General features: G+C 38.1%; 45 protein-coding genes, 1 rRNA gene, 2 pseudogenes and 1 riboswitch (1 of these 49 cut by a window edge). Of the genes and pseudogenes, 17 read left to right on the top strand and 31 right to left on the bottom strand.

Going from position 1 to position 43,049, the window contains the following annotated elements; genetic code table 11:
- Together ACN6NE_RS13020 and ACN6NE_RS13015 are read right to left on the bottom strand one after the other, a co-directional pair.
- Window positions 1-110 (bottom strand): 16S ribosomal RNA (locus ACN6NE_RS13020); the annotation flags it as partial.
- Window positions 111-454: 344 nt separating this feature from the next.
- On the bottom strand, window positions 455-1,321 hold the full coding sequence (locus ACN6NE_RS13015; RefSeq protein WP_013055174.1) for a nucleotidyltransferase-like protein: 867 nt from the start codon (window positions 1,319-1,321) through the stop codon (window positions 455-457).
- A 222-nt stretch (window positions 1,322-1,543) separates the two neighbouring features.
- On the opposite strand from ACN6NE_RS13015, the gene ACN6NE_RS13010 reads away from it, so the two are divergent.
- Complete coding sequence (locus ACN6NE_RS13010; protein ID WP_474325489.1) at window positions 1,544-1,903, top strand: YgzB family protein; 360 nt, start codon at window positions 1,544-1,546, stop codon at window positions 1,901-1,903.
- Between the two features lie 22 nt (window positions 1,904-1,925).
- Here the strand turns inward: ACN6NE_RS13010 and perR are convergent, their stop codons facing one another.
- The 6 genes from perR to ACN6NE_RS12980 form a co-directional block, all read right to left on the bottom strand.
- Window positions 1,926-2,360, bottom strand: coding sequence for a peroxide-responsive transcriptional repressor PerR (perR, locus tag ACN6NE_RS13005; RefSeq protein WP_013055172.1), 435 nt, complete (start codon window positions 2,358-2,360; stop codon window positions 1,926-1,928).
- 254 nt (window positions 2,361-2,614) lie between these two features.
- Window positions 2,615-3,085, bottom strand: coding sequence for a thioredoxin-dependent thiol peroxidase (gene bcp, locus ACN6NE_RS13000; protein WP_129705922.1), 471 nt, complete (start codon window positions 3,083-3,085; stop codon window positions 2,615-2,617).
- Between the two features lie 69 nt (window positions 3,086-3,154).
- Window positions 3,155-3,547: an ion channel gene (locus ACN6NE_RS12995; protein WP_057240323.1), complete on the bottom strand. Its 393-nt coding sequence runs from the start codon at window positions 3,545-3,547 to the stop codon at window positions 3,155-3,157.
- Between the two features lie 92 nt (window positions 3,548-3,639).
- Window positions 3,640-4,425: an ABC transporter permease gene (locus tag ACN6NE_RS12990; RefSeq protein ID WP_013055169.1), complete on the bottom strand. Its 786-nt coding sequence runs from the start codon at window positions 4,423-4,425 to the stop codon at window positions 3,640-3,642.
- A gap of 9 nt (window positions 4,426-4,434) precedes the next feature.
- Window positions 4,435-5,226: an ABC transporter permease gene (locus ACN6NE_RS12985; protein ID WP_129705920.1), complete on the bottom strand. Its 792-nt coding sequence runs from the start codon at window positions 5,224-5,226 to the stop codon at window positions 4,435-4,437.
- Window positions 5,219-6,232, bottom strand: coding sequence for an ABC transporter ATP-binding protein (locus tag ACN6NE_RS12980; protein ID WP_013055167.1), 1,014 nt, complete (start codon window positions 6,230-6,232; stop codon window positions 5,219-5,221). Before ACN6NE_RS12980 ends, ACN6NE_RS12985 begins: the two co-directional genes overlap by 8 nt.
- A 202-nt stretch (window positions 6,233-6,434) precedes the next feature.
- Between ACN6NE_RS12980 and ACN6NE_RS12975 the strand changes: the two genes are divergently transcribed.
- From ACN6NE_RS12975 to ACN6NE_RS12965, 3 genes and pseudogenes are all read left to right on the top strand, one after another.
- Window positions 6,435-7,733 carry a glutamate-1-semialdehyde 2,1-aminomutase gene (locus tag ACN6NE_RS12975; protein WP_129705918.1) on the top strand — a complete coding sequence of 433 codons (1,299 nt, stop codon included), beginning with the start codon at window positions 6,435-6,437 and terminating at the stop codon, window positions 7,731-7,733.
- 150 nt (window positions 7,734-7,883) lie between these two features.
- A pseudogene (locus ACN6NE_RS12970) lies at window positions 7,884-8,089 on the top strand (hypothetical protein); the annotation flags it as partial.
- Between the two features lie 287 nt (window positions 8,090-8,376).
- A complete protein-coding gene (locus ACN6NE_RS12965; RefSeq protein WP_057240319.1) occupies window positions 8,377-9,465 on the top strand; it encodes an FUSC family protein in 1,089 nt (362 codons plus the stop codon).
- A gap of 35 nt (window positions 9,466-9,500) precedes the next feature.
- On the opposite strand, the gene ACN6NE_RS12960 is transcribed toward ACN6NE_RS12965, so the two are convergent.
- The 5 genes from ACN6NE_RS12960 to fabL all read right to left on the bottom strand — a co-directional run bounded on the left by ACN6NE_RS12960 (window position 9,501) and on the right by fabL (window position 13,744).
- The gene (locus tag ACN6NE_RS12960) at window positions 9,501-11,252 is read right to left on the bottom strand and encodes an ABC transporter ATP-binding protein (protein WP_192997869.1); all 1,752 of its coding nucleotides are present in this window, start codon (window positions 11,250-11,252) and stop codon (window positions 9,501-9,503) included.
- Between the two features lie 169 nt (window positions 11,253-11,421).
- Window positions 11,422-11,958, bottom strand: a complete 537-nt coding sequence (gene ntdP / locus ACN6NE_RS12955; protein ID WP_013055163.1) for a nucleoside tri-diphosphate phosphatase — start codon at window positions 11,956-11,958, stop codon at window positions 11,422-11,424.
- Window positions 11,959-12,153: 195 nt separating this feature from the next.
- A complete protein-coding gene (locus ACN6NE_RS12950) occupies window positions 12,154-12,414 on the bottom strand; it encodes a YgaB family protein (protein ID WP_013081548.1) in 261 nt (86 codons plus the stop codon).
- A gap of 189 nt (window positions 12,415-12,603) precedes the next feature.
- The gene (locus tag ACN6NE_RS12945) at window positions 12,604-12,897 is read right to left on the bottom strand and encodes a gamma-type small acid-soluble spore protein (RefSeq protein WP_013081547.1); all 294 of its coding nucleotides are present in this window, start codon (window positions 12,895-12,897) and stop codon (window positions 12,604-12,606) included.
- A 97-nt stretch (window positions 12,898-12,994) separates the two neighbouring features.
- Window positions 12,995-13,744 (bottom strand): enoyl-[acyl-carrier-protein] reductase FabL, encoded by a 750-nt coding sequence (gene fabL / locus ACN6NE_RS12940; protein WP_016762867.1) that lies wholly within the window; start codon window positions 13,742-13,744, stop codon window positions 12,995-12,997.
- A 116-nt stretch (window positions 13,745-13,860) separates the two neighbouring features.
- Between fabL and ACN6NE_RS12935 the strand changes: the two genes are divergently transcribed.
- The gene (locus ACN6NE_RS12935) at window positions 13,861-14,085 is read left to right on the top strand and encodes a hypothetical protein (RefSeq protein WP_014461827.1); all 225 of its coding nucleotides are present in this window, start codon (window positions 13,861-13,863) and stop codon (window positions 14,083-14,085) included.
- Window positions 14,086-14,119: 34 nt separating this feature from the next.
- Here the strand turns inward: ACN6NE_RS12935 and mutY are convergent, their stop codons facing one another.
- Window positions 14,120-15,214 (bottom strand): A/G-specific adenine glycosylase, encoded by a 1,095-nt coding sequence (gene mutY / locus ACN6NE_RS12930; protein WP_129705916.1) that lies wholly within the window; start codon window positions 15,212-15,214, stop codon window positions 14,120-14,122.
- A gap of 240 nt (window positions 15,215-15,454) precedes the next feature.
- Between mutY and ACN6NE_RS12925 the strand changes: the two genes are divergently transcribed.
- Entirely contained in the window at window positions 15,455-16,435 is a 981-nt protein-coding gene (locus ACN6NE_RS12925) for a metal-dependent hydrolase (protein ID WP_129705914.1), read from the top strand.
- A 63-nt stretch (window positions 16,436-16,498) separates the two neighbouring features.
- On the opposite strand, the gene ACN6NE_RS12920 is transcribed toward ACN6NE_RS12925, so the two are convergent.
- Complete coding sequence (locus tag ACN6NE_RS12920; protein ID WP_013055156.1) at window positions 16,499-16,768, bottom strand: YfhJ family protein; 270 nt, start codon at window positions 16,766-16,768, stop codon at window positions 16,499-16,501.
- A 135-nt stretch (window positions 16,769-16,903) separates the two neighbouring features.
- Here ACN6NE_RS12920 and ACN6NE_RS12915 point away from each other — a divergent pair, with 135 nt between their 5' ends.
- Window positions 16,904-17,059, top strand: coding sequence for a small, acid-soluble spore protein K (locus ACN6NE_RS12915; RefSeq protein WP_013055155.1), 156 nt, complete (start codon window positions 16,904-16,906; stop codon window positions 17,057-17,059).
- A gap of 78 nt (window positions 17,060-17,137) precedes the next feature.
- On the opposite strand, the gene ACN6NE_RS12910 is transcribed toward ACN6NE_RS12915, so the two are convergent.
- Window positions 17,138-17,452, bottom strand: coding sequence for a YfhH family protein (locus ACN6NE_RS12910; RefSeq protein WP_474325486.1), 315 nt, complete (start codon window positions 17,450-17,452; stop codon window positions 17,138-17,140).
- Window positions 17,453-17,534: 82 nt separating this feature from the next.
- Between ACN6NE_RS12910 and ACN6NE_RS12905 the strand changes: the two genes are divergently transcribed.
- Window positions 17,535-18,188, top strand: a complete 654-nt coding sequence (locus tag ACN6NE_RS12905) for an SDR family NAD(P)-dependent oxidoreductase (RefSeq protein ID WP_474325484.1) — start codon at window positions 17,535-17,537, stop codon at window positions 18,186-18,188.
- Between the two features lie 282 nt (window positions 18,189-18,470).
- Here ACN6NE_RS12905 and recX read toward each other — a convergent pair whose 3' ends face one another.
- The gene (gene recX / locus ACN6NE_RS12900; RefSeq protein ID WP_129705908.1) at window positions 18,471-19,280 is read right to left on the bottom strand and encodes a recombination regulator RecX; all 810 of its coding nucleotides are present in this window, start codon (window positions 19,278-19,280) and stop codon (window positions 18,471-18,473) included.
- A 97-nt stretch (window positions 19,281-19,377) separates the two neighbouring features.
- Between recX and ACN6NE_RS12895 the strand changes: the two genes are divergently transcribed.
- The 4 genes from ACN6NE_RS12895 (at window position 19,378) to ACN6NE_RS12880 (ending at window position 22,503) form a co-directional block, all read left to right on the top strand.
- Window positions 19,378-20,280, top strand: a complete 903-nt coding sequence (locus tag ACN6NE_RS12895; RefSeq protein ID WP_129705906.1) for a TIGR01777 family oxidoreductase — start codon at window positions 19,378-19,380, stop codon at window positions 20,278-20,280.
- A 61-nt stretch (window positions 20,281-20,341) separates the two neighbouring features.
- Window positions 20,342-21,469 (top strand): amidohydrolase, encoded by a 1,128-nt coding sequence (locus ACN6NE_RS12890; protein ID WP_013081539.1) that lies wholly within the window; start codon window positions 20,342-20,344, stop codon window positions 21,467-21,469.
- A gap of 255 nt (window positions 21,470-21,724) precedes the next feature.
- Window positions 21,725-22,285, top strand: a complete 561-nt coding sequence (locus ACN6NE_RS12885) for a GNAT family N-acetyltransferase (RefSeq protein ID WP_013055149.1) — start codon at window positions 21,725-21,727, stop codon at window positions 22,283-22,285.
- A 101-nt stretch (window positions 22,286-22,386) separates the two neighbouring features.
- Window positions 22,387-22,503: a YfhE family protein gene (locus ACN6NE_RS12880; protein ID WP_013055148.1), complete on the top strand. Its 117-nt coding sequence runs from the start codon at window positions 22,387-22,389 to the stop codon at window positions 22,501-22,503.
- Window positions 22,504-22,927: 424 nt separating this feature from the next.
- Here the strand turns inward: ACN6NE_RS12880 and ACN6NE_RS12875 are convergent, their stop codons facing one another.
- The 7 genes and pseudogenes from ACN6NE_RS12875 to ACN6NE_RS12845 form a co-directional block, all read right to left on the bottom strand.
- Window positions 22,928-25,069, bottom strand: coding sequence for a PAS domain-containing sensor histidine kinase (locus ACN6NE_RS12875; RefSeq protein ID WP_129705902.1), 2,142 nt, complete (start codon window positions 25,067-25,069; stop codon window positions 22,928-22,930).
- A gap of 332 nt (window positions 25,070-25,401) precedes the next feature.
- Entirely contained in the window at window positions 25,402-26,754 is a 1,353-nt protein-coding gene (locus ACN6NE_RS12870) for an amino acid permease (RefSeq protein WP_129705900.1), read from the bottom strand.
- Window positions 26,755-26,912: 158 nt separating this feature from the next.
- Window positions 26,913-26,993: riboswitch (glycine riboswitch) on the bottom strand.
- Window positions 26,994-27,192: 199 nt separating this feature from the next.
- Window positions 27,193-28,542, bottom strand: a pseudogene (locus ACN6NE_RS12865) (FAD-binding oxidoreductase).
- A 337-nt stretch (window positions 28,543-28,879) separates the two neighbouring features.
- Entirely contained in the window at window positions 28,880-30,265 is a 1,386-nt protein-coding gene (gene rlmD / locus ACN6NE_RS12860) for a 23S rRNA (uracil(1939)-C(5))-methyltransferase RlmD (RefSeq protein WP_129705895.1), read from the bottom strand.
- A 162-nt stretch (window positions 30,266-30,427) separates the two neighbouring features.
- On the bottom strand, window positions 30,428-31,237 hold the full coding sequence (gene pdaA / locus ACN6NE_RS12855; protein ID WP_129705893.1) for a delta-lactam-biosynthetic de-N-acetylase: 810 nt from the start codon (window positions 31,235-31,237) through the stop codon (window positions 30,428-30,430).
- 94 nt (window positions 31,238-31,331) lie between these two features.
- On the bottom strand, window positions 31,332-32,873 hold the full coding sequence (locus ACN6NE_RS12850; RefSeq protein WP_129705930.1) for a fumarate hydratase: 1,542 nt from the start codon (window positions 32,871-32,873) through the stop codon (window positions 31,332-31,334).
- Window positions 32,874-33,036: 163 nt separating this feature from the next.
- A complete protein-coding gene (locus ACN6NE_RS12845; protein WP_013081532.1) occupies window positions 33,037-33,222 on the bottom strand; it encodes an SE1561 family protein in 186 nt (61 codons plus the stop codon).
- A 203-nt stretch (window positions 33,223-33,425) separates the two neighbouring features.
- On the opposite strand from ACN6NE_RS12845, the gene yfkAB reads away from it, so the two are divergent.
- Entirely contained in the window at window positions 33,426-34,544 is a 1,119-nt protein-coding gene (gene yfkAB, locus ACN6NE_RS12840) for a radical SAM/CxCxxxxC motif protein YfkAB (RefSeq protein WP_129705891.1), read from the top strand.
- A 37-nt stretch (window positions 34,545-34,581) separates the two neighbouring features.
- Here the strand turns inward: yfkAB and ACN6NE_RS12835 are convergent, their stop codons facing one another.
- On the bottom strand, window positions 34,582-35,382 hold the full coding sequence (locus ACN6NE_RS12835; RefSeq protein ID WP_013081530.1) for a YfkD famly protein: 801 nt from the start codon (window positions 35,380-35,382) through the stop codon (window positions 34,582-34,584).
- 177 nt (window positions 35,383-35,559) lie between these two features.
- The gene (gene cax, locus ACN6NE_RS12830; protein ID WP_474325481.1) at window positions 35,560-36,615 is read right to left on the bottom strand and encodes a calcium/proton exchanger; all 1,056 of its coding nucleotides are present in this window, start codon (window positions 36,613-36,615) and stop codon (window positions 35,560-35,562) included.
- Between the two features lie 200 nt (window positions 36,616-36,815).
- Here cax and ACN6NE_RS12825 point away from each other — a divergent pair, with 200 nt between their 5' ends.
- Window positions 36,816-37,232, top strand: a complete 417-nt coding sequence (locus tag ACN6NE_RS12825; RefSeq protein WP_474325479.1) for a pyridoxamine 5'-phosphate oxidase family protein — start codon at window positions 36,816-36,818, stop codon at window positions 37,230-37,232.
- A gap of 344 nt (window positions 37,233-37,576) precedes the next feature.
- Here the strand turns inward: ACN6NE_RS12825 and ACN6NE_RS12820 are convergent, their stop codons facing one another.
- The 3 genes from ACN6NE_RS12820 to ACN6NE_RS12810 all read right to left on the bottom strand — a co-directional run bounded on the left by ACN6NE_RS12820 (window position 37,577) and on the right by ACN6NE_RS12810 (window position 39,140).
- Window positions 37,577-37,960, bottom strand: a complete 384-nt coding sequence (locus tag ACN6NE_RS12820; RefSeq protein ID WP_129705887.1) for an OsmC family protein — start codon at window positions 37,958-37,960, stop codon at window positions 37,577-37,579.
- A gap of 210 nt (window positions 37,961-38,170) precedes the next feature.
- The gene (locus ACN6NE_RS12815; protein WP_129705885.1) at window positions 38,171-38,659 is read right to left on the bottom strand and encodes a phenolic acid decarboxylase; all 489 of its coding nucleotides are present in this window, start codon (window positions 38,657-38,659) and stop codon (window positions 38,171-38,173) included.
- A gap of 25 nt (window positions 38,660-38,684) precedes the next feature.
- On the bottom strand, window positions 38,685-39,140 hold the full coding sequence (locus ACN6NE_RS12810) for a DUF3237 domain-containing protein (RefSeq protein ID WP_474325477.1): 456 nt from the start codon (window positions 39,138-39,140) through the stop codon (window positions 38,685-38,687).
- A 182-nt stretch (window positions 39,141-39,322) separates the two neighbouring features.
- Here ACN6NE_RS12810 and ACN6NE_RS12805 point away from each other — a divergent pair, with 182 nt between their 5' ends.
- Entirely contained in the window at window positions 39,323-40,507 is a 1,185-nt protein-coding gene (locus ACN6NE_RS12805; protein ID WP_474325475.1) for an MFS transporter, read from the top strand.
- A 15-nt stretch (window positions 40,508-40,522) separates the two neighbouring features.
- On the opposite strand, the gene ACN6NE_RS12800 is transcribed toward ACN6NE_RS12805, so the two are convergent.
- Window positions 40,523-41,446: a cation diffusion facilitator family transporter gene (locus ACN6NE_RS12800; RefSeq protein WP_192997850.1), complete on the bottom strand. Its 924-nt coding sequence runs from the start codon at window positions 41,444-41,446 to the stop codon at window positions 40,523-40,525.
- Between the two features lie 14 nt (window positions 41,447-41,460).
- Window positions 41,461-41,778 carry an ArsR/SmtB family transcription factor gene (locus ACN6NE_RS12795; protein ID WP_129705877.1) on the bottom strand — a complete coding sequence of 106 codons (318 nt, stop codon included), beginning with the start codon at window positions 41,776-41,778 and terminating at the stop codon, window positions 41,461-41,463.
- A gap of 208 nt (window positions 41,779-41,986) precedes the next feature.
- On the opposite strand from ACN6NE_RS12795, the gene ACN6NE_RS12790 reads away from it, so the two are divergent.
- Window positions 41,987-42,136, top strand: coding sequence for a BH0509 family protein (locus tag ACN6NE_RS12790; protein WP_013055132.1), 150 nt, complete (start codon window positions 41,987-41,989; stop codon window positions 42,134-42,136).
- Between the two features lie 224 nt (window positions 42,137-42,360).
- Window positions 42,361-43,049, top strand: the start of a protein-coding gene (locus ACN6NE_RS12785) for a heavy metal translocating P-type ATPase (RefSeq protein ID WP_474325472.1). 1,231 nt of this gene lie beyond the right edge of the window; the window shows 689 of its 1,920 coding nt (coding positions 1-689); its start codon is at window positions 42,361-42,363; the stop codon falls past the right edge of the window.

Here is a 43,049-nt window from a genome sequence, read left to right as displayed (position 1 = left end):
CCGTCCGCCGCTAACGTCATAGAAGCAAGCTTCTAATCAGTTCGCTCGACTTGCATGTATTAGGCACGCCGCCAGCGTTCATCCTGAGCCAGGATCAAACTCTCCGAAGAAATGTTTGACTTGCTCAATTTAAAAAATAAAAATTAACGTTGACGTTTGTCGCTTTGTTCAGTTTTCAAAGTTCATCCGCCGCTCTTAAGCGACTTTTTAATCTTACCAGTTTATCTCTTTCTTGTCAACAACTTTTTTAAGAAGTTTTTTCAAGTTTTTGATAAATTTAGTGTCGCTCATCGGCGACGTATATAAATTTACCACGGATATTTTAAAGCGTCAATAGATTTTTTAAAATAAATCGTGTTTTTTTAGAAAAACCTTTTATCCAAGCTATAAAGTCATATGTCAGGGTATCTATACGTCATAACCGCACCGTATCAGATACCCTTTATCCTCTCTATCATTTCGCCACATAGTGTCTATGGTACAAACTCTTTCCTTTGGTTTCTACTTTTTTTACCATAATGATATCTTTTTCAATTAAAAACTCAAGAAGTATTCCTAAATCAATAGCATAAGGGCGTATTTCGGGATGATGAACCAGTTCATTAAACGTCCATTCCTGCTTTTCACTTTTCATAATATGAACAAGATGCTTGGCACCCAATTCAGTTTTTTTATTTACTAAAAATTCACTCGCTAAGAAAAGCAGCTCTAAACGCTTGCTAACCTCTTCTTGGCTAATAATTAGCTCTTCGTAAAGACGATGAATTTCAGGTTCTATTTTCTTCACTTGGTTCCATACTGTCACTTCTGGGTGAAATCCATTTTCCAACACAGACAGTCGTGCTAAATGATGAAGAGCATGAATGACATGATTGAATGCATCTAAATAATGATTAGACGCATAAAAGTCTTTTCCTTCTTTAAATCGGCGAATCAACTTAGCAAACTCGACACCTATTCTCTTTGTCCGATCTTCTCTAGGAAAATCAATTAAGCGTTTCTTTAAGTTTTCCATATATTCGTTTCGATCAAATAGCACTTTACCATTTAAGATCCAATCAATAATACGGCGGTTCGTCCCATTCATAATCCATTCACTCATTTGCTGTTCAGAAGCCATATAAAGTGCCGCACGCTCATTTTCATATTCGTATTGTTTAATAAAAAGAGAAGTTTCTGTAGTTTTGGTCACAATAAATAAGATAGCATCCAAATTATCCGTCACTGGAGATTCTGATTTCTTTTTTTCAATCAGTAAAATACCTAGTGTGTCTTTATTGCTAGCTCTTTCTTGATATATTGGCCGTAAAACATCTTCCATTTTGAGCTCTCCTAACTGTAATAAACAAATATTTTTCAAAATTTTAAAGGCTATGGACTAAGATTTCTTTTTTTATTATATACGATGTATAACGGATATCCCACTCAGAATTATGGAAATCATTCAGAAAGCTCAAAAACCAACAATAATTTTCCGAAGATTCAATTTTTATCATCATTCACTGTCTCACTCTATGATATATTGGTAACAGGGGGGATACTGATGGGGATAAAGTATTCAAATAAAATTAACAAGATTCGCACGTTTGCACTCAGCCTGATCTTTGTTGGTTTCATTGTTATGTATGGGGGGATTTTCTTTCGGTCTTTAGTCTGGCTAATGACTATTTTTATGCTTTTGGGGTTACTGTGCATCGTAGCCAGTACCGGCGTTTATTTCTGGATTGGCATGCTTTCTACAAAAGCGATTCAAGTAACCTGCCCTACATGTCAAAAGCAAACCAAAATGCTAGGGCGCGTAGATATGTGTATGTATTGCAACGAGCCGCTTACGCTTGACCAGTCTCTTGAAGGAAAACAATTCGACGAAAAGTATAATAGAAAAAAACAAAAAGAAAGCTGATAGTATCACTACTATCAGCTTATTAATGCGCTTTTTTAGCCGTACAATCAGGACACGTTCCGTAAATTTCCATTCGGTGGTGACTAATATCAAAGTCAGTAATATGAGCAGCCAGCTTTTCTACTTCGTCTAAACCAGGATAATGAAAATCCACAATTTTTCCGCAGCTTTCGCAAATCACATGGTAATGCTCTGTTGTAACATAATCAAACCGGCTTGATGCATCACCGTATGTTAGTTCCTTTACAATACCTACTTCGCGAAATACTCTTAAATTATTGTAAACGGTTGCTACACTCATATTTGGAAACTTACCTTCCAGCGCTTTATAAATATCATCTGCTGTTGGATGTGTCATGGAATTGATTAAATACTCTAAAATAGCATGACGTTGTGGTGTAATACGAACGCCAGTACCTTTTAACGTTTCAAGGGCTTCTTGTAAATGATTTGACACGTCATGCACCCCTCTTCTGTAAGTATTATTACTTTATAATTCTTATAATTAGTCTACATGTTTTACCCACGTTTTGTCAACTTGATGCCTATTCCTATTTTATGTAATAAGTAGAAATTTTTCATATATTTTATGCAAAAAAAGAAGTGTGGAAATCAATCCACACTTTTAAATATATTAACATCTGAGGAGGTATGCCCTACACTGATATTGTATGTTCAAAGACTAAAACTGCTCTAGTTATCTGCCTGTTTTTATGCCATTTTTTCTTTAATAAATGATAAAGCTTCTTCCACATGCCCTTTTACTCGAACCTTGCGATACTCTTTTACGAGCATTCCTCCTTTATTAATGATAAAAGTGGAGCGTTCAATGCCCATATATTCTTTTCCAAAGTTTTTTTTCAGTGTCCATACTCCATACTCTTCAGCTACGCTGTGATCTTCGTCAGCTAAAAGTAAGAATGGAAGGCCGTGCTTATCAATAAACTTATGGTGTTTGTCGATTGGATCCGGGCTCACTCCTAGAATCACCGCATCTAGCTCTTCAAAATTTTCATGCTGATCTCTGAAATCACAGGCTTCTGTTGTACAGCCCGGCGTCATATCTTTCGGATAAAAATACAGCACAACGTTTTTGCCTTTCATCGACGCTAGTGATACTTGCTCTCCATTTGTAGACATCAATACAAAATCGGGTGCTTTTTCTCCAACTACAGCTGTCATATTTATCTTCTCCTTTACGCTTTTCATTTTCTTTGAATAGCGTACCCAATATTAGATAAGATGACAAGTTTAAGTGCGGGTAACAGTTCGCATCACAAAGATTGCAGGCATAATATAGCCGATAAACGCTTCAAAAGTTGCAAATAATTTCCCAATTCCAACCGGATACATATCTCCGTATCCTACTGAAAATAACGTCGCTGCGCTGAAATACATGCTGTTAAACAGCGTATAAAAATAATGACCTTCATGTTCAAACCCTCCGCTTAACACTGGAATACTCCCCATCTCACACACTGTATAAATAAGGCTAAATCCCAATAAAACTGTAATATATGAATAAAACAAGACAAAGAAATGACCAATTGAGAAAAAATGAAATTCTCCAAGTTCTTTTTCAAATAGAAACTTCATACTACCAATTACAAAAGCAATGATAACGAGGATTAGAAAAATAACCATCATTCTACTCCTTTAATTTATACTCTACTACCACTATACGCGCGTTCTTGTCCATTCATTACTACTCCGAAGCCACGAAAAAGAGCAGGCATTTAGTTGCCTGCTCCTCTGTATTTTTTAACACCTGTATTCCATAAGAAAATAGAGATTACAAAAAAGACGATTCCCATAACTGGGGTTAAAAATGCATATCCATACCATTCTGACCTTCCTAAGAAATAAGCAGCTGGATATACGCCTACAAATGCAAAAGGAAGAATCCACGTTAAAACATATCGGATGACATTATTATAAATATCTACAGGATACCTTCCGTAGTTTCCAATATTATAAATAGTAGGCATAATAGAGGTTCTGGCATCCGACCAGAAGCCTATGCTTGCTAAGGCGATGAAAATTCCTGCGTATACAAGCGCTCCTCCTAAAATAAATAATAGAAAAATAAAAACATCATACCACTGGAAATGAAGATGTAAAGAAGACGCAGCGTAAGCCATTACTGCAATCCCTGTGATACCACCAAACAATGATTCTAGTTCCATCCGCTCCAAAATAACTTGAAACAAACTGTGAATCGGCCTCGTTAAAATTCGGTCCATTTCTCCTTTAACAATGTACCGCTCGTTGAAATCCCAAATGTTAAAGAAAGACGAAAAAATAGCAAAAGGGACCAAAAAGAAACCATAAATAAAGATAATTTCCTCTCGTGACCATCCGTGCAGCGACTGAGTATGTCCAAATACGACTAAAATAAAAATCAAATTAACTGTTTGAAACAATAAGTCTGAAATGATTTCAACTACCATGTCGGTGCGGTACTGAAGCCTTGTTTTCATATATTGACTAATGTACTGAAAGAAAATCGAAAAATAAAACATTTTCATAGACTACCCTCCTTGAATAACCATTTTTTTCTTCGCTATGTTCCACAAACATGCAATAGGGATAAATAGAAGTCCTGACCAAACTGCTTGTGTGATAAGAGCATTTATTATTTCCTGCCCTTTAAATCCATTTGTGAAAATCATGCTCGGAATATAACTAATGGCTTGAAAAGGGAGATAGCTCATAATATGTTGCGCCCAGAAAGGATAGAAGCTGATGGGCAGAAGAAGTCCTGAAAACAAATCAATAACAACGCGCTTCGCTCGAATGAGTCCATCATTGTTAAAGAGAAAGAAAGTCGTAATACCCGTTAATAAATTGATTTGTGTATTAATAATGAAACTAAAAATTAAAGACAGTCCAAAATAAAGCCATGTTGCTGCATTTGCTGAGAACTGTACTGGAAATAAAAACGCGACAATAATCATGCCGGGCACTGAGAAAAACAGCAGCCGAAAAATCCCTTCTCCCAGTCCTTGCATTGTTTTCATACCAAGGTAGCTATAAGGCTTAATTAACTCTACTGCCACTTTGCCATCTTTAATTTCCATTGCCATTTCACGGTCAATGTTATTAAAATAAAAGGCTCTTGCCATCCATGAAACTGCTACATACGTTGTCATTTGGGTAATGGATAACCCTTGAATATTCTCTTTTCCTCCATAAATAGCGGACCATAAAAAGTAGTAAGCACCAATATTAATCGCATAAATCAAGATTCCGCTGTAATAATTCGTCCGATACGCCAGCATCATTAAAAAGCGAATGCGTATCATCTCTATATATTTATCCATTCACAACACCTTCTTCATAAATGTTGCGGATGATTTCTTCCGTTGAAATTTCTTCAATGTTAATATCACTGATTTCATGCTTTGCCACCACTTTAGCAATCAGCTGCGACATTAAGTCCCCTTTATTTTGAAGCTGCGCTGTCCACAAATATTTTTGATCACCTTCAATCCAGTTAACAGGCATCCCTTGCGTCAATAGCTTCAACTGCTCTTTATTTGGCGCGGTTCCAAATTCAAACGTAACTTGTTTAAGGTCTCCCCAATTCGAACGCAGCTTTTGCAGCGATCCGTCATAAATAATACTGCCTTCATCGAGCATTACAACGCGTTCACATAAAGCTTCAATATCTGCTAAATCATGTGTCGTAAGCAAAATCGTCGTATTATATTTTTCATTAATTTCTTTTAAAAATTGGCGGATTTTTAATTTAACTAGTACATCTAAACCGATCGTCGGTTCATCTAGAAATAGAAGCGGCGGATTATGAATAAGAGCAGCAGCCAGCTCACAGCGCATTCTTTGACCTAGAGAAAGCTTTCTCACCGGCTTATCTAGCAGCGGTCCAATATCTAAAGTTTGAATAACGTGCTCCATATGAGCGTTATAATCTTCATCTGACACTTTGTATACTTTTTTTAACAGGCGAAAAGATTCTTGTACAGCAATATCCCACCACAGCTGAGAGCGTTGACCAAAAACAACTCCAATCGTTTGGGCAAACTTTTCCCTTTCTTTATGAGGGTTCATTCCATTTACCGTAATGTCGCCTGAAGTAGGAGTTAAGATTCCTGTCAGCATTTTGATTGTGGTCGATTTCCCTGCTCCGTTTTCTCCTATATACCCTACCATTTCCCCTTGTTTTACGGTAAACGAAATATCGTTCACAGCTTTCATGACTCTATAATTACGGGTAAATAAATCCCGGAATGCCCCTTTAAGGCCAGAGCGGCTAGAATAGGCTTTAAACTCTTTCCGAAGTTGATTCACCTCAATAGCATTTTTCATTGTATTCCCTCCGTTACGTCGACGTATTAGTGGTTTCTTTTATTGTTTCCGGCGCCCTTGCTAGCAACTCCTTCAAGAGACGAGGAACTATTTTCTAGCAGTTAGCTCACAAATTTCTATCATACACGTTCTCGAATGTTTTTCAAGAAACAAATAAGTTTGATAGAATAAAGACGTTGAACTTTTCATTAGGAGGCATACTATGCAATTTACAAAATCAGAACAATTACATGCTGAAGCGCTCGAACATATTGTCGGCGGCGTTAACAGCCCTTCACGTTCATATAAAGCCGTAGGAGGCGGAGCACCTGTTGCAATGGAGAAGGCAAGCGGAGCTTATTTCTGGGACGTTGATGGAAATAAATATATTGACTATTTAGCAGCTTACGGTCCTATTATTACGGGACACGCTCATCCTCATATCACCAAAGCTATTACAAAAGCAGCTGAAACGGGTGTTCTTTACGGTACTCCAACTGCTCATGAAGTCACATTTGCTAAAATGCTCAAAGAAGCGATGCCCGCATTAGATAAAGTGCGCTTCGTGAACTCTGGAACAGAAGCCGTTATGACAACGATCCGTGTAGCACGCGCTTATACTGGACGCGATAAAATTATTAAATTTGCAGGTTGCTATCACGGCCATTCAGACCTTGTATTGGTGGCAGCTGGATCTGGCCCTTCTACACTCGGAACTCCTGACTCTGCAGGTGTACCAAAAAGTATCGCTAGTGAAGTTATCACAGTTCCTTTTAACGATATTGAGCCTTACAAGGAAGCATTAGAAAAATGGGGCGATCAGATTGCGGCTGTTTTAGTAGAACCAATCGTTGGAAACTTCGGAATTGTTGAGCCTGAACCTGGCTTTTTAGAACAAGTCAACGAATTGACTCACGAAGCTGGAGCACTTGTTATTTACGATGAAGTTATTACAGCGTTTCGCTTTATGTACGGTGGAGCTCAAGATTTACTTGGTGTAAAACCTGATCTGACTGCCTTTGGAAAAATCATCGGCGGCGGCCTTCCAATTGGAGCCTACGGCGGTAAAAAAGAAATCATGGAAAAAGTGGCGCCGCTTGGACCCGCTTATCAAGCAGGTACAATGGCAGGAAACCCAGCTTCTATTCTTTCTGGGATTGCTTGCCTAGAAGTACTAAAGCAAGAAGGTGTTTATGAACAGTTGGACAAGCTAGGGGCGATGCTCGAAGAAGGTATTTTAAAACATGCTCGTACATATAACATGCCTATCACTATCAATCGATTGAAAGGCGCTCTTACTGTCTACTTTACAACAGAAACGGTCAAAAACTATGAACAAGCAGAAAATACAGACGGCGAATTATTCGCACGCTTCTTTAAACTAATGCTCCACCAAGGTGTCAACTTAGCTCCTTCGAAATATGAAGCATGGTTCCTTACTACAGCTCATACAGAACAAGATATTACCGACACATTAGAAGCAGTAGAAAAAGCATTTAAACAATTAAGTGAAGAACGCTAATTCTTATTCTAAAGAGGCTGAGATAAAAGGATTTTAGACGAAGTGAAAAAAGAACCATTGATCAAGATGGGGTCAGTCCCATGTTTGATTAGTGGTTCTTTTTTTTGTTATGGTAAACGTAGGTTTCATGTGTATAGGTCTTTCTAGCAGTTGATTGGAGGGCAAGGCGAAGACTGCTGCGGGAAAAGCGGAACAGGTGAGAACCTACAGGAGCGTATGCGACGAGGAGGCTCAGCGGCCGCGGAAAGCGAAGTCTTGCACGGAAATCAACTGCTGTGTCACAAGCGGTTCAGCTTATGTATCCCATTTGTTCGTCTTTAGATTGTATTTATTTCGTTATGTCTCGACCTCTTTTTCGTTTTACTTTTGGGTTTCCTTATAGAACATTCCCACCTTTCATAACCATTTCTTACGCGTCATCTCCTTTTTGTCAGCCTGTCGAAAAATCCCGAGAAATACCCTTATTTTTCTGCTTGTTTTCTCTTGATATCCATTCTTAAACCTTGTATAGTATGTTATTGTTTATATTATTTCCAACAGGTTATGTAATAAAGAAGGATTAATTTTTGCAATTTATCATTTGTTTTGGGGAACATTCTTCATAACGAAAAAACTTTTTTACAGAAAGGAACTACGAACGCACATGAAACTTGGTGCCCGCATCTTAAAAACGGGAATTGCCATTACACTTTCATTGTTATTAGGTGAATTTCTAAGTTTACCATCTCCAATATTTGCGGCAATTGCGGCAGTTTTTGCAATTCAACCGTCTATTTACAGATCTTATTTAACAATATTGGAGCAAATACAGGCGAATGTGATTGGAGCTGCTTCTGCAGTTTGTTTTGGACTTATTTTTGGTACCCATCCCATCATTATTGGTTTTACCGCTGTTGTTGTCATCGCAGTCAACTTAAAATTACGTATTAATAATACAATTGGGCTTGCGCTTGTGACAGTAATTGCAATCATGGAAAATCCAGGAGATAATTTCGTTGAATATGCACTTATACGCTTTGGTACAGTGTTACTTGGGGTATTCTCAGCATTTATTGTCAATCTTATTTTTATTCCGCCAAAGTATGAAACAAGATTGTATTATAAAATTGTAAGTACAACGGAAGAAATTATTAAATGGATTCGCATGAATCTTTATCATGCATCTGAGCACACATTGTTAAAAGAAGACATTGAAAAAATGAAAGACAATGTGGCTAAAATGAATCAAATCTTTGATTTTTACAAAGAAGAACGCACTTATTCAACCAAAAAACGTTTTGTTAAGTCACGCAAGCTCGTTTTATTTCGTCAAATGATTACCGTAACAACACGAGCTCTTACAACCTTGAAACTACTTCACCGAGTAGAAAATGATCTTCAAGTCATGCCGCAGCAATTTCAAGATTTAATCAAATCTGAAGTTGAGTGCCTGTTAATGTATCATGAGCAAGTATTATTAAAATTCATTGGGAAATTACGCGTACAGCCAACCACTACTGTACCAAACGAAGCCTGCGTTGGAAAACGAGCTTTAATCGATAAATTTATGCAGTACAAAATATACGATAATGATGAAGAGAATAAGGTTATTTATCATATCTTCCCTTTAATTTCCGTCATCATTGAGTATAGTGAAGAGTTAGAGCATCTTGATAAGCTGATTGATACGTTCCAAAACTATCACAAAGATGATAACTCATTTGATATTAATCATCAGCGACAAGAAGATTAAAAACACCACCTATTGTTAGACAATAGGTGGTGTTTTTAAATTGTATCAAGCTGCTGAACGTTAAAGAGCTGATAGTAATGACCTTTTTTCTTAATTAACTCCTCATGAGAACCTCGTTCGACTACTCTTCCATTTTCTAAAAGTACAATTTCATCAACATGAGTAATTGTAGATAAACGATGGGCTACAATGAAGGTCGTACGGTCTTTTGCTAGTTCAGCTAATGCTTCTTGAATATAGTGCTCACTTTCCAAATCTAGAGCTGAAGTGGCTTCATCAAAAATAAGAATAGCTGGATTTTTTAAAAATACGCGCGAAATGGAAATACGCTGCTTCTGTCCCCCTGATAGCTTCATTCCCCGCTCTCCCACTTTTGTATCATATCCTTCGGGCAAATTCATAATAAAATCGTGGGCATTTGCGGCTTTTGCCGCAGCAATTACTTCTTCATCTGTCGCTCCTGGCTTTCCAAGCAGTATATTGTTTTTAACCGTGTCACTAAACAACACCGTATCCTGCAGGACGATTCCAATCTTATCTCGCAGGCTGCGTACTTTATAGGTTTTGATATCAATGTCATCAATGAGAATTTTCCCCTCTGTCACATCGTAGAAGCGCGGAATTAAGCTGATAAGCGTGGATTTCCCTCCTCCGCTCATTCCAACAAACGCAACAGATTTTCCTTTTTCTACATCTAAATTAATATCATGAATCACAGGTTTTTCTTCTTCTTCATAAGCAAATGAAACGTGCTCAAACTGAACTTTCCCATGAAGCTCAATGCATTCTTTTGCATCCTTCTTGTCTGTAATATCGTATTCTTCATCAATGAACTCAAACACCCGGTCCATAGATGCAACAGACTGCGTGAGCGTAGTCGATGAATTGACCAAGCGGCGAAGCGGATTATACAAGCGGTCAATGTAGGCAACAAATGCTACCATCGTTCCTACGCTAAGACTTTCTGTGATGACTTGATATCCAGCAAATGTAATCACGATTAAAGGTGCCAAATCGGTAATGGTATTTACTACTGCAAATGTTTTTGCATTCCAATTCGTATGATTGATTGCTTTCTGTAGAAAATTTGAATTTTGCTTATCAAATTGTTTCTGCTCATGAGGCTCAATAGCAAAGCTGCGAATAACAGAGATTCCTTGAACCCTTTCATGTAAGTGCCCCTGCACTTCCGCTAAAGCCTGCGAACGGACTCGTGTTAAATGACGAAGACGACTGTAAAAATATTTTACAGAGAACGCATAAACCGGCAGCAAAATAATCGATACCAGTGTTAAAGGTACATTCATCGTAAACATAATCACAATGGCTATAACAATCGTCATCATATCAAGCCATACATTCATTAAGCCTGTGATAACAAAGTTTTTTGTTTGCTCTACATCATTAATGACTCGTGAAATCACTTCACCCGCTCGCGTATTTGCATAATAACGTAAGCTAAGCTTTTGAATATGGCTAAACAGCTGATCCCGTATATCATATAGTACTTTGCTCGATACCCACTGAGCATAATACTGCCTGTAATATTCAATGGGAGGTCTTAACACTAAAAATATAACAAACGAAATCCCCATAATCGTCACCATTTTATGAACTTTTTCAGAGGAAGACATGCCATGTCCATTTACGATATCGTCCAAAACATATTTCAAAAGCAGCGGAATTAATAAAGGAATAGCAAATTTAATAATACCAATTAATACAGTGCCGACAATTTGCCATTTGTATGGCTGTACAAACTTCATGTAGCGTCTTATACTTCCCATAAAATCTCCCCTTTCTATCTATGAGGGCAAGCTTTCTTAGTATATGTACACGCGTCGATTTTTTAGTGCTTTTATCTCTTCTAAAAGATGGTGAGCATAACGCCAAAAAGAACATTATATCAAACAGTCAGCTTTAGACGGCCTAACATAATGTTCTCTAGATCATTCATCAAGAATGCCGATATGTTAAAAAACGCTCATACCAAATGTCAATGAAATCTGGAGCAAACGGGCCTTTTCGCTGTCGAATCCAACCTTTTAACTCCTCGACGTGATTATGTAAAATACGGTCAATCACTTCTGGATAATTCATTTCTTTTCGATGCTTCTCATATTCATCTTCATCAAGAAGGGTGTATGTCATATCTGGATAGACTTTGATATCTAAATCATAATCAATATATTTGAGCGCTTCATTGTCATCATAAATGAACGGCGAACTGATATTGCAGTAATAATAAATTCCATCTTCACGGATCATCCCAATGACATTAAACCACTGCTGAGCATGAAAATAACAAATTGCAGGCTCTCTTGTGACCCATGTTCGTCCATCTGATTCTGTAACGACCGTACGATCATTTCCTCCAATCACTAAGTTATTGGTTGCTTTTAATACGGTTGTCCGATCCCACACGCGATGAATATGTCCATTATGCTTGTAGCTGTGTATTTGAATTGTTTCTCCTTCCACTGGAATTCCCATCTCCAATACCTACTTTCATTTTAGCACTTAAAAAAATTCATATAACGTCTCCATTTGTCTTATGTTTATTATAACGGTTTCTCTCTCATTTTAACACAAATGTGCTAACCTTCTTGAGTTCAAAAAAGCCACTCCCCCTACTTTTCCTTTGCTTGGCAGCCTTAAAAAAGAGAGGAAGTGACACATCAATGTTCATTAAGCAAGTGTAGAGCAAGCCCCTTCACTTTTATATGTACGAATAATGTCTTCGGTTTGTGCTTCAAACGTCAATTGAATCTCTTTTAATTTTAGCTTCATTTCACTAATTTCATCTTGCACAGAATGAAGTTTTGCTTCTTCATGAAGTTTTATTAGTTCACCTTCGATTTCCTGACAGCGCTCAATCTCAGACTGCAAAAACAGAAGTTGATCCATGGTCTCCAATTGTTGAGTCACTAGCTGATCAAATTTTTTCATACGATAGCTCCTCCCTATTTGCTTTAACCATACACGCGGCACTTCTGTTAACATTCTGTTTAGGTGATCCAGATTCCTTTGACGAGTTGTGTAAAGTTTCAAGAAGTTTTGTCATACTTTGTTGCTTTTTATATAAGAAAAAGCGAACTTAACATCGCCGTATGAAAGACGTTAAGTTCGCTTTTGATATTAACCTTGGTATTTACCAGAGTTTTGGTTTTTCTTTGCTTCAGCTTGTGCGTTTTGTTGTCTCACTTCTTGAGCACTTGTTTCACTAGCAAATTCAGTACCGAAGTTGTTTTTAGATGCTTGAGCATTTTGGCTTTTGTTTGCCGCAGCTTGAGCATTTTGTTGTTTCACTTCTTGTACATTTGTTTCGCTACCAAATTCAGTACCGAAGTTGTTTTTAGATGCTTGAGCATTTTGTTGTTTCACGTGTTGTGTGCTTGTACCAGATGCTGTTTTGTTTGTTTGTTTTGCCATTGTAATCACCTCCACGAAAATTAATATGCCCGGGAGGTAAATAGGGTATGCAAACTTTTTTCAATATTTTAAGGCGCAGGCACAAAACACATTTACCTTACATTAAAAGTGAACGCCCTCCGTCAATAATAAGCGTTTGACCGCAAATCATATTTGCTTGATCGGACACTAAGAACATAACTGCGTCTACCATGTCTTTTGGCTCCACCATACGACCAGCTGGAGTATGCTTGCGTGCATCATCTAGAAGCTCATCGCGATTTGGGAAATGTTTTAATGCTTCTGTATCCACAGCTCCTCCAGATACAGCATTTACCACAATATTCTTTGGAGCCAGCTCCACTGCTAAATAGCGGGTCAACGCTTCTACAGCAGCTTTTGACACGCCTACTGTTGTATAATTTTCTAAATAGCGAATAGACCCAAGCGAACTGATGGTAACAATCTTTCCTCCGCCTACTTTTTCCATACGTTTAGCCGCTTCTTGTGCACAGAATAAATATCCTTTGCTGTTAATATCCATTGTCCAGTTCCAGTGAGTTTCTTCCAATTCCATAATAGGACGTAAAACTCCTGACGCCGCATTACTTACAAATACGTCTAAGCGACCGAATGCTTCATCAATTTGCTCAAACATTTCTTTAATTTTCTCTACTTTTCCTACGTTTGCTTTAACAACTAATGCTTCTCTGCCTAATGCTTTGATTTCTTCTGCTACTTCCTGCGCTGCACTTTTGCTTCGTGCATAGTTTAATACAATATCGTATCCTTCTTTAGCCAGACGTAAGGCAATTTCTTTACCAATACCTCTGCTGCTTCCCGTAACTAGTGCTACCTTTTGTGACATGATGTCATCTCCCTTATGTATCGTATTATCTTTACATTGTACTGATTTTATCGCATAAGAAACAAGTAATATAGGGAAAATAGATAAAACTTGATGAAATGAACGAGGTGAATAGAATGTATGTAGGTAGAGACATGACGGCTCTTTCAATGATTTCTAAAAGCGAGTGGAAAGACAGCGAGCTTGCATTTTTCCATCACTCTTTACAGCAAATGACGCCGTATTTAAATGCTGAAGGACAAAGTATTCATCAGCAAATTATTAAAGAAATCGAAGCACGGGGCGGGTTACAGCGCCACGAAGCAGATTACACACACGGCACGCATGTATCATATGATTAAATAAAAAGAAGCGCGGAGTTTATCCACGCTTCTTTTATTTAACAAGTAAATATTCTTTTAAGATTTTTTGATGAGAGACAGGAAATGCATATTTTTCTAAATCTTTTTCAGAAACCACTTTCAAATTTTTTAATGCACTCATATCACTTACAAGCTCTGCTTCATATACTGTGATGTTCCAGACGATATGAGAAAACACGTGCTGAATTGTTGTAAATGGTGCATGAATTTTAATATCAGCTCCGTACTCATTTTGAATAAATGCCTGAAGCTGCTGATGATCTGGCGCTATGCTAAGATCCACTTCTACGTTTGGAAATTCCCATAGGTTAGCTAAAAGTCCCTTGCTTGGACGTTTATGAATCAGATAATTCCCTTCCCCGTCTTTAATCACTGCTGCAGCAAGCTGAAGAGCACGCGGCGCTTTTTTCTTTGATTTAACGGGAAGCTCGTTCTGAACCCCTTCTTCAAACGCGCGACAGTGTTCACGAACTGGACATAACAAACAGGAAGGAGAAGTTGGTGTACATACAATAGCACCGAGCTCCATCATGCCTTGATTGAAATAAGAAGGATTATCTTTTGAAATAATTTCATGCACGATATCTTCAAATAGCTTTCTTGTTTTCGGTTTTGCAATATCATCCCAAACGGATAAAATGCGCGATAGCACACGCATAACATTTCCATCCACAGCAGGCTGCGGCACTCCGTATGCAATACTTAAAATGGCTCCTGTTGTATAAGGACCTACTCCTTTTAGTTTAGAGATTTCTGCTGGCGTATTTGGAACTTCTCCCCCGTATTGTTCGTGAACTTCTCGAACGGCGGTTTGTAAATTACGGGCACGGGAATAATAGCCTAACCCTTCCCACGCTTTTAACACATCATCTTCATTCGCATAAGCTAAATCTTTGATAGTGGGAAATTTGCTAATAAAATTATTAAAATACGGAATGACCGTATCTACTCTCGTTTGTTGAAGCATAATTTCAGATACCCACACTTTATAAGGGTCCTGATCTTGACGCCAAGGTAAAATGCGCTGTTCCTGCTCAAACCAAGAGATTAAGTCATCTTGAAATGCTTGAATATCAAAATTTTGTACAATATCTTTACTTTGTTTCACGTCATAGCCTCCGAGGTATTAACTATACATATACAATGTGTTGCTTTTTGAATCTTAGTAACTTTATGATAACCTTATAACAACTACAAATATGAATAGTAAAATGAATTGTTCAAATAATGAATAAAAACAGCCAATTTGCTGCGTTAGTAATAAAGCGAGATTTTTTCGCCCTAAATCAAGCTTCCATGCTGAATTAGGATACTCTAAGATTGTCATTTTACAAAGGAGGAGTTCGCTCTGGATACTGGTACACACATTGCAATGGGAATCGCTTTAGGCGGCCTTGCAACATTAGACCCCACTGTATCTGCGAATACAGCCACGCTGGATGCTGTAATGATTGGCGTAATGGCCGGGTCATTAGCACCTGATTTAGACACTGTTTTAAAGTTGCGAAACAATGCACAGTATATCCGCAATCACCGTGGAATTACACATTCTATCCCGGCTGTTATTTTATGGCCTTTGCTTATCGTGCTCATTCTTTCGCTTCTGCTGCCAGGAGCTAACTTGCTGCATCTATGGATGTGGACCTTTGCAGGCGTCATTATTCACGTTTTTGTTGATATCTTTAACGCTTATGGCACGCAAGCTTTACGGCCTTTCACAAATAAATGGATTGCGCTCGGGGTAATCAACACGTTTGATTACGTGATTTTCTCAGCTCACGTCCTTGCGATTCTCATTTGGTTTGCTGGAGCAGAGCCGGGGCCAACATTCATTACGCTGTATGTGTTATTGGCGTTTTACTATGGATTGCGCTTTTATATGCGCCACCAAATCGCCAAGAAGCTTCGAAAACAGTTTCCTGATGTTATCAAGCTCAATATCTCTCCTACAATGCGTTTCACTCACTGGCACTTAGCTGTGACGACCGAAAAGTATTTTCATGTAGGAAGAGCAATCGGAGAAGAAATTTTTATTTATGATACGTTTGATAAAGTTCCAATTCCCGAATCAGCCGTAATTGAAGTAGCGAAAAAAGATGAAAATTTATCTGCTTTTCTTTCATTTTCACCTATTTATAGATGGGAACTGGATGAATATAACGACCACATTGAAGTGCGCTTTATTGATTTACGCTACCGCAGCAAGGACTACTATCCATTTGTAGCCGTAGTCCAGCTTGATTATGATTTAAATATCATTTGTTCGTACACAGGTTGGATTTTCAGTGAGAAAAAATTGCGTAAAAAGCTTGATTATCTCCCGCACTAATCATAACAAGAACAAATATGAAACCCAAAAACGAACCGTCTGCTCAAGACGGTTCGTTTTTATTTAATGTTTTAAATAGTCATCGTTATTTAATAAATGCTGATATTTAGGGTTTTTAACCGCGATTTCATGAAGTTTGTCACCATAGCTGTTGATATACATCGTAACAACCTTTTCCGTCGCTTCTTTCCCTTTATAATCATATCCAGCTTTTGCGTAAGATGACTCAAAATCTTCCCAGAAAAGTTCGACCCATGTGCGCGCTTGAGCATATGAAAGCGAACTGTTTTTATTTAATAGCTGATTCGTTAATCTTTCGAATATATCGTTCATAAGAACACCTCGATTACCAAAATTCTTTATGAGTATGTTTGCACTTTTAACTTACACTATAAATGCGGAGTTATTCACTCCCTCATGTACTATATCATAACCGCAACGCTTTCTGTTGTAAAAGGAGAGGTATCGATGCGCAATAAAGCAAAAGATTTTCCAAACCAACATCATACTAAGTTTGAAGGCGAACCTCGAGCAAAAGCTGAATACGCTTCAAAACGTGCAAATGGAACCATCAATACGCATCCGCAAGAACGCATGCATGCTTCTAATGAACGCGAAGAATAACGGCTTGCTCTACGTTTAAAAATAGAGTGACTATAGAAATCAAACAAGCAGCACACTTCGTGCTGCTTGTTCATCCCGTTATTTTTTCAACATGGAAATAGGTAATGCCTCTTCTTTTTGCTGTGCGCCAAGCCTAAATCCCCATGCAAAAACTCCGTTCATATAATCAATTTTAAAATACGAACCCGGATCTCCTTGAATTTCATACACTTCCCCTGCTTTAAACGTTTCGGGATCCAATAAATACGACCTAGCCATTGTTACTTTTCTTTCTAATACTGCATACTCATTGACCATGCCAAGCTGTTCAGCTTTTCGTGCTTTTTCTTGAAGAGACCCAATTTCTTGTTGAAGTTCATACGTCGTCATATCGCTGTAACGTTTTTCAGACATGCTGTTTTCCCCCTTGTTTGCTTTCATTTTATTATAACAAAAGGTATAACTAAAGGGAGACTATGAAAAGGGAGTTTTGGGAATGAAAACAGTACTAATCACGGGCGGTGCGACGGGTCTTGGAAAAGAACTTGCAAAACTTTACGCAAAAGACTATAACGTCATTCTAGCTGGACGCAATCAACAGAAATTAAATGAAGCGCAGCATGAGCTAGGAAACAACGTATATACGATGTCTGTAGATATTACAAAGTATGAAGAAGTAGGAAAATCTGTAGAGAAAATGCTGATGCAGCATTCAGTAGATATCCTTATCAACAATGCTGGCATCGGACATTTTGGACCTTTGACGGATTATACAAAACAAGCCATCGATGAAGTCATGGATACAAATGTAAAAGGAACTATTTTTTTAACGCAAGCGCTTATGCCTCATCTCTTAACGAGACCTGAACCTAAAGTTATGAATATCATTTCAACTGCAGGACTTCGAGGGAAAGCCAATGAAAGCGTCTATGTGGCAAGTAAATTTGGCGTAAGGGGATTTACAGAAAGTTTAAAAGTAGAATACCAAAATACCAGCCTTCATGTGATTGCAGCTTACATGGGAGGCATGAATACCCCTTTTTGGGATCACAACAACCACATTAAAGATAAAAGCCGATTGCGCTCCGCTTCAGAAATTGCTGAGATTATTTATAAACAGCAGAATGGCTCAGAAGATATTTTGTTTTAAAAAGAGAGTAAAACATAACTGTATCAATCTAACCTAAAGATAAACAAATTGTATAAATGATCTTATAGAAATTGCTTATGACACGGCAGTTGATTTCCGTGCAATACTTCGCTTTCCGCAGGAGTCTTCGTCTTGCACTCCAATCAACCGCTAGAAGCAACTAAATACATGAAGTTTACGTTTACCATCACACTGAAAAAATCCGAACGAGTTGGATTCTCCATCAAGAATCTCGATTCATCGTTCGGATTTCCCTTCAACTAACATACTTTTGTCCCGCCTTTATTCCTCTTCAATGGAATCTAGAAATGATTGAATTTGGTCAATAGAGAATCCTTTTCTATAAAGAGCCTGCTTCATTTTTTGCTGATATTCCCAGCCTTCATACTTTGAAAAACGACGATGAGCTTTCATTCCTTGGTATTGCAGAGCTTCCCATGCCTCATCGCTTTCTTTTTCTGTATTCGTGCGCTGAAATGCTTCTTGAATAACAGAAAATGAATAGCCCTTCACTGCCAATGCTTGTTCCATTTTTTGTTTCATCATTACTTGAGATAATTTTTTATATTTCCCTTTTAACTTTTCAATTAATTTCACAGCAGTTTGAATTTGCTGTTCTTCAGGGTATTCACATAAACTAAGGGTAATAATGGAATCAGAAATCCCCTTTTCTTTTAATTCTCTTTGAATCACATTTGGTCCTTTTGATGTTGTGTTCATCTGAGTTAACACAAATGCTTTTGCAAACTCTTCATCATTTAAATAACGGTGGCTGACTAATTTCTGAATAACTTGTTGAATAATAGTAGAGTTAATTTCTTTTTTCTTTAAATAATCATGTACCTCTTTTTCAGAGCGCATTCGATAAGATAAGTAAGTGATCGCTAAATTATAAGCTTTTTTCTCATCATCTGCGTACTGAATTTCCGTTAATTCAAATTCATCAAGCTCACGACCTTTTTTTAAGTCATATTTGATGAGGACATTTTCGTCAACACCAAAGCCAAACTCTTCACCTTTACCGTAATCTAAATACACATTATAACGTTCACCGCTATTCTTTTGCGTTGTGATCTTTGTGACAACAGGCATACACCTTCACCTCATATTTCTTGTTAAATTGATGGCTGAAGAACCGCCAAACGTATCATACACATTTTTATTTATCTCAATAAAGGAGGAAATTCGTATGAAAATTGTTATTGCTGGAGGAACTGGATTCGTAGGTAAAGCTTTAACAAAACATTTTTTAACACAAAAACATTATGTATATATTTTAACACGCAATGCAGATAAAGCTGCAAGAGATCCGAAACTTAAATATGTAGAGTGGATGCAAGAAAACAGCCAACCTGAAGAGCATGTAGAAGGAGCAGACGTTTTTATCAATTTAGCTGGCGTTTCACTTAACAGCGGCCGCTGGACGGACGAGCGCAAAAAAGCCATTGTGGAAAGTCGCCTTTCTTCTACTCAAGAAATCCTTCGTATTATGGCTGCCTTACCCGAAAAACCGTCCCTTTATGTAAATGCAAGCGCAGTTGGTTATTACGGGACATCAACTACAGAAACGTTCACAGAAGCTTCTCCATCCATCGGCACAGATTTTTTAGCTGAAACGGTAAAAAAATGGGAAAAGGAAGCGCTAAAAGCGATGGAACTCAATATTCGTACTGTTTTAACAAGGTTCGGCGTTATATTAGGCAAAGATGGCGGGGCACTCCCTTCTACTGCCCTTCCTTATAAATTATTTGCAGGAGGAACAGTTGGTTCGGGAGAGCAGTGGATGTCTTGGGTGCATCTTCAAGACGTCGTCAAAATTATTGATTATTGTATTCATACCGAACAAATAGAAGGACCTGTTAATGTAACTGCCCCAAACCCCGTTCAAATGAAAGAGTTTGGAAAGACGATTGGCAAAGTGTTAAATCGCCCTCACTGGATGCCCGTACCTAGCTTTGGCCTTCAGCTGCTGATGGGAGAAATGAGTATGATTATTTTGAAAGGACAGCGTGTTTTACCTGAAAAATTGATTCAACAGAATTACATTTTTACATATACTGTATTAGAAGATGCATTGCGAGATTTACTCTAGTTATTTTCTGATATTTACCTAAAACAGGTAACTAAGCTGCCGATAGATAGGAGCATCCTTTATGAAAACCATTCTCTTGAAAAATGCAACGCTCTATCCTATTACGTCAAAACCTATTTATAATAGTGATGTGCTCATTCAAGATGGAAAAATTGTTTTAATTGGGCCAAACTTGCAGCCTCCTCTTCAAGTAGAAGTCATTGACTGCAAACAGCGCTACTTATTCCCTGGATTTATTGATGTTCATACACATCTAGGACTATATGATGAAGGAACCGGCTGGGCCGGAAATGATGCTAACGAAACAATCGAGCCTATGACTCCCCATATACGAGCTTTTGACAGCGTACATCCTTTAGATCCTGGGTTTAAAGATGCCATTGAAGCGGGTATTACGTCTGTACACATTATGCCTGGAAGTGCAAATGTGATCGGAGGTACAACGTCCGTTATTAAAACAGCCGGAACAAGTATTTCTCAAATGTTGATTCAAGAGACAGCTGGACTTAAGATTGCGCTAGGAGAAAATCCAAAACGAATCCACAGCCATGGCAATAAAGAATCCATTACACGAATGGGTATTATGGGGATGCTGAGAGAAGCCTTTTATCATGCAAAAAGCAGTGACAATAAAGATGATTTGCGAATCAAACCGCTCATTCAAGCACTGAATAGAGAGATTCCCGTTCGAATTCATGCTCACCGAGCCGATGATATTCTATCAGCTCTGCGCTTAGCAGATGAATTTAATTTAGACGTTCGTATTGAACACTGTACAGAAGGTCACTTAATTGCTAAAGAGCTAGGTGGAAGAAACTTAAAAGTAAGCGTGGGACCAACTTTAACACGCCGCTCAAAGGTTGAATTGAAAAATAAAACGTGGAAAACCTATCAAGCTCTCTGCAACGAAGGAGTAGAAGTTTCCATTACAACAGACCACCCTTATACGCCCATTCAGTACTTAAATATTTGTGCATCCATTGCCGTACGTGAAGGACTCGAAGAACAAAAAGCATTAGAAGGCATCACGATTGCTGCTGCTCGGAATCTCCGTATTGATCAACGAATCGGCAGTATCGAAGCTGGAAAAGACGCTGATTTAGTGCTATGGAGCCATCATCCCTTTCACTACTTAGCAAAGCCCCTTTTCACCATGATAGATGGTAAAATATTATTTAAAAAAAATTAACATTTTACCTATTTTCTTTTTTAATTTTTTTTAGTATGATACGTTTAGAAGCATGTGAATTTCACAAAAGCATAAACATCACACGTTGACTTTTTATGTTTGTTGACTTGTAATGGGAAGGCAAATGGTGCGCCACCAGGTAACTGGTTCTAGTGGGTTCGATTCCCACCCCGAAATTTTTTTAATTATTAAAAAATTTCGAGGGTGGGGACTTGATTGGAGTCTGTATATACCCTCGATCAGGAGGGAAAAGTTATGTTAAAAAAACGTGACCTAAATGACTGTCAATCTCTATACGAACTCATGGTACATCCTGATGTCTTCCCTTTTGTTCGTCATAAAGCCCATTCCTATGAAGAATTTTTATTTGTGACTAAACAAACGATGGAAGCAGAAGATCATGGAGAAATTATTTCTCGCACGATTTTAGACGAATGGGGTAACCCTATCGGCACCATTAATTTATTTGATGTACAGGACCAAGCTGGTTTTTTAGGCACTTGGCTTGGCAAACCGTTTCATGGAAAAGGATATAATCAAATTGCAAAAGAAGCGTTCTTTAATGAACTGTTCTTTGAGTTAAATATAGAGCGAATTTTTATGCGAATTCGCAAAATTAATATTAGGTCTATTAAGGCTGCAGAAAAACTGCCTTATGCAGTACTTGCGAATGAAACACACAAAGCTTTATACGATGAAATTAATCAACATGAAGACGTATATGATTTATACGAAATTCCAAAAGACTTGTATACATTATACTACTTGCGTCACGAACAAGACGTTCAAGAAGATCACCAGCTTAAAGAAGCATAAGAGTCTCTCCGTGTAACGGAGAGCTTTTTTTATGATTAAAAACGAGAGATTCTGGAAAAAATAAGTAGCATGATCGAAAAACGTTAATTGGAGGTTTTTTTATGTCTGAAAAAAAACGAAAAGAAAACGCAAAAAATACGTTAAGTAGCGCTCAAGAAATCTATTACGGCCGCGAGTTTAAAAAAGCAGACCGTGCAGGCGGCTACACGAAAAAATAAGTGAGGCAAAACATCTCTATCCAACGCTTGATCATCCCAACGTCCTTTCTGTACAGTTTGTATCGGAAGGACGTTTTTATATTATGTAAAAATAATAACACGAAGATTTCAAGCGTATGATTTACGTTTTTTTAATACTCTACTATATCCACAAAGTTTACCCACAATTATGTGGATAATGTGTATAACTTTATTTAATATGCATATTACCGCTTTCATAACTTGAAATAACAGTGGGTAATTTTTATGTAAATTTTCTGAAAAAATGTGAATAGTGTGGATAAAGTTGTGAATATCCTATATAATTCAGCAGTTAGCTTCTTGTTAACCTGTGGATATCTTCTTTAGCACTTTCATTTATTTTAGTACCATCAACGCTTTTGATATATTATAAGTATAATAATAAAAGGTAGGGGAAATTCCCCTACTTTTTTATGATTGGAAACAATATATCCACACTTGTTCCTTTATCTAACTGACTAGAAAACGTCATCTGCGCGTGGTGAGCTTTAATAATCCGATAGCTGACCATCAGTCCTAAACCTGTACCTTTTTCTTTTGTACTATAAAAAGGCTCGCCTATCTTCGCTAACCGTTCAGGAGGAATACCCTGTCCTTCATCAGCAAGCTGCAGCCAAAGGTGGTTTTCTTTTACTTTAATCGTAATATGAATAGCTCCTCCTTCAGGCATTGCTTCGATAGAATTTTTAATAATATTAATAAATACTTGTTTTAACTGATTTTTATCTCCATACACCTTTGGTAACTGGTCGTCTCTTTCAAATATGAAAGCTACTTCCTTTTCTACTGCTTCAGGTTCAAGAAGTGAGCACACTTCTTGAACAAGCGCTTGCATATTCAAAGATTCAACCTTCATTACCTGAGGTTTTCCTAACATCAAAAATTCTTCTACGATTCCATTCATTCGTTCTAATTCAGTTTCCATGATATCTATATACAAAGCATCTTTAGGATGTTGTTCTTTTAATAAGTGAACAAAACCTTTTAAAGAAGTTAAAGGATTTTTGATTTCATGAGCCACTCCAGCTGCAAGTTCTCCTACCACGGCAAGCTTCTCAGAAGTTCTAAGCTTCTCTTCTGCCTTTTTACGCTCCGTAATATCCGTGGATACGCACAGCATTTGAATCACTTCCTGTTTTTCATTCATAATAGGAAGTTTTGCTGTTTCGACCCAGCGCCGGTTTCCTTTCGAATCTTTAAACTGTTCTTCTAATATCACCCCTTTTTGGGTACAGTTTGAAAACGCCCCTTTATATAAAAGATCTGATCGAAGGTTGAACTGATATTTATCAATTGATTGTCCAATTAAGTCATCAGATTTTTCACCTAAGAGCATCGCAAAAGATTCATTAACGAGAATGAATTCCCTTTTTTGATTGATAGCATAAATATAGCTTGGATTAATGTCAATAACTTGTCTTAAAAACATTTTTTGTTCCTGCAGCTGATTTTCTTTTTGCTGTAAATTTGCTTTAGAATGACGTATATAGCTAATCATTTCATTAAACTGTTTAGATAAAATACCGATTTCGCCCCGCTCAATTTCTCGTTCCGGAATTTTTTGATTAAAATTCCCGCGCGCTACTTGTCCCGCCAATTCATATAGTTTATGAATAGGATTCACAATTTGCCTTGCATATAACGCAGTAAAAAAAGAAAGCAGTAAAATCGTAACGCCTGAAACGATCCAAAGCGTTTTTTCAAACATTTCATAAGGCCTGTAAATTTCTTCAACGGGTAATTCAGCGACAATTCCCCAATCCAAAACAGGAATATATTCGAAAGACGCAAAGAAATACTTACCTTCGGTGTTCACAACGCGCTGATATCCTGATTTATGATTCATCGTTTTCTGAACGATTTCATTTTTCTTAGCATTTTCACCGATTCTCTGTTTCTCTGGGTGAGAAATAATTCTACCATTGCGGTCTACAATAAATGTATAGCCGTTCTCTCCTATATCAAACGTTTGAAAGATGGATTGAAAACTTTTATTTTCTTCAATTCGCAGCGCTAAATTTATGACTTTTTTTACATTTTGCTGCCCATCCAAAATAGGAATCGCCATCACCACAATGTAGTGCTTTGTATCTGCTGAAACGACATCGCTTAAATATATTTTTTTGGTTCGCAGCGCTTCTTGAAAATATTTTCTTTTACTTAAGTTCACATGTTTCATATTTTTTAAATCATTCGGGTAATAATGCTCAACATACCCTTTTACATTAAAAATGGTTCCGCTATCGATATACGGTGAAATATTAACTATTTTCTGCAATTCTTTGTCTATTTCTTGCTCATCATCCGATAAAAAAATAGGATCTTGCTGTACCTCGTCGCCTAGGCTCCAAATATCTTTAATAACGACATTAATTTGCTCTTTCATTCTCTTGACGGTTTTATCAGTTACCTGTCGATATTGATCTTGAGAAATATTAGGCAGCATCACTCTTGAAACAATAAACATTAGCGTCAGTACGGTACAAATAAGAAGCACATTAATCGTGAAGATTTTCCAAAACGTATGAGATTTAAACCATTTCATGTTTGTTCACCTTAATCTAATGAAGTCTACCTCCATTGTACTGCAAAATGAAAACTTTTCCATATAAATGATAGAATTCCATCTTTAGACACAGAAGAAAAGCAATTTGTTCTACATCCCTATCAGAAAACTATGAGCTTTCTCACTGTGTTTTCTGTTAGAACAAATTTTTAGTTTTCTTCTATAAACTTTGCTTCCTGCATTTTATTCATGCAGTAGAAATCAATTATTTATCCTCCACTAAAAAGACCTCATCACGGAGTGATGAGGTCAGAAATTTACTATATTCTTTTATAAAAAATCATGTTTATTCCCTGCTGATTTTCTAGCTTTTAAAGATTTATTTTCTTTTTCCTTCTAGTCCAGTAAAAAATAAATAAGAGAATAAACCAAACGGGCGTCAACAATAAGGCTGGGCGCGTCGCGTCAGAAAACAGCATAATAACAAGAATCACCGCAAACAAAGCTAGCACAACATAGTTTATAAATGGTGTTAACGGTGCTTTGAATGCTGATGCTGCATGCAGCTGCGGACGCGTCTTTTTATACCTTAGATGGCAAATAAGAATGACACTCCACACCCAAATAAAACAAATAGCGCTAATGGTCGTGACGATGCCGAAAGCTTGGTCTGGTATAAGTTTGCTTAAAAGAGCTCCCGCTGAGATGACCAGCGTAGATACAAACAATCCGTTGCTTGGTACGTGGTTTTTGTTCAGTTTTGCAAACTTAGATGGCCCTTGGTCATTTTTACTTAAATTATATAAGATACGGCTTGTTGAAAACATTCCGCTATTACAAGCAGAAGCGGCTGAAGTTAATACAACAAAATTAATAATTCCAGCAGCAAGCGGAATTCCGACTAAACTAAAGGTTTTAACAAATGGGCTTTCTGCTGCATTTAATTCCATCCACGGGTTAATAAATAAGAGGACGATAAGCGCTCCAACATAGAAAAATAAGATTCGCAGCGGAATTTTATTAATGGCCGATGGAATATTTTTTTGGGGATTCGATGTTTCTGCTGCCGATACCCCTACCAATTCAACCCCCACGTATGCGAATATAACCATTTGGAATGAAAGTAAGAAACCTGAAACCCCATTTGGAAACAGTCCTCCGTGATTCCAAAGGTTTTGAACAGTAACGGATCCCGCGTCTGTTTTAAATCCCATTACCAGCAAAATAACGCCAATAATAATTAATGCAAGAATCGTAATAACCTTTATTAAAGCAAACCAAAACTCTAATTCTCCAAATAATTTTACGGTTAATAAGTTAAGCCCTAATAAAATGATTACACAAATAAGTGCGGGAATCCACTGAGGAATATTGAACCAATATTTCACATATACGCCAACTGCAATCACATCAGCCATAGCTGTCATAATCCAGCAAAACCAGTAGGTCCACCCCGTTACAAATGACGCCCATGGTCCAAGATACTCTTCAGCAATATCAGTTAACGATTGATAACCTGCTTTAGACAGCAGTAGTTCTCCTAGCGCTCTCATCACAAAGAAAAGCGCAATACCAACAATTAAATAAGCAAAGATGATAGAGGGACCCGCAAGCTGTATTGCTTTACCAGAACCTAAAAACAAGCCCGTACCAATGGTTCCCCCAATCGCGATTAGCTGAACATGACGATTGGATAAATCCCTCTTTAATTCTCGTTGTTCCAACTCTAACTCCTCCTAACAATAAAACCTTTGATGCGATCGTGCGGACTACAAATAAAGTCCAATAAAAAAAGAGATTGGATGCGCTCCAATCTCATGGTCATAAGAATAACAAATATTAAGGTACATGCTACTAATTAGTAACATGCCAAATAAATATCCGGTACTCTTCTGTCCTTTTGCCTGAGATTGTGAACCCTTCGGCGTCGCGAAACTATCGCGATCTCTCCAGAAGCTGCTCCTGCTATAGTGTGATCCATAGCAATCATAGCTTTCTACGTATTAAATTTTTCAATCAATAGAATGACTGTCGAATAGTTGTTTATTCTAATACCAGTTGGATGCTTTGTCAACAGGAAAGATTACTTTCATTTATTTACCTTCTTCGAAAGAATGTAATCGAACAATTTCAATCGTCAACTTAGTATCCTTTTCCTTACGCTACCTGAGTCCTTGCGGGAACCTGAACACATTAAACGGATCGTAATTTTTGTTCACTCTTTCTAATCTCTCTTCGTTGTCTCCAAAATACTCACCCTCGTAGTTTCTAAGGTTGCTGATAGGAAAATTCACATAGGAACCTACCGTAATACTTTTAATATATTCAAATCGCTTGCGAAGCCAATCTCTGTTTGCTCTTGCAAATACATCTTCTGTCCATACAGACTGAAACCCCATAGTATATTTGGCGTTTCTGTAGAAAAAAGCCGTTTCTCTTTTACCAACACGGCGAATTTCTCCTCCTAGTGCATAAAAAGAAATCGCGGCATAAACGGACCCTTCTGCCGGACGCTGTATCAGCTCTGCAAGATTTTCAAGCTCAACACGTGAATAGCTCCTGTGCACAAATCTTCCCGTTGACTTAAATTTTTCAGACGGAGGATAGGTTGCTTCTATTTTTTTTACCGCTTCAAGAAAAGATAATGATTCCAGCTCGACTTGAAACCCTTCCACTTCTGCAAAAGTCTGCAAAATCTTCCGAGCTCCTTCTGGGGAGCCGTAAAAGAAGCCGTTCGCAAATATACCTAAACCTTCTCCTTCTGCATTATAAAAGCTTGCAATTAGCGTCATACGTTTGTCCAGTTCGGGCAGCCAGTTTTGCCATATATTCATCACTTGTGCCTGCTTCGCCTTTGTAGTACCTACATAAAAGAACCGAACGAGCGTCACAGAGCTGTTCGTTGGCTTTGGAAGCTGAAACGTCATGCTTACTACAATGCCAAAGTTACCGCCACCGGCACCGCGGCATGCCCAAAAAAGATCAGCGTTACACGATTTGTTTGCTTTGATGAGCTTTCCTTCATAATTGACTAGCTCTAGCTCTATCAAGCTGTCACAGCCTAATCCGTAAAGCCTGCTCGAAAGTCCCCAGCCTCCACCAAGCGTAAAGCCAGATACCCCAACAGTCGGACACGTTCCTCCTGGAAACACATATCCGTTCGAAGCGATGAAATCATACACTTCCGTATTTTTTGCTCCCGCTTCCATCTTTAAAATGTTCCGTTTTTTATCCAATTTCAACCCATTTAATCGACTAATATCAATGACTAATACACAGTCACCCGTAGAATATCCTTCATAATGATGACCGCCAGATCGAATACGAATATCAACACAATGCTTGCGCGCCCAGCGGATCGCATTCACAACATCCTGCTTTTTTTCACAGTATACAATCATAAGCGGAAATTTATTAACAGCACGATTCTATTCCTGACGAGCTTCCTCATAAACCGAATCTTTTGGCGTTACCACTTCACCCGTAAGCCCTTTTAAAAACATTGAGTCCATTTGACCTATGCCCCTTTGTACATACTTTTTATTAATTTTATTAATATAGTATTATCGATGTGGTTAAAGGTTTGGGTTTTGGAATAGAATTTGCGTTTATTATTTGTATAAAACACGTCATTATAGTTTGTTTTAAGGGAATTAATCCTCTGATGTAATTTCTCTTTAGCTATGTAACACTTTCCAAGACTAGACTTTATGGAAATTTTATATGACTATACTAAGATATTTTATACTAAAAGAACAGATGTTGAATTTTAACAATTTTATCCATTAATAAGAGTCCAGCTCAAAGAAAAAAGAGCAGAATCAAATCTGCCCTTTACTCTTTTTCTATTCATTTCTTTAATGTCAAACTTACCACATTCTCCACATGCGCTGTATGAGGGAACATATCCACAGGCTGAATGTAATCAACATGATAAGCCTTCGACAGCTGCTGCACATCTTTGGCTAATGTGGATGGATTACAAGAAACGTAAACCACTTTCTTTGGCTTCACTTGTAAAATCGTTTTTAGAAGCTTGTCATCACAGCCTGTTCGCGGCGGGTCAACGACGATAACTTCTGGCTTCCAGCCTTCTTTTACCCACTTCGGCATCCACTTTTCAGCTGGACCCGTCACATATGTGGCATGCTCAAATCCATGATCTTTGGCATTTTTTCTCGCGTCTACAATCGATTCTTCAATCGTATCCATTCCGCGAATTTCTTTGGCATCTTTAGCAAGCCATAAGCCAATTGTACCTACTCCGCAGTAAGCATCTACAATTTTTTCATTTCCTGTTAGCGCAGCTGCTTTTTTTACTTCATCATATAGCTTCACTGTTTGAAGAGGATTCAACTGGAAAAATGCACGCGCTGAAAGTTCGAACGAGATATCTCCTAACGTTTCTTGAATCACCGACTTTCCAGCGAGTGTAAACGTTTCGTCTCCAAAAATAAGCGATGTTTTTTGGCCGTTTACGTTTTGTACGAGCGATTTCACTTCCGGTAGGCGGCGCTGAATTTCTTTAATCAGCAGCTCTTTTTTCGGAATTTCTTGTTTAGCCGTGATCAAGACAATTTGCACTTCATCCGTTTCAAATCCTACTCGAGATACGATGGTACGTACAATACCACGGCGTTTGCGTTCATTGTAGATAGGAATTTGAAGATCTTGTAAAATTCGTTTTATTTCTTTTGTCACGTGATTCGTGGCTCCATGCTGAATAGGACAGTTTTCAATGTCAATCAGTCGATGAGAATTCAGCCCATACAAACCAGCGATAACTTTTTGTTTATCTAAACCTACTTGGAACTGTGATTTATTACGATAGCCCCAAGGATCTTCCATGCCAATTGTTTGGCGTGTTTTTTCCTCTACTTTTTTTAATGAACTGTGACGTTCGAACGCTTGCAGAACAATATCGCGCTTAGATTCTAGCTGACCTTCATAGGATAAGTGCTGAAGCTGACAACCTCCGCACTGTTCGTAAATAGGACAGGGCGCATCTACACGATGAGGAGATTTTTTGCGAATTCGCTTGATTTTCCCTTCCGCAAACTTATGCTGAACATTTGTTGCTTCTACAACCACTTCTTCATTTGGTAATGCTCCCGGCACGAAGACGACTTGGCGCTTAAAATATCCTACGCCTTCTCCATTAATACCGAGTCTTTTTATCGTCAACGGAAATGTTTGTCCTTTTTGAACTTTCATTTCAGTTTTTGGTTTATTCATGAGACCAACTCCGATTAGTTTAAATTCTTTATATAGTTATTAACGGTCTTTAGCTGCTTAAAACCTTTTAGACCGTATCGCTTTAAAAAAGACATCAACGCATATTATAACACTTCAACAGCAAAAAACCGACAGGAGAAACATTCCCATCGGTTTTTATCTCTATTTTGTTTTAGAAGGACTTTTCTTCATTTGTTTGCGTTCATTCATTAAATCATCAATACTTTTAAACGTATAGCCCTGCTTTTTTAAATCTACAATCGCTTGATCTAACGCATCTGCGTTATCCTTTGAAACGGTATGCAGAAGCATGATCGCACCTGGATGTATTTGAGCTATCATATTGTCGTATGAGTAGCGCCAGCCTTTTTGTTCATTCACTTTCCAGTCAACGAATGCAAGTGACCAAAATACATTCGTATAGCCCTCTTGCTTTGAAAGAGCTAGCGTTCGTTCACTAAATACACCTCTAGGTGAGCGAAGATACTTCATTTCATCACGACCAGTAATATTCTTGTATTCATCTTTTACTTTTTGCAATTCCTCTTTAAAACGTGCGTCATCCACTTGAGTTAAGTCAGGGTGATGCCACGAATGATTCCCGACAATATGCCCTTCTTTTACCATTCGCTTAATAAGGTTAGGCTCTTCTTTTAAATAATGTCCTGTTACAAAAAACGTCGCAGGAACCTTTCTTTTTTTGAGCACGTCTAATACCTGCGGTGTATAGCCATTTTCATAACCGTTATCAAACGTTAAATAAATATTTTTTTTATTTGTATCTCCGAGGTAAAAAGCATCATACTTAGCAAGAATTTGTTCATAAGCTGTACCTGCGGATGCGGGCTTGTGATTTTTACTTTTTTGAAATCCCCAGCTGATCGGAGTGTTTGGATACATTTGTGCTTCAACAGATGCTATGCCTGTTGACATCACGAATAAAAAAACGAGAAAAAAGGTGAACCGGCGCATAAGAAGCTCCTTTCGGAAGTCATTTTAAGCTTAGTATCCACTCAATTTTCTCGTTCATGAACGTTACTTTTTACCATACGTTCCGGACGTATTTTTATTTAAATACCGGTTCTTTAAATTGCTCAAGCTTTTCAAATGAAGACTTGTCTACATCTGCATGCAAGCTGTTTCCGTGTGAATCCATCGTCACTACAGCTGTAAAGCCTTCTACTTTTAAATGCCACATTGCTTCAGGAATACCAAACTGCATCAAATCAACGCCTTCTACGCTCTTGATACAATCAGCATAGTACTGTGCAGCTCCTCCGATCGCATTTAAGTATACACCGCCATGCTCTTGAAGAGCAGCAAGCGTTTTAGGACCCATACCGCCTTTACCGATAACCGCGCGGATACCAAATTTCTTCATAATATCTCCTTGGTAGGGTTCTTCACGGATACTTGTTGTTGGTCCTGCAGCGGTTACGTGCCATTTTTCATCTTCATCTTTTAACATAACCGGACCACAGTGATAAATGATTTGTCCATTTAAATCAATTGGCGCATCGTGATCTGTTAAATGCTTATGAATAGCGTCGCGTCCTGTGTACATCATACCGTTGATGCGCACCACGTCGCCAACTTTTAATTCACGAATTTGCTCTTCTGTAATAGGTGCTTGTAATACAATTTCTTTTGTTTCATCCGCATTTTGTTTCTCTTCTGCGCCTGCATTTTTATTAAAATCTACTTCTTCGCCTTCTTGATATAGCCACTCTTGAACGCTTCCTGTATCGGCATTGATTTTAACGCCCAAACGGCGGTAAGCCCAGCAGTTATACGCAACTGACACATAGAAGCTAGCAGGAATACGATTAATTACGCCGACTTTACAGCCAAGTAATGTCGTTTCTCCCCCAAAGCCCATTGTACCAATTCCTAACTTATTGGCATTTTCCATTACATACTCTTCTAATTCTTTCAGCTGAGCATTTGGATTTTCGTCATCTAAATTTCGGAACAGCTGCTCTTTTGCTAATTCATAGCCTGTTGTACGGTCGCCACCGATTCCAACACCAATGACGCCGGCACTACAGCCTTGACCTTGTGCTTGATACACAGAGTGCATCACACATTTACGAATGCCGTCTAAATCACGGCCAGCTCTACCTAAACCTTCTACTTCACAAGGCAGGCTGTACTGAATGTTTTTATTTTCACAGCCGCCGCCTTTTAGAATAAGACGCGCATCAATATAGTCATTTTCCCACTGTTCAAACTTAATAACCGGCGTGCCGCCGCCCAAATTATTACCGCTGTTTTCTCCCGTTAACGAATCTACGGAGTTAGGGCGAAGCTTTCCGTGCTTTGTTGCTTCTTCAATTGCCCAATAAATCGCTTCTTTAATTTGAAGCTGATTCACTCCTACAGGGGTTTTAATTTTAAACGTTGGCATACCCGTATCTTGACAAATTGGCGATAAATTATCATCCGCCATCTTAATATTATTGGTAATGGTCGCTAAAGACATTGCTGCACGCGTTCCTGCATTTTCACGCGCTTTTGCCTTTGCGATAGCACGTCGAACGTCTTTTGGCAATTTTGTAGATGTTTCAACAATTAAATCGTACATGCTTTGTTTTAAAGCTTCAATCATCACTTAATTCCTCCCATATCCCGCTAATGTATGTATTTATCTATCTGTCGTACAACTTTCAAAATTTATTATACTCCTTCAAAAATTGTTTCGAAAGACCTTTATAAGAGGATTTCCACTTCAAGCAAAAAAGCGCTAGTTTTTCTAGCGCTTTTTCCTTTGTTCATTCTTTATCTTTTTTAAACTGCTCACATTTTGCTTCGAGGTCATCAATCATCGTAATCAAACGGTCAATGTCTTCTAGGTCTGTGTTTTCAGGCTCCATGGAGTCTAATACGTGTACAAACATATTTAAACGATCTTTTAAATAACGTACTTGTGAATCTTTATCTCGAACGGCGTTTCCCATTTTAAACCCTCCTGATATAGCTTTTCATTCGTATTTCTTTATATCCTAACGAATACTTTCATATTTGACAACTAAAAGCAATAAAATCCATAATAGTCACTGGTGTCCGTTTTGAATGAGACGTATAATTTAGTCTAGCAGGACGGACCGTGAGATGTTTTCATCATTATTTCACTTTACGGAAAAATAAAAGGAGTTTTTTTATGGCCACTTTACAACGAATTACCCCGGAGTTCGATCCGTGGGAAGCGTATTTAGATATGAAACAATATGGCAAACCGACGCTTACAAACGTTGAATTCACCACAACGACACTTTGTAATATGCGATGTGAGCACTGCGCAGTTGGATATACGCTGCAGCCAAAAGACCCAAACGCACTGCCGCTTGATTTAATTTTAAAACGTCTCGATGAAATTCCAACTCTTCGAGCGTTAAGCATTACGGGCGGAGAGCCGATGATGTCTCTATCTTCTGTGAAAAATTATGTGGTGCCTTTATTAAAGTATGCACATGAACGAGGTGTCCGTACACAGATCAATTCAAATTTAACATTAGATCTTGCTCGTTACGAACAAATCATTCCTTATTTAGATGTTTTACATATTTCTCACAACTGGGGAACGATGGACGATTTTGTGGAAGCTGGCTTTGCAATGATGGAGCGAAAGCCTACTTATGAGCAGCGCGCCAAATATTTCGAACGTATGATTGAAAACAGCCGCGCGCTTGTAAAAGCAGGTGTAACCGTATCAGCTGAAACAATGTTAAATAAACGTACGCTTCCTCATATGGAAAAGATTCATCGTCAAATTGTTGATGAAATGCTTTGTCAGCGTCACGAAGTACACCCTATGTATCCAAGTGACTTTGCCAGCACTCTAGAAACATTATCTCTTCCTGAAATGCGTCAAGCTGTTCATCACCTTCTTGATATTCGAGATGAAAATGTGTGGATGCTATTCGGCACGTTACCGTTTTATGCATGCAGCAATAATGAGGAAGACTTAACGCTTTTACAGCGCTTATATAGCAGTAAAAATGTAACCGTTCGAAACGATCCAGACGGGCGCTCTCGCCTAAATGTAAATATTTTTGACGGAGATATTATCGTAACCGATTTTGGTGATACGCCTCCTCTTGGCAACATTCAAGACACAAAGCTTACAGACGCTTTTGATACGTGGCAGCAAAGCACGATTTCTAAAGAACTTAGCTGTCATTGTTCAGCAGTGTCTTGTTTAGGACCTAATATTTTGGTGAAAAACAGCTATTATCAAGATACTGATTTCAGCAAGCTCCAAGCGAGCATTGCAAAATAACAAAAAAAGAGATTCCATCGTGGGAATCTCTTTTTTGTTATCTCGGCTGGTCATAAGCTCCAAAGCTTAAGGAAACATAATCTTGTACTGGAATCCATGCTCCAATTCCTTGAGACGTTACATTTCTCACCACAATTGAACGCTTGCTGCCTTTTACTGTAACATACACTTCTCCATATGTTACTTTTCCCTTTTCACTTACAGCAGGCGTATACGCATACAGATAACCTACTTTTTTGGGAGCTACGTTATAGACCTGGTCTTTTTTCGTTCCAGCACCTACAAACGTTTGAAATGATAAAGTGAGCTTTGTTTTTTTAGCTGCTTCAATTAGCATCATTTGTTTAACATGATCAGGCTGAGGCACTTTTGCTGTTAATCCGCCTTTTACATGGCTTTGATTTTCCTGACTGTACATCATTTTGTACTGAGTTTTTCCTGCTCTGTTATCATAATGATTTGTATTGATTCGCTGGTGCTGCCAGTTAACGTTTGTTTCTGTTGATTCGTAATTTAATGGCCACTGTCCTAAAAAGACGGTTGCTCTGAAACCAATTGCCCATGGAGTTTTAGAAATGTTTGATTCATTTAATATACGAATTAAATCAGGGTTTTCAATTTTTACATTTGATGTTTCAATGAGCTCTTTTGTAAACTCACTCGGCTGCAAATATGGCGTGTCTTGACTAGCATTTGGATACGTATTTTCTTTTGAAATATTTAAAGCTGAAGAAGGCACGTTGATGGTAGGCTGAGCTGTTTTAGCAATGGCGATCTTCGTTGAACATGAAAATGAAATAATGATGGTAAACACAAATAAAAGCAATTTACGTAACATCTAGAAACTCCTTTCAACATCGTTAATGAATGCAACCATAGTTTTTTCAAATATCCCCTGTTTTATCCTGAATACCGAAAGGAAAATTCTTCTATTTACTTACACCAAAAGAATCCGAACGATTAATCGTTCGGATCTTCCTTCAACTAAAACATGTTTGTCCCAGCCTCTTCTTTTTTAAATAAGATAAAAACCAATTCCCATAATAATATAAGCACCTAAAAGAGTTGCACCTTCGAACCAGTTTGTATCTCCGTCATTAGAAATAGCAATCGTTAAAAATACGGCCGTTACCATCGCGATCAACTCGGGCCAAGTAAAAACAAGAGACATTTGGTTTTCGAATAATAGAGAAACTAACACTAATATCGGTGCTACAAACATCGCTACTTGTAAAGTTGAGCCAACAGCAATTTCAACAGCTACACCCATGCGATTTTTAACGGCCATAATAATAGCGGAAGCATGCTCTGCCGCGTTCCCAACAATCGCTACAATGATGACCCCGATGAACAGCTCACTCCAGCCAAATCTTTCCGATACAATTTCAATTGTGCTAACCAAGCTTTCGGATACGTAAGCTACAGCTAACGTAGACAAAAAGAGAACAGTAATCGCTTTCCACATTGACCACTCTGGCTCCTCATGTTCTTCCACTTCTTCACTTTTATGCTGATACACGCCTCGATGCGTTACCAGCTTAAAAAATAACGCCGCTAAGTACAAGATGATGAGAATAATGGAGATTCCGACACTCAGGGACATGGTCTTTACTTCGTCCATTTCGCTAGCAAACACTTCAGGAATAACAAACGCAACGATCACGGCAAAGATCAATAATCCAGAATTATGTCTTGCATCATAGACATTAAATTCTTGACGCTTAAATTTTAATCCCCCGATGAAGAATGAAAGACCGCCTACAAGAAGAAGATTTCCTAATACAGAACCGGTTAACGATGCAAGCACCACAGCTGTAAGGCCTTCTTTTAGAGCAAAAATAGAAATAATTAATTCTACAGCGTTACCAAACGTAGCATTTAATAGACCGCCTATTCGAGGACCAGCTACAACAGCTAAGCTCTCTGTTGCTCTCCCCATAAAAGCTGCGAGGGCAATGATTGTTAAACAGTAAATAATAAACATAAGAACATCTGACCAGTGCATCATGTGCCCAATAACAGATAGCGGCACCCCAAGAATAACCGCTATAAGAAAAATCCGATTGATCATCGATATGTACACCTACCTTATTCATTTTTTGACAACAAAATCAATCATATCAAATTAATGGAATTTGTATAGACTCACCGTCAATGTTAGTATTTTTAACCTATTTTTATAAATAATAAACCCTTAATTGATTTTTGATTAAGATAGTTAAAAATCAGCCAAACTACCAAGGGTAAAAAGATATAATAAGGAGTGAAAAAATGAGCAATAATGATGTGAAAAATCAAATTTTATCCGTACTGGATGACTATACAATTGGAACGTTGGCTACAATTCAAGATGGAAAACCTTATTCACGCTTTATGATGTTTTTTCATGAAGATCTTGTGCTCTACACCGCCACCAATAAAGATACCCATAAAGTCGAAGAACTAGAAAAAAACCCTTACGTTCATATTTTGTTAGGCTATGATGGGCAAGGTTGGAGTGATCCGTATGTAGAGGTAGAAGCCAAAGTAAATGTAGAAACAAACGAAGAGTTAAAAAAGAAATTTTGGAATAAAAAGTTAAAAGAGTGGATTAAAAGTCCAGATGACCCAAATTATTTGCTTCTTCAGCTGACTCCTGAACGCATGCGCTATTTTGATAAAGCTGGAAGCAAGCCAAAAGAAATGTGAGTTTGAGACATAACTAAATCTATTCCATCTAAAGAGGAACAAAGGGGAGAAATGAGCTCGTAGGGACCGCTTGAGACACCGCTGTTGATTTCCGTGCAAGACTTCGCTTTCCGAGGGCGGCCCAGTGAGTCTCCTCCTCGCTTACGCTTCTGAGGGGCTCACCAGTTCCGCTTTTCCCGCAGCAGTCTTCCGTCTTGCCCTCCAATCACCAGCTAGAAGCAGCCACATACATGAAACCTCCATTCAGCCTACCAATAAAAAAATCCGAACGAGTTGAATTCTCCAGCTAGAATCTCGATTCATCGTTCGGATTTTCCTTCAACTAACATACTTTTGTCCCAGGCTCATTTTATTTCGAAGGTTTCTGTCACTTCAATACTGTCCACAACCGACTGTAGCATCGAACAATTTTTTCGTGCTAGCTCAACTGATTTTTCAATTTTGTCTAATGGCAGGTCTTCTCCTGTGATGATATAGTGCAAGTGAATTTTTTCGATTCGCCCCGCTTTTTTATCATTGCGCGTCACATCAGCTTGGATGCGTAAATCGGAAAAAGCGATTCTTTTTTTCTCTAGAATCTTTCTTAACACGCCTCCGCTGCAAACGGCAATTGACGATACCATTAGCTGATAAGGACGAAAGCCATATTCTTCATCTCCGGCGATATGTAGCTCTCCGTAAGGAAAATTTGTTGTAAACCCCGCCTCTTTTTTCATGTTAAATTCCATTTTCTTCACTCCTTTACTTTATTATAAACCGCTTTTTATATAACCAACTACTCTCAATATGGATCACTTGTTACACCGCGGTTTATTTCCGTACATCATCACAATAAAAAAATCCGAACGAATTTGATTCTCTATCAAGAATCTCAATTCATCGTTCGGATCTTCCTTCAACTAAAGTACTTTTGTCTCAGCCCTTTTTATGACTCCGTATTAAATCAATTTTCCAGCGCGAATATCATCTGTCATTCCTTCGTAAGGCGCTTGAGCGATAACTTCCTCATTGTTCGCTCCGACATTTTTGATAAATGTAATATCAGCAAATTCAGGTACAATGTATTTCGGATACGTTTCGTATTTTTCACGGGATTCATGCATTAAATCAAGGTGATCATTTTGATAGCACACTGTAATTTCAGGATGTTCATGTACCCATTTTGGGAAGAAGATAATGCCGTGCATGCGTTTTTCATCAGGCATAAAGTTTAAAGATACATCTGTTCCAGTCGGTTCAGTCCAAGATACTTTATATACACCTTCTGTTAACTTCACAATATCTACTTTTTGGTCACGAACCCATCGTCCTGCCACCATTCCGCTATGAATACGGTAATCGATTGTATTTTCGTTTTTAATATAAATTTCATATTCCCATCCGTTTTCGTATGTGTAAATCATATGATTCCCAATAAATTTTTCCATGTTTATATCTCTCCTTTGAGTTAATTTATAAAACTTCGTATATGTCTACCACAACGCTGTCTGGGTGTCTCACAGCAGCGCCTAGAAAAATGCGGTCCTGTAGCCACTTATACTTTGCACTTCCTGTTTCAAAGGCAGGAACCGTACGAAAATAAACATGCTTTGGAGGTACAATTTTACCTTCAGCAGCCTGTTCTTTAAATTCTTCACTAACCTGACGTATTCCGTTGTTTTCGATATAAATAAGCTCATCGTCTTCTGTTTGAATTACATACCTTGCAGATAAATCAACGCGTCCATCTGAACGAATAATTTGAGAATCCGCTCCGCTTGGAAGGATTAAGCCTTTTATCTCTCCATCTGCAGTACCTGACTTAATAGGGATAAACTGTTTTTTTCCCAATCCTGTATGACCAATGACAATCGGTGTACCGATATTAATTGTGAATGTCGCTATTTTCTTAAGCACTGGTTCTATCATAGCGATCGCCTCTTTATTGTAAATAAAAACATGTAACTATTTACATGTTTTATTCTACTCTTCCTATAAAAAGATGTCAAATAGACAGCGCAGCATGTTTACATCCTTGTCAATAAAGCGTTTTCCTTGTACGATTAAACTGTTGGATTGACAAAATATAGATAAAAAAGAGGTTAAATGCTATGAGTGCTACTCATCAACAACGTTTCTGGATTTTAGTTAGCCTTGTCGCCATTTCTGGATTCAGCCAAGGTATGCTGCTGCCTTTAATTGCTATTATTTTTGAGAAAGACGGTCTTTCTTCTACTATAAACGGATTAAACGCAACTGGATTGTATCTAGGTATTTTATTTATTTCCCCTTTCATGGAAGCGCCGCTTCGCAGATACGGATATAAACCAATTATCGCAGCAGGCGGACTTTTAGTTATTGTATCTTTAGCTTTGTTTCCCTTATGGAAATCTATTGTTTTTTGGTTTGTGCTCCGTTTATTTATTGGAATAGGAGATCACGCGCTGCACTTTGGTACTCAAACGTGGATTACATCATCTTCACCTGCTGATAAACGAGGTCGAAACATTTCATTGTACGGGCTTTTTTTCGGTATTGGTTTTGCTGTTGGCCCTTTAATGACGCCGTTAATTGAAATTAATCAAGCGCTTCCCTTTATGATTTCTTCAGCTCTCTGCCTCATAACGTGGGTGTTTTTATTTTTGATAAAAAATGAATTTCCCCTACAGGAAGTGGAGGTTAATTCATTAAAAGAAACGGCTAAGCGATTTTCTAAGGCAGCTAAGTATGCTTGGATTGCTTTTTTGCCGCCTTTTGGATATGGATTTTTAGAATCATCACTGAACGGAAGCTTTCCTGTATATGGCTTACGAATCGGTTTGCAAGTAGAGTTTATTTCACTGCTGCTGACTTCCTTTGCAGTTGGAGCTATTGTATTTCAGCTTCCTCTCGGAATACTGAGCGATAAATTTGGGCGGAAATTGGTATTAGGATGGATTTTATCAATTGGAGCCGTTACGTTTTTTACAGCAAGCCTCTTGGAAGAGAGCGCTATTCCATTAGTAACGTGCTTATTTATAGCTGGCATGGTTGTAGGCTCGACGTTTAGTTTAGGAATCAGCTATATGACGGATTTGATTCCTGCTCGTCTACTGCCTACAGGTAATTTACTATGCGGTATTGCTTTTAGTATCGGAAGCCTTGCCGGCCCTTACATAGGCGGCACGTTTATTCAGTTCTTTCACCACATCAGCTTTTTTAATATTATTAGCGGGATGCTTGGCTTTATTTTTATTATTCTTTTTGTCTTCGGACAAAAGATGCCTATGCAACAAAAAACAAGCGAGAACCTATAGGTTCTCGCTTGTTCTTTAAACTTTTAGCGTTCGATGCTGAAGAGCTGATTTTTCAATTTGTATCGTCGTATGCTCAATGCCGCAGTGATCGTGTACTAAATCGATGGCTTTTTGCAAAATTTGCTGACAATCTTTTTCATCTTCTACGCGCATATGACAGCTCAATGAGTCCAGTCCTGAAGTAATCGTCCAAATGTGTAAATCATGCACATCTTTGACTCCTTCAATGTTTTCAAGAAGGTTTTTTATTTCACTATGATCTACCCCTTCAGGAGAGCCTTCCATCAAAATATGAACGCTATGAGCAAGCACGCCCCAAGCGCTTTTTAAAATTAATACAGACACAACTACAGAAATAATAGGATCAGCAATATACCATCCAAACAGCATCATAAGAAGTCCCGCTACAATAGCTCCAATAGATCCTAAAGCATCTCCCAATACGTGTAAGTAAGCGCTGCGTAAATTTACATTTCCTTTTACATCGCCTTGTCTCATAAGTGACCATGCGCTGATTAAATTAGCGAGTAAACCAACAGCAGCAATCAACATCATGCTGCCGCTTGCTACAGACTGCGGCTCTAATACACGCTGATAGGCTTCATAGATGATAAATCCTGCTATTACAAACAGTGCCACTCCGTTAAAAAGAGCCGCTAATATTTCAAAACGATAATAACCGTACGTTTTTTTAGCCGATGCAGCTCGGTTAGCAAACCATATCGCTACAAGGCTAAGAGCAAGTGAGCTTGTATCAGAAAGCATGTGTCCGCTATCGGATAATAACGCTAAACTATTTGTAAAAAGCCCTCCAACAAACTCAAGAACCATAATACCCGCTGTGATAATGAGTGCAATTAACAGACCTTTTTTGTTGCCTTCACGCTGTGTATCAAAATGGTGATGGTGACCATGATGGTGGTGATGATCATGACTCATGCAAAGCCCTCCTTCTATTCGTTCTGTGCGCATTCTACGTGCTGAATTACTTGATGCAAAATTCCAACCACGTGTTCATCATCATACGTATAGAAGTACGTATTCCCTTCACGGCGATATTTTACTAAGCGCAAATGTCGCAAGTGAGTTAACTGATGTGAAATAGCTGATTGTGAAACACCAAGTACTTCAACCATATGACCCACTGAACACTCTTCTTGAAATAGCAAATAAAGAATTTTCATTCTCGTAGGATCTGAAATAGCTTTTAGTATTCTTGACGCTTCTTCTACTGTTTGAGGCGATAAAAACGAATGTTCATCTTTTTTCATAACATCTCTCCGTTCATTATATGCAAGTATATGAGCATATGTTCATATATAAATTATAAAACACCTTTTTCTATATAGTCAATTATTTACGTCCCTCTAAATTTTTTTGCCTATTTTTTAAAAAAATCCACACAAAATACTTTTTCTGTTATATAATACAATTAAATATAATAAACTGTATTAAAACAGATGGAGAGGAGAATAATAAATGAGCAGACAAGAACGTAAAAACATGATTACATTTATTGAAACAATGAAGGGGATTGACCGTGAAACCTTAATGTACATGACGGATGCCGATATCGAGCACATTTACACTTCCGCTTATAAATATTATGAAGAACATTTAGATATGTAGTACGTTTTTTACAGAATGCAGACGTCCAGCTGCATTCTGTTTTTATTTTTTAGGCGTTAGGCGTTACCTCCTTGCTTGTTCCGTGCTATACTATACTAAATATCCCAATTTAAAAGACAATAGGTGAAAAAATGTGCTGCTATCGCTGAGATGGCAGCTTTCGTGCTTTTTTAGGGGTAATGATTGTGATTATTCTTCTCAATTATCGTTCAAGGAGGATTTGTATGGAAAATGCGTTACCTAAAAAACAAGAACAAACGCGGCAAACATCTTCTGCTGTCAATGTATTAAAAACACATGGTGAACTCATTGCTGCATTGTTAAGCGGCGTGCTGATTTTAGCCGGCTGGCTGCTGTCAAAACAGCAGGATACTGCTGTATCTATTACGCTCTTTGTATTAGCTTACGTAATAGGCGGATTTGCTAAAGCAAAAGAAGGCATTGAAGAAACGATTGAAAATAAAGAATTGAATGTCGAAATGTTAATGATTATCGCAGCCATTGGAGCGGCTGTAATTGGCTACTGGACAGAAGGTGCTATACTTATTTTCATTTTTGCATTAAGCGGTGCATTAGAAACGTACACTATGAACAAAAGCAATCGAGAAATTAGTGCCTTGATGAACCTTCAGCCGCAGGAAGCAACGCGTCTGATTGGAAATCAAGAAGAAACTGTATCCATTTCGGATTTACAAATCGGTGACTTGCTGCTAGTTAAGCCGGGTGAACGAGTGCCATCCGATGGTATTGTTGTCTCAGGTCAAACAACGATTGATCAGGCTGCTATTACAGGGGAATCTGTTCCTGTACTAAAACAGCTCGATGATGAAGTATTCGCGGGCACGGTGAATGTGAAAGGCGCCATTACCATTAAAATGACAAAGCCAAGTGCTGAGACGCTGTTTCAAAAGAT

The sequence above is a fragment of the Priestia sp. 53B2 genome, from assembly GCF_056099005.1.
Note: the sequence above shows the minus strand (reverse complement) of the source record. Positions and strands in the feature narration are given on the sequence as shown.

What these genes read in the sequence shown, in the direction of transcription:
- ACN6NE_RS12980 (WP_013055167.1), bottom strand. Translation starts at nt 6,232, where the DNA reads ATGAAAAATGCTATTGAGGTGAATCAACTTCGGAAAGAGTTTAAAGCC.
- bcp (WP_129705922.1), bottom strand. Translation starts at nt 3,085, where the DNA reads ATGACAGCTGTAGTTGGAGAAAAAGCACCCGATTTTGTATTGATGTCT.
- ACN6NE_RS12790 (WP_013055132.1), top strand. Translation starts at nt 41,987, where the DNA reads ATGAGCAGACAAGAACGTAAAAACATGATTACATTTATTGAAACAATG.
- ACN6NE_RS13010 (WP_474325489.1), top strand. Translation starts at nt 1,544, where the DNA reads ATGGGGATAAAGTATTCAAATAAAATTAACAAGATTCGCACGTTTGCA.
- ACN6NE_RS12945 (WP_013081547.1), bottom strand. Translation starts at nt 12,897, where the DNA reads ATGGCAAAACAAACAAACAAAACAGCATCTGGTACAAGCACACAACAC.
- ACN6NE_RS12935 (WP_014461827.1), top strand. Translation starts at nt 13,861, where the DNA reads ATGTATGTAGGTAGAGACATGACGGCTCTTTCAATGATTTCTAAAAGC.
- ntdP (WP_013055163.1), bottom strand. Translation starts at nt 11,958, where the DNA reads ATGGGAATTCCAGTGGAAGGAGAAACAATTCAAATACACAGCTACAAG.
- ACN6NE_RS12950 (WP_013081548.1), bottom strand. Translation starts at nt 12,414, where the DNA reads ATGAAAAAATTTGATCAGCTAGTGACTCAACAATTGGAGACCATGGAT.
- yfkAB (WP_129705891.1), top strand. Translation starts at nt 33,426, where the DNA reads ATGGCCACTTTACAACGAATTACCCCGGAGTTCGATCCGTGGGAAGCG.
- ACN6NE_RS13015 (WP_013055174.1), bottom strand. Translation starts at nt 1,321, where the DNA reads ATGGAAGATGTTTTACGGCCAATATATCAAGAAAGAGCTAGCAATAAA.
- ACN6NE_RS12810 (WP_474325477.1), bottom strand. Translation starts at nt 39,140, where the DNA reads ATGATAGAACCAGTGCTTAAGAAAATAGCGACATTCACAATTAATATC.
- ACN6NE_RS12825 (WP_474325479.1), top strand. Translation starts at nt 36,816, where the DNA reads ATGAGCAATAATGATGTGAAAAATCAAATTTTATCCGTACTGGATGAC.
- ACN6NE_RS12890 (WP_013081539.1), top strand. Translation starts at nt 20,342, where the DNA reads ATGAAAACCATTCTCTTGAAAAATGCAACGCTCTATCCTATTACGTCA.
- ACN6NE_RS12990 (WP_013055169.1), bottom strand. Translation starts at nt 4,425, where the DNA reads ATGTTTTATTTTTCGATTTTCTTTCAGTACATTAGTCAATATATGAAA.
- ACN6NE_RS12820 (WP_129705887.1), bottom strand. Translation starts at nt 37,960, where the DNA reads ATGGAATTTAACATGAAAAAAGAGGCGGGGTTTACAACAAATTTTCCT.
- pdaA (WP_129705893.1), bottom strand. Translation starts at nt 31,237, where the DNA reads ATGCGCCGGTTCACCTTTTTTCTCGTTTTTTTATTCGTGATGTCAACA.
- ACN6NE_RS12975 (WP_129705918.1), top strand. Translation starts at nt 6,435, where the DNA reads ATGCAATTTACAAAATCAGAACAATTACATGCTGAAGCGCTCGAACAT.
- ACN6NE_RS12995 (WP_057240323.1), bottom strand. Translation starts at nt 3,547, where the DNA reads ATGGTTATTTTTCTAATCCTCGTTATCATTGCTTTTGTAATTGGTAGT.
- rlmD (WP_129705895.1), bottom strand. Translation starts at nt 30,265, where the DNA reads ATGAATAAACCAAAAACTGAAATGAAAGTTCAAAAAGGACAAACATTT.
- ACN6NE_RS12875 (WP_129705902.1), bottom strand. Translation starts at nt 25,069, where the DNA reads ATGAAATGGTTTAAATCTCATACGTTTTGGAAAATCTTCACGATTAAT.
- ACN6NE_RS12880 (WP_013055148.1), top strand. Translation starts at nt 22,387, where the DNA reads ATGTCTGAAAAAAAACGAAAAGAAAACGCAAAAAATACGTTAAGTAGC.
- ACN6NE_RS12905 (WP_474325484.1), top strand. Translation starts at nt 17,535, where the DNA reads ATGAAAACAGTACTAATCACGGGCGGTGCGACGGGTCTTGGAAAAGAA.
- fabL (WP_016762867.1), bottom strand. Translation starts at nt 13,744, where the DNA reads ATGTCACAAAAGGTAGCACTAGTTACGGGAAGCAGCAGAGGTATTGGT.
- cax (WP_474325481.1), bottom strand. Translation starts at nt 36,615, where the DNA reads ATGATCAATCGGATTTTTCTTATAGCGGTTATTCTTGGGGTGCCGCTA.
- ACN6NE_RS12805 (WP_474325475.1), top strand. Translation starts at nt 39,323, where the DNA reads ATGAGTGCTACTCATCAACAACGTTTCTGGATTTTAGTTAGCCTTGTC.
- ACN6NE_RS12845 (WP_013081532.1), bottom strand. Translation starts at nt 33,222, where the DNA reads ATGGGAAACGCCGTTCGAGATAAAGATTCACAAGTACGTTATTTAAAA.
- ACN6NE_RS12850 (WP_129705930.1), bottom strand. Translation starts at nt 32,873, where the DNA reads ATGATTGAAGCTTTAAAACAAAGCATGTACGATTTAATTGTTGAAACA.
- ACN6NE_RS12835 (WP_013081530.1), bottom strand. Translation starts at nt 35,382, where the DNA reads ATGTTACGTAAATTGCTTTTATTTGTGTTTACCATCATTATTTCATTT.
- ACN6NE_RS12985 (WP_129705920.1), bottom strand. Translation starts at nt 5,226, where the DNA reads ATGGATAAATATATAGAGATGATACGCATTCGCTTTTTAATGATGCTG.
- ACN6NE_RS12815 (WP_129705885.1), bottom strand. Translation starts at nt 38,659, where the DNA reads ATGGAAAAATTTATTGGGAATCATATGATTTACACATACGAAAACGGA.
- recX (WP_129705908.1), bottom strand. Translation starts at nt 19,280, where the DNA reads ATGCCTGTTGTCACAAAGATCACAACGCAAAAGAATAGCGGTGAACGT.
- ACN6NE_RS12800 (WP_192997850.1), bottom strand. Translation starts at nt 41,446, where the DNA reads ATGAGTCATGATCATCACCACCATCATGGTCACCATCACCATTTTGAT.
- ACN6NE_RS12960 (WP_192997869.1), bottom strand. Translation starts at nt 11,252, where the DNA reads ATGGGAAGTATAAGACGCTACATGAAGTTTGTACAGCCATACAAATGG.
- ACN6NE_RS12910 (WP_474325486.1), bottom strand. Translation starts at nt 17,452, where the DNA reads ATGTCTGAAAAACGTTACAGCGATATGACGACGTATGAACTTCAACAA.
- ACN6NE_RS12915 (WP_013055155.1), top strand. Translation starts at nt 16,904, where the DNA reads ATGCGCAATAAAGCAAAAGATTTTCCAAACCAACATCATACTAAGTTT.
- ACN6NE_RS12895 (WP_129705906.1), top strand. Translation starts at nt 19,378, where the DNA reads ATGAAAATTGTTATTGCTGGAGGAACTGGATTCGTAGGTAAAGCTTTA.
- ACN6NE_RS12885 (WP_013055149.1), top strand. Translation starts at nt 21,725, where the DNA reads ATGTTAAAAAAACGTGACCTAAATGACTGTCAATCTCTATACGAACTC.
- ACN6NE_RS12965 (WP_057240319.1), top strand. Translation starts at nt 8,377, where the DNA reads ATGAAACTTGGTGCCCGCATCTTAAAAACGGGAATTGCCATTACACTT.
- ACN6NE_RS12920 (WP_013055156.1), bottom strand. Translation starts at nt 16,768, where the DNA reads ATGAACGATATATTCGAAAGATTAACGAATCAGCTATTAAATAAAAAC.
- ACN6NE_RS12795 (WP_129705877.1), bottom strand. Translation starts at nt 41,778, where the DNA reads ATGAAAAAAGATGAACATTCGTTTTTATCGCCTCAAACAGTAGAAGAA.